At 68.1% G+C, this 57,671-nt stretch carries 36 protein-coding genes (2 of these 36 running past the window's edge); 24 read left to right on the plus strand and 12 right to left on the minus strand.

Annotated elements, in window-relative coordinates; translation table 11 throughout:
• The 4 genes from ACFWU5_RS05445 to ACFWU5_RS05460 all read left to right on the plus strand — a co-directional run.
• A protein-coding gene (locus ACFWU5_RS05445) for an amino acid adenylation domain-containing protein (protein WP_379266294.1) crosses the window boundary here: on the plus strand, positions 1-6,945 show its 3' portion. It extends 684 nt beyond the left edge of the window; only the last 6,945 of its 7,629 coding nucleotides appear in the window; its start codon lies off the left edge, out of view; the stop codon is at positions 6,943-6,945.
• Positions 6,942-23,726 carry an amino acid adenylation domain-containing protein gene (locus ACFWU5_RS05450; RefSeq protein ID WP_379266337.1) on the plus strand — a complete coding sequence of 5,595 codons (16,785 nt, stop codon included), beginning with the start codon at positions 6,942-6,944 and terminating at the stop codon, positions 23,724-23,726. Before ACFWU5_RS05445 ends, ACFWU5_RS05450 begins: the two co-directional genes overlap by 4 nt.
• Before the next feature lie 179 nt (positions 23,727-23,905).
• A complete protein-coding gene (locus ACFWU5_RS05455) occupies positions 23,906-24,928 on the plus strand; it encodes an alpha/beta hydrolase (protein ID WP_379241560.1) in 1,023 nt (340 codons plus the stop codon).
• A 142-nt stretch (positions 24,929-25,070) separates the two neighbouring features.
• On the plus strand, positions 25,071-26,309 hold the full coding sequence (locus tag ACFWU5_RS05460; protein ID WP_379241369.1) for a TetR/AcrR family transcriptional regulator: 1,239 nt from the start codon (positions 25,071-25,073) through the stop codon (positions 26,307-26,309).
• Positions 26,310-26,397: 88 nt separating this feature from the next.
• On the opposite strand, the gene ACFWU5_RS05465 is transcribed toward ACFWU5_RS05460, so the two are convergent.
• A complete protein-coding gene (locus tag ACFWU5_RS05465) occupies positions 26,398-27,906 on the minus strand; it encodes an aldehyde dehydrogenase family protein (protein WP_379241370.1) in 1,509 nt (502 codons plus the stop codon).
• 304 nt (positions 27,907-28,210) lie between these two features.
• On the opposite strand from ACFWU5_RS05465, the gene ACFWU5_RS05470 reads away from it, so the two are divergent.
• The 3 genes from ACFWU5_RS05470 to ACFWU5_RS05480 are packed head-to-tail and all read left to right on the plus strand — an operon-like array spanning position 28,211 to position 30,863.
• Positions 28,211-29,212, plus strand: a complete 1,002-nt coding sequence (locus ACFWU5_RS05470; RefSeq protein ID WP_379241371.1) for an ATP-binding cassette domain-containing protein — start codon at positions 28,211-28,213, stop codon at positions 29,210-29,212.
• The gene (locus tag ACFWU5_RS05475) at positions 29,212-30,021 is read left to right on the plus strand and encodes an ABC transporter permease (protein WP_379241372.1); all 810 of its coding nucleotides are present in this window, start codon (positions 29,212-29,214) and stop codon (positions 30,019-30,021) included. Before ACFWU5_RS05470 ends, ACFWU5_RS05475 begins: the two co-directional genes overlap by 1 nt.
• Positions 30,018-30,863, plus strand: coding sequence for an ABC transporter permease (locus ACFWU5_RS05480; protein WP_379241373.1), 846 nt, complete (start codon positions 30,018-30,020; stop codon positions 30,861-30,863). The genes ACFWU5_RS05475 and ACFWU5_RS05480 overlap by 4 nt, the downstream gene beginning before the upstream one ends.
• Before the next feature lie 87 nt (positions 30,864-30,950).
• Here the strand turns inward: ACFWU5_RS05480 and ACFWU5_RS05485 are convergent, their stop codons facing one another.
• The 4 genes from ACFWU5_RS05485 to ACFWU5_RS05500 all read right to left on the minus strand — a co-directional run bounded on the left by ACFWU5_RS05485 (position 30,951) and on the right by ACFWU5_RS05500 (position 34,911).
• On the minus strand, positions 30,951-32,138 hold the full coding sequence (locus ACFWU5_RS05485) for a lycopene cyclase family protein (protein ID WP_379241374.1): 1,188 nt from the start codon (positions 32,136-32,138) through the stop codon (positions 30,951-30,953).
• Positions 32,139-32,261: 123 nt separating this feature from the next.
• Positions 32,262-33,425: an ABC transporter permease gene (locus tag ACFWU5_RS05490; protein ID WP_379241375.1), complete on the minus strand. Its 1,164-nt coding sequence runs from the start codon at positions 33,423-33,425 to the stop codon at positions 32,262-32,264.
• Positions 33,426-33,489: 64 nt separating this feature from the next.
• Positions 33,490-34,368 (minus strand): ABC transporter ATP-binding protein, encoded by an 879-nt coding sequence (locus ACFWU5_RS05495; protein ID WP_379241377.1) that lies wholly within the window; start codon positions 34,366-34,368, stop codon positions 33,490-33,492.
• 66 nt (positions 34,369-34,434) lie between these two features.
• Entirely contained in the window at positions 34,435-34,911 is a 477-nt protein-coding gene (locus ACFWU5_RS05500; RefSeq protein ID WP_379241378.1) for a hotdog fold domain-containing protein, read from the minus strand.
• Between the two features lie 557 nt (positions 34,912-35,468).
• Between ACFWU5_RS05500 and rpsJ the strand changes: the two genes are divergently transcribed.
• The 11 genes from rpsJ to rpsQ are packed head-to-tail and all read left to right on the plus strand — an operon-like array spanning position 35,469 to position 40,711.
• A complete protein-coding gene (rpsJ, locus tag ACFWU5_RS05505) occupies positions 35,469-35,774 on the plus strand; it encodes a 30S ribosomal protein S10 (protein WP_040804197.1) in 306 nt (101 codons plus the stop codon).
• A 14-nt stretch (positions 35,775-35,788) separates the two neighbouring features.
• The gene (gene rplC / locus ACFWU5_RS05510) at positions 35,789-36,454 is read left to right on the plus strand and encodes a 50S ribosomal protein L3 (RefSeq protein WP_379241379.1); all 666 of its coding nucleotides are present in this window, start codon (positions 35,789-35,791) and stop codon (positions 36,452-36,454) included.
• On the plus strand, positions 36,451-37,125 hold the full coding sequence (gene rplD / locus ACFWU5_RS05515; protein WP_379241381.1) for a 50S ribosomal protein L4: 675 nt from the start codon (positions 36,451-36,453) through the stop codon (positions 37,123-37,125). Before rplC ends, rplD begins: the two co-directional genes overlap by 4 nt.
• Positions 37,122-37,427, plus strand: a complete 306-nt coding sequence (gene rplW / locus ACFWU5_RS05520; RefSeq protein WP_378953639.1) for a 50S ribosomal protein L23 — start codon at positions 37,122-37,124, stop codon at positions 37,425-37,427. The genes rplD and rplW overlap by 4 nt, the downstream gene beginning before the upstream one ends.
• A 32-nt stretch (positions 37,428-37,459) precedes the next feature.
• Entirely contained in the window at positions 37,460-38,296 is an 837-nt protein-coding gene (rplB, locus tag ACFWU5_RS05525) for a 50S ribosomal protein L2 (RefSeq protein ID WP_378953642.1), read from the plus strand.
• 14 nt (positions 38,297-38,310) lie between these two features.
• The gene (gene rpsS / locus ACFWU5_RS05530; RefSeq protein WP_056818481.1) at positions 38,311-38,592 is read left to right on the plus strand and encodes a 30S ribosomal protein S19; all 282 of its coding nucleotides are present in this window, start codon (positions 38,311-38,313) and stop codon (positions 38,590-38,592) included.
• Entirely contained in the window at positions 38,589-38,990 is a 402-nt protein-coding gene (gene rplV, locus ACFWU5_RS05535) for a 50S ribosomal protein L22 (RefSeq protein ID WP_379241382.1), read from the plus strand. The genes rpsS and rplV overlap by 4 nt, the downstream gene beginning before the upstream one ends.
• Position 38,991: 1 nt before the next feature.
• On the plus strand, positions 38,992-39,786 hold the full coding sequence (rpsC, locus tag ACFWU5_RS05540; protein ID WP_062982459.1) for a 30S ribosomal protein S3: 795 nt from the start codon (positions 38,992-38,994) through the stop codon (positions 39,784-39,786).
• Positions 39,787-39,789: 3 nt separating this feature from the next.
• The gene (gene rplP, locus ACFWU5_RS05545) at positions 39,790-40,206 is read left to right on the plus strand and encodes a 50S ribosomal protein L16 (RefSeq protein WP_056818475.1); all 417 of its coding nucleotides are present in this window, start codon (positions 39,790-39,792) and stop codon (positions 40,204-40,206) included.
• On the plus strand, positions 40,206-40,445 hold the full coding sequence (rpmC, locus tag ACFWU5_RS05550) for a 50S ribosomal protein L29 (RefSeq protein WP_056818473.1): 240 nt from the start codon (positions 40,206-40,208) through the stop codon (positions 40,443-40,445). Before rplP ends, rpmC begins: the two co-directional genes overlap by 1 nt.
• Positions 40,442-40,711 (plus strand): 30S ribosomal protein S17, encoded by a 270-nt coding sequence (gene rpsQ / locus ACFWU5_RS05555; RefSeq protein WP_379241383.1) that lies wholly within the window; start codon positions 40,442-40,444, stop codon positions 40,709-40,711. Before rpmC ends, rpsQ begins: the two co-directional genes overlap by 4 nt.
• Positions 40,712-40,887: 176 nt before the next feature.
• On the opposite strand, the gene ACFWU5_RS05560 is transcribed toward rpsQ, so the two are convergent.
• The 3 genes from ACFWU5_RS05560 to ACFWU5_RS05570 form a co-directional block, all read right to left on the minus strand.
• Positions 40,888-42,906, minus strand: a complete 2,019-nt coding sequence (locus ACFWU5_RS05560; protein ID WP_379241384.1) for a hypothetical protein — start codon at positions 42,904-42,906, stop codon at positions 40,888-40,890.
• A gap of 181 nt (positions 42,907-43,087) precedes the next feature.
• Positions 43,088-43,819: a CPBP family intramembrane glutamic endopeptidase gene (locus ACFWU5_RS05565; protein WP_379241385.1), complete on the minus strand. Its 732-nt coding sequence runs from the start codon at positions 43,817-43,819 to the stop codon at positions 43,088-43,090.
• 118 nt (positions 43,820-43,937) lie between these two features.
• Entirely contained in the window at positions 43,938-44,876 is a 939-nt protein-coding gene (locus ACFWU5_RS05570; RefSeq protein ID WP_379241386.1) for an RluA family pseudouridine synthase, read from the minus strand.
• Between the two features lie 94 nt (positions 44,877-44,970).
• On the opposite strand from ACFWU5_RS05570, the gene ACFWU5_RS05575 reads away from it, so the two are divergent.
• Positions 44,971-46,803, plus strand: coding sequence for an ABC transporter ATP-binding protein (locus ACFWU5_RS05575; protein ID WP_379241387.1), 1,833 nt, complete (start codon positions 44,971-44,973; stop codon positions 46,801-46,803).
• Complete coding sequence (locus tag ACFWU5_RS05580; protein WP_379266295.1) at positions 46,800-48,530, plus strand: ABC transporter ATP-binding protein; 1,731 nt, start codon at positions 46,800-46,802, stop codon at positions 48,528-48,530. The genes ACFWU5_RS05575 and ACFWU5_RS05580 overlap by 4 nt, the downstream gene beginning before the upstream one ends.
• Before the next feature lie 42 nt (positions 48,531-48,572).
• Here the strand turns inward: ACFWU5_RS05580 and ACFWU5_RS05585 are convergent, their stop codons facing one another.
• From ACFWU5_RS05585 to ACFWU5_RS05595, 3 genes are all read right to left on the minus strand, one after another.
• The gene (locus ACFWU5_RS05585) at positions 48,573-49,784 is read right to left on the minus strand and encodes a pyridoxal phosphate-dependent aminotransferase (RefSeq protein ID WP_379266296.1); all 1,212 of its coding nucleotides are present in this window, start codon (positions 49,782-49,784) and stop codon (positions 48,573-48,575) included.
• A 71-nt stretch (positions 49,785-49,855) separates the two neighbouring features.
• Positions 49,856-50,275 (minus strand): TIGR03667 family PPOX class F420-dependent oxidoreductase, encoded by a 420-nt coding sequence (locus ACFWU5_RS05590; protein WP_379266297.1) that lies wholly within the window; start codon positions 50,273-50,275, stop codon positions 49,856-49,858.
• Positions 50,276-50,354: 79 nt separating this feature from the next.
• The gene (locus ACFWU5_RS05595) at positions 50,355-51,062 is read right to left on the minus strand and encodes a siderophore-interacting protein (RefSeq protein WP_379266298.1); all 708 of its coding nucleotides are present in this window, start codon (positions 51,060-51,062) and stop codon (positions 50,355-50,357) included.
• Positions 51,063-51,166: 104 nt separating this feature from the next.
• On the opposite strand from ACFWU5_RS05595, the gene ACFWU5_RS05600 reads away from it, so the two are divergent.
• Complete coding sequence (locus tag ACFWU5_RS05600; RefSeq protein WP_379266338.1) at positions 51,167-52,426, plus strand: SidA/IucD/PvdA family monooxygenase; 1,260 nt, start codon at positions 51,167-51,169, stop codon at positions 52,424-52,426.
• Between the two features lie 82 nt (positions 52,427-52,508).
• Here ACFWU5_RS05600 and ACFWU5_RS05605 read toward each other — a convergent pair whose 3' ends face one another.
• Complete coding sequence (locus ACFWU5_RS05605; RefSeq protein WP_379266339.1) at positions 52,509-53,168, minus strand: GNAT family N-acetyltransferase; 660 nt, start codon at positions 53,166-53,168, stop codon at positions 52,509-52,511.
• 250 nt (positions 53,169-53,418) lie between these two features.
• Here ACFWU5_RS05605 and ACFWU5_RS05610 point away from each other — a divergent pair, with 250 nt between their 5' ends.
• The 3 genes in view from ACFWU5_RS05610 to ACFWU5_RS05620 are tightly spaced (each overlapping or abutting the next) and all read left to right on the plus strand, a layout consistent with a single transcriptional unit that may run on beyond the window.
• The gene (locus tag ACFWU5_RS05610; protein ID WP_379241392.1) at positions 53,419-54,171 is read left to right on the plus strand and encodes a thioesterase II family protein; all 753 of its coding nucleotides are present in this window, start codon (positions 53,419-53,421) and stop codon (positions 54,169-54,171) included.
• Positions 54,168-55,481, plus strand: a complete 1,314-nt coding sequence (locus tag ACFWU5_RS05615; RefSeq protein WP_379241393.1) for a polyketide synthase — start codon at positions 54,168-54,170, stop codon at positions 55,479-55,481. Before ACFWU5_RS05610 ends, ACFWU5_RS05615 begins: the two co-directional genes overlap by 4 nt.
• On the plus strand, positions 55,474-57,671 hold the 5' portion of the coding sequence (locus ACFWU5_RS05620; RefSeq protein WP_379241394.1) for an acyltransferase domain-containing protein. Its footprint extends 1,498 nt past the window's final position; only the first 2,198 of its 3,696 coding nucleotides appear in the window; the start codon lies at positions 55,474-55,476; its stop codon lies beyond the right edge, outside the window. The genes ACFWU5_RS05615 and ACFWU5_RS05620 overlap by 8 nt, the downstream gene beginning before the upstream one ends.

The raw sequence follows: 57,671 nt of genomic DNA on the forward strand, positions 1-57,671 counted from the left end.
GGGTCGGTGCTGGAACTGCTGCTGGCCTTCACTGTCGGGGCGACGCTGGTGATCTCACCGCCGCGGGTGTTCGGCGGCTTCGAACTGGCGCAGCTGCTGCGCCGCGAACGGGTCACCCACCTGCTGATCACGCCGGGCGCGCTGGGCTCGGTCGAGCCGGACGGGCTGCCGGATCTGTCGACGGTGATCGTCGCCGGCGACCGGTTCGGTCCGGATCTGGTGGGCCGCTGGGCCACCGACGGGCGCGCGGTCTACAACGGATACGGGCCCACCGAGGCGACCATCCTGGCCACCACCAGCGCGCCACTGCACGCGCACGCGCCGATCACCATCGGTCACGCGGTGCCGGGCATGGGGTTGTATGTGCTCGACGCGCGGCTGCAGCCGGTGCCCACCGGTGTGGTCGGCGAGCTGTACCTGTCGGGTCCCGCGCTCGCGCAGGGATATCTGGGCAGGCCGGACCTGACCTCGCAGCGGTTCGTCGCCTCGCCGTTCGGACCGGGCAGGCTGTACCGCACCGGCGACCTGGTGCGAAAGTTCGAACGCGACGGTGCGCTGGAGTTCTTGGGCCGCACGGACTTTCAGGTGAAGGTGCGTGGTTTCCGGATCGAACTCGGCGAGATCGACAACGCGCTGACCGCGCACGCGGACCTCGACCAGGCCGTAACCCTGGGCAGGACAATGCCTTCGGGCGCCACGGCCTTGGTCTCCTATGTGCTGCCGCGCGTGGGCCGCACGGTCGATACCGGCGCGCTGGCGGATTTCCTGGCGGAATCGTTGCCCGCGTACATGATTCCGTCGGTGATCATGGTCCTGGACACACTGCCGCTGACCTCGGTGGGCAAGGTCGATCGGGCCGCGCTGCCGACGCCGGTGTTCACCGTGCGCGGCTTCCGTGCCCCGGCCACGCCCGCCGAACAGGTGGTCGCGGATGTGTTCGCGGCACTGTTGCTGCGCGAGGGTGCGGGCCGGGTCGGTGCCGACGACGACTTCTTCGAACTGGGTGGTGACTCGCTGCTGGCCGCGCAGGCGGTGGCCCGCATCGGTGCCGCGCTGGATGTGCGCGTGCCGGTGCAGGCGGTGTTCGAAGCGCCGACGGTGGCCGCGTTGGCCAATCGTGCCGAGCACCAACGACTCGCGGCACAGGCGCTGCCGTTGACCCCGCGCCCGCGCCCCGAACTGATCCCGCTTTCCTATGCGCAGCAGCGAATGTGGTTCCTCAACCGCTTCGATCCGGCCTCGGCCATCGACAACATTCCCGTCACCGCGCGCCTGTCCGGCCGTCTGGACCTACCCGCCTTGCGCGCCGCGATCTCCGACCTGATCGCACGGCACGAGGTGCTGCGCACGCTCTACCCCGTGGCCGAGATGGACCGCGTGGCCGAGGGGGCCCGCGTGGCCGACGTGGCCCGCGTGGCCGACATGGCCCGTGTTGCCGACGTGGCCCGTGTTGCCGACGTGGCCCGTGTTGCCGACATGGCCCGTGTTGCCGACGTGGGCCGTGTTGCCGACGTGGGCCGTGTTGTCGATAAAGCCGCTGCGGCGGAATCGGATTCGCCCGCTACGGCCGGTCGTTCGGTGCTCGACGGCGAAGGCCATCAGGTGGTGCTCGCGGCGGGCGATCCGGCCGCGATGCCGCAGTTCGACATCGTCGAGGTGTCGGAGGACGAACTGACCACCGCGATCGCCGCCGTCGCGCTGACCGGCTTCGACGTCACCGCCGCGCCGCCGATCCGGGTGCGGGTGCTGGCCCTGTCGGACAGCGAGCACGTGGTGGTGTGCGTGGTGCACCACATCGCCGCCGACGGCTTCTCCTTCGCGCCGCTGACCAGGGACCTGCTCACCGCGTACGCCGAGCGGCGCGGCGGCGGCGCACCGGACTGGCCGCCGCTGCCGGTGCAATACGCCGACTACACGCTGTGGCAGCGCGAACTGCTCGGCGCCGAACACGACCCCGACTCGGTGCTGGCGCGGCAACTGGACTTCTGGCGCACGACCCTGTCGGGCTTGCCCGAGCAGCTCGAACTGCCCACCGACCGGCCGCGACCCGCGGTGGCCAGCCGGGCGGGCGGCATGCTGAGCATCCCGGTGCCCGCCTCGGTACACGGCGGCCTCGCCACGCTGGCCCGGCAGCACAACGCCACCCTGTTCATGGTGGTGCACACCGCCCTGGCAGTGTTGCTGGCCCGGCTGTCGGGCACCCGCGACATCGCCATCGGCACCCCGATCGCCGGTCGCGGCGAACAGGCGTTGGACGACCTGATCGGCATGTTCGTCAACACGCTGGTCCTGCGCACCGAGGTGGACCCCGCGCTGGCTTTCACCGACCTGCTGACCCAGGTCAGATCGGGCGACCTCGCGGCCTTCGGGCACGCCGACGTCCCGTTCGAGCGCCTGGTCGAACTGCTGGAACCGGTCCGCTCGACCGCGCGGCACCCGCTGTTCCAGGTGATGTTGACCTTCCAGAACCTGGCCCGCACCGACCTGGCACTGCCCGGTCTCGCGGTCTCGGCCGCCGATTTCACGGTGCCGCTGGCGAAGTACGACCTGCAGGTGGAGATCGCCGAACGGATCGGCAACGACGGTGCGCTACAAGGGCTTTCGGCCAACTTCGTCTACGCCACCGACCTTTTCGACCGCGCCACCGTCGCCGATTTCGCCGACCGTTGGACGCGCGTGCTCGCCGCGGTGGTGGCCGATCCGGCGAAACCGGTCGGCGATATCGACGTGCTCGCCCCCGGGGAACGGGAACTCGTTCTGCGCGAAGGTGATTCGCCCGGCATCGCGGTGCCCGAGGTGACGCTCGCCGACCTGCTCACCATGCAGGCGCAGCAGCGGCCGGAATCCATCGCGATCAGGGCGGGGGAGCGGTCGCTCACCTTCGCCGAGTTGCTCGGCCGCGCTTCGGCATCGGCGCGCGCGCTCATCGCCCAGGGTGCGGGCCCGGATTCCGTAGTGGCCGTGGCGGTTCCGCGCACCGAAGAGCTGCCGGTCGCGTTGCTGGCGGTGCTGTTGTCGGGCGCGGGCTACCTGCCGATCGACCCCGGCTACCCGGCGCAACGCCTGGAATACATCGTCGCCGACGCGAAACCCGCTGTGCTGCTGACGACTCCGGGCGAGTTCGAACTGCTGGCGCCGCTGTCGGGTCTGCCCGTGGTGCTGCTGCAGCACGCGCGTGACCACTCCGACGCGCCCCTGCACCCCACCGAACGCCGTGCGCCGCTGCGCCCCGACCACCTCGCCTACGTCATCTACACCTCGGGCTCCACCGGCGTGCCCAAGGGCGTGGGCGTGACCCACCGCAATGTGCTCGAACTGTTCGCCAACACCCAGCTGCTGTTCGCGTTCGACGAAGACGACGTGTGGACGATGTTCCACTCCTTCACCTTCGACTTCTCGGTCTGGGAACTGTGGTGCGCGCTGGCGGGCGGCTCGTCGGTGGTCGTGGTCGACCACATGACTTCCCGATCGCCGATCGAATTCCGCGAACTGTTGGCCCGCGAACACGTGACGGTGCTGAGCCAGACCCCCACCGCCTTCGCCCAACTCGACGAAGCCGACCGCGCCGCCCAAGCCGCGGGCTCTGCTCCGTTGCCGCTGCGCTACGTGGTGTTCGGTGGCGAGGAACTCGACCCGCGCAAGCTGCACCGCTGGTACGACCGCTACGGAAACGGTTCCGGCGCACCGGAACTGGTCAATATGTTCGGCATCACCGAAACGGCCGTGCACGCCTCGTACCAACTGTTGGCTCCCGAAGGCGAGCAGACCGAACTGCCCGGCAGTCTCATCGGGCGTGCGCTGCCCGGCCTGTCGATCGTCGTGCTCGACGACCGGCTGCGACCGGTCCCGTTCGGGGTGGCCGGTGAGCTCTACCTCGCGGGCCAGCAATTGGCGCGCGGCTACCTGGGTCGACCCGGCCTGACCGCCACCCGCTTCGTCGCCGACCCGTTCGGCGAACCCGGCGCTCGCCGCTACCGGTCCGGCGACCTCGGCCGTTGGATCGGTTTCCGTGGCACACCCACCCTCGAATACGGCGGCCGCGGCGATCATCAGGTCCAGCTGCGGGGTTATCGCATCGAACCCGGCGAGATCGAAGCCGCCCTGCTCCGTGTACCCGGCGTCGGGCAGGCCGTGGTCGTCGTGCGCGCCGACGAGCACGCCGGTGACCGGCTGATCGCCTACGTCGTCCCGGCGGCAGGCGCTGTCGAGCCCGCCGAGGACGTCGCCGCGAAAGCGCCGGTGGGAGCCCGGTTCGTCCGTGCCGACGGCGGCGGGGAACAGCCCGGCGAACCGGTCGGCGATCCCGTGGTCCTCGACGCGGTGGCCGTGCGCGCCGCCGTCGCCGAACGGCTCACCGGCTACCTGGTCCCCGACGCCGTGGTGGTGATTCCGGCGCTGCCGATGACCGCCAACGGCAAGCTCGACCGGGCCGCGCTGCCCGCACCGGAGTTCACCGCCGTCACCGCCTTCCGGGCACCGACCACGCCGATCGAACTCAGCGTCGCCGAGGTCTTCGCCTCACTGCTCGGAGTGCCCGAAGTGGGCCTGGACGACGACTTCTTCGACCGCGGCGGCAACTCCCTGCTGGCCACCAGGGCCATCGCCCGGGTGAACCACGCGCTCAGTACCGATCTCGTGGTGCGCGATCTGTTCGAGGCGCCGACCGTCGGCGCGCTGGCCGCCTGCGTGCGGCCCGGTTCGGTGGCCGCGCCGCGACCGCCGCTGATCCCGGCACAGGATCGCGGTGTGGTCCCGCTGTCGCCCGCGCAGCAGCGGATGTGGTTGCTCAACCGCATCGACCCGGACTCCCCGGCCTACAACATCGCGCTGGTGCTGCGACTGCGCGGCGCCCTTGACACCTCGGCCCTGCGCTACGCGGTCGCCGATGTGCTCGAACGGCACGAGGCCCTGCGCACGAGATTCCCGGTCGACGCGGAAGGCGTTGCGTACCAGGAGATCCTGCCCGTGCGCACGGTCCTGCCGACGGGCCTGCCCATCGAGGACTGCGTCGATCCCCGCGATCGGGTAATGCGCTTGGTCGCAGGCGGATTCGATGTCGCCGACCGAGTTCCCTTGCGCGCCGGGCTGTTCACCGCCCCGGGCGCGGACCCACTCGCCGAAGAAGAGCATGTGCTCGCCGTGGTGGTGCAGCACATCATCGCCGACGGCGCCTCCCTCGCCCCGCTGGCCCGCGACCTCGCGATCGCCTACCGGGCCCGCGTGGAAGGCCGGTCACCCAGCTGGGCCCCTCTGCCGGTGCAGTACGCCGACTACGCGCTGTGGCAGCGCGCGGTACTGGGCGACGAGAACGACGAACTGTCCACCGCCGCACAGCAACTGGCGTTCTGGCGGCACACCCTGGCCGGGCAGTCCGGCATCGTCGAACTGCCGCACGACCACCCCCGCCCCGCGCACGCCTCGCTGCGCGGCGCCGACGTGCGCACCACCCTGCCCGCCGACACACACGCGGCACTGGCCGAGATCGCCCGCGACCACAACGCGTCGCTGTTCATGGTCGTGCACGCCGCACTGGCGGTGCTGCTGGCCCGGATCTCCGGCAGTACCGACATCACGATCGGCACCCCGATCGCAGGCCGCGGCGAACCCGAACTCGACGACCTGGTCGGCATGTTCGTCAACACGCTGACCCTGCGCACCGACGTCGACCCCGACCGTGGCTTCGACGACATCGTCGGCACCGCACGCGAAGTCGGCCTCGCCGCGTTCGCCCACGCCGACCTACCGTTCGAACGGGTCGTGGAGGAACTGGCGCCCAGCGGCACGGTGTCGCACAACCCGCTGTTCCAGGTGGTGCTGTCGTTCCACAACAACGAGACACCGGTGCTGCGCCTGGCGGGCCTGACCATCGAGGCGATGGACACTGCGGCTCGCCCCGCCAAGTTCGACCTGCAGGTCGATATCGAACCGCGCCTGACTGCCGCCGGCGCACCCGACGAGATCGGCGTCGTGTTCACCTATGCCACCGACCTTTTCGACGAACCCACCGTCGAGGCGTTCGCGCGCGGGCTCACCGAGATCGTCACCGCGGTGGCCGCCGATCCCACGGTGCGAGTCGGCGACATCGACCTGCGCGACGCCAGGGAACGCGAACTGACCCCCGCCTCCTACGCGCCGGCACCGTCGGCCAACGGCGCCGCCTTGGCCGCGGAACTGGCGTCGGTCGTGGAGCAGGACCCGGACGCACCCGCCCTGGACTTCGGCGATGCGCACCTGACCTACGGCGAATTCGACGCCCGCTCCTCACAATTGGCGCGCTCGCTGATCGCCCGCGGCGCGGGACCGGGTACCGGCGTGGCCATCCGGCTCGACCGTGGCCTGGACTGCGCGATCGCCACCTGGGCCGTGCTCAAGGCCGGAGCCGCGGTGGTGCCGCTGATGACCATGGACGCGGGCCTGCCCGACCGCCCCGACCTCGAACTGAAACTCGGCCTGGCCCTGGACATCCTCGACGCGCCGGACGGTCTGGACTGGTACGACCTGGCCGACCCGGTCCTGATCACCGAGCTGGCCGCGGAATCGCCGCGCCCGATCGGCTACGCCCACCGCACCCGGGCCCTGCGCGGCGACGACGTGGCCTTCGTCGGGGGCGGGCGCACCCTGAGCTTCGACGCACTGGCCACCGCCGCCGAGCAGGTCGCGCACCGCACCGGATTCACCTTCGAATCGCGCACCCGCGCGGCGGGCAACCCCGATTCGGTGGCCGGAGTGCTCGAGATCGTCGCGGCCGGGATCGCCGGGGCGACGATGGTGTTGGGGACCGACGAGGGGGGTGCGGACGAGGTGAGCCACGTGTTCACCGAGTCCGCGGTGGCGGTCGCACGGCCCGGTGCGGGTACCGGTGCGAGGATTGTCGCGCTTGGTGAGATGATCGGCAGCGCCGGGCAGCCTCTCCAACGCCGCACGGTGGTCGAGATGGATGGATAGGTACGAGGTGTGAGCATGACCGGGCAACGGCAAGACGACTCCGTCGATCGGGCGGAACTGTCGTGACCCGGGCGAACCGGGCGCCGAGCCCCCGAGCTCGACAGCGCGGAAAGTCGCTGCCGCAACTGCTGTCGGTGGCAGTCGAGTCGAACCCGAACGGACTGGCGCTGTCCTGGGACGATGGGGTGTCCGCGCCGGTGCACTGGACCTACGCCGAGCTCGACGAGCGTTCCACCCGGCTGGCGCGGCTGCTGATCGCCCAGGGCGTCGGCCCGGAGGACCTGGTGGCCATCGGCATCCCGCGATCGCCGGAATCGGTGCTGGCGGTGTGGGCGGTGGCCAAGACCGGTGCCGCCTTCCTGCCCGTCGACCCGAACTACCCGCCCGCGCGGGTGCGCCACCTGCTCGCCGATTCCGGTGCGGGGCTGGGTCTCGCGGTCGGTGCCGCGATGGACCGGCTGCCCGACGGCGTGCCGTGGTTGTGTCTGGACGACGAGCAGGTGCGGCGCGCCTGCGAGGATCAGTCCGGGGATCCGGTGACCTTCGCCGACCGGGTGCGCCCGCTGCGGCTGCAGCATCCGGCCTACGTGGTGTACACGTCCGGGTCGACGGGTCTGCCCAAGGGTGTGGTGGTCACGCACGCCGGGCTGGCCGGCTACGGCGCGGAACAGCGCGCGCACTACGGGATCGAATCTTCCTCGCGCACTTTGCACTTCGCCTCGCCCTCGTTCGATGGTGCAGTGCTGGAACTGCTGATGGCGGTGAGCGCGGGCGCCACGATGGTGGTCGTGCCCGCGGGAGTTCTCGGCGGCCCCGAGTTGGCCGACGTGCTGCGCCGCGACGCGGTGACGCACATGTTCATCACCACCGCCGCGCTGGCAACGCTGGATCCGACCGGCCTGGACGACCTGGTCGTGGTCACCACCGGTGGCGAGGCGTGCCCGCCGGATCTGATCCGGCGCTGGGCCACGGGTTCGCGGCGGTTCCACGATTGCTACGGGCCGACCGAGGCCACCATCGTCACCAATATCAGTGTGCCGCTGGTGGTCGGCGACACGGTCACCATCGGGGCGCCGCTGCGTGGGGTGACCGAGTATGTGCTCGACGAACGCCTGGGGCGGGTGCCCGACGGGATGATCGGCGAGCTGTACATCGCGGGCAACGGGGTGGCGCGAGGCTACCACCGTGCGCCGGGCGCGACCGCTTGCCGGTTCGTGGCCGATCCCTTCGCCGACGCGCGGATGTATCGCACCGGCGATCTGGTGCGTCGACGGGTGGATGGCGCGTTGGAATTCGTGGGGCGCAACGACTTTCAGGTGAAGGTGCGTGGGTTCCGGATCGAACTCGGGGAGATCGACTCCGTGCTCACCGCGCACGACAGTGTCGACTTCGCAGTCACCGTCGGGCACGAAGTCGACAGCGAAACAACGATTCTCGCGGCCTATGTGCACGCCGCGCCCGGGACGTCGATCGACACCGAGGCACTGTTCGCCCATGCCGAGGCGCAGCTGCCCGCGCATATGGTGCCCACCTCGTTGACGGTGCTCGACACGATCCCGCTGACCCCCGTCGGCAAGCTCGACCGGGACGCGCTGCCCGCGCCGACACTGCGTGCCGAGGAATTCCGTGCGCCCGCCGGTGCGATGGAAGAGCTTGTCGCGCAGATCTTTACCGAACTGCTGGCGCCCGACAGCCCGGTCGGTGCCGATGACGACTTCTTCGCGCTCGGTGGGAACTCGCTGCTCGCGACCCGGGCCGCAGCTCGGCTCGGGGCGGAGCTGTCGGCTCGGGTCCCCGCCGGTCACGTATTCGACAGTCCCACTGTCGCAGCCCTTGCGGTCGCGCTCGAACCGTTGAAGGGGTCGGGTGAACACGCGCCGCTGACTCCGCGCGGGCGACCCGAGCTGGTTCCGCTGTCGCCGGCGCAGCAGCGGATGTGGTTCCTCAACCAGTTCGATCCCGCATCCACCGCCCAGACGGTCGGGTTCGCGCTGCGCCTGTCCGGGTCGTTCGACCCCCGTGCGCTGCACGCCGCCCTGATGGACCTGGTCGGCAGGCACGAATCCCTGCGCACCTGGTACCCGGAGCTCGACGGTGTCGGACATCAGGTCGTGCTGCCGTTGGCCGACGCGGTGCCCGACGTGCTGTTCGATGCGCTGTCCGACGACGAATTGCCATTGTGGCTGGCGGAATTCGCGGCCACCGGTTTCGATGTCACCGCGGGCGTGCCGTTGCGGGTGGCGTTGGCGGAGCTGGGCCCGCGTGAGCATGTGCTCGCGGTCGCGGTGCATCACATCACCGCCGACGGCGCCTCGATCAAGCCGCTACTGCGTGATCTGCTCGGCGCGTATCTGGCCCGACGCAACCGGTCACGGCCGAGTTGGCAGCCGCTGCCGGTGCAGTACGCCGACTACACGCTGTGGCATCGCGAACTACTCGGCGCCGAAACCGATCCCGACTCCCTTGCCGCCGTGCAGTTGTCGCACTGGCGGCACGCGCTGGCCGGGCTGCCCGACCGCCTCGACCTGCCCACCGATCGCCCGCGCCCCCCCGTATTCACCGGCCGCGGAGCCGAATTCGGCTTCAAGATCCCCGCGACAGTGCACACCGCGCTGGCCGAACTCGCCCAGCGCAGCGGCGCCTCCGAATTCATGGTCGTGCACGCGGCTTTCGCGGCGCTGCTGGGTCGCGTCGCGCACACCGACGACATCGCCATCGGCACCCCGGTGGCCGGACGTGGCGCCCGTGAACTCGACGACCTGATCGGCATGTTCGTCAACACCCTGGTGCTGCGCACGCACCTGGACGCACGCGCGAGCTTCGCGGAGTTGTTGCGCGAGACCAAGCGTGTCGACCTTTCCGCGTTCGCCAACGCGGACCTGCCGTTCGAGCGACTGGTGGAACTGCTCGACCCGGTCCGTTCGCAGGCCCATCACCCGCTGTTCCAGGTGGCCTTGTTCTTCCAGAATCTCGACCTGCCGAACCTACGACTACCCGGGCTCGACGCCACACCTGTCGAATTCGGGAGCGCGGTGGCACATTTCGATCTGCAGCTCACCATCGTGCCCGGCACCGATCCGGGGTCGCCGATGGAGGCGACCTTCACCTACGCCACCGATCTGTTCGATGCCGACACCATCGAAACCCTGGCGGCCCGGTTCACGCGCCTGCTCGACACGGTCTGCGCGGACGCCGATATCGCGATCGGTGATATCGACCTGCTGACCGAGGGGGAGCGGGAGCAGACGCTTGTCACCTGGAACGACACCCGCCATCCGGTGGTGGGGGAGTCGACGCTGGACGCGTATCGGCGTGCGGTGCAGACACATCCGGACGCTGTCGCGGTGGTCTTCGAGGACACCGAGCTGACGTATCGGCAGTTCGACGTGCGGGTCAATGCCCTGGCGCGAGTGCTGATCGCCGAGGGAATCGGCCCGGAAACGCTTGTCGGGCTTGCTATTCGGCGGTCACCTGAGCTCGTTGTCGCCATGTACGCGGTGCTCACCGCCGGTGGCGCCTACCTGCCGCTCGACCCTGATCACCCTGCCGAACGCACCGCGTACATCCTGGATACCGCCCGGCCTGCGTGTGTGCTGAGCCTCGACGACATCGAGGTGCCTTCGGGTACCACCGTTTTGCGCCTGGGCGAGCTGGATTTCACCGGCGTACACGGTGATCCGGTCCAGCCGGCCGAGTTGCTCGCACCGTTGCACCCCGAGCACCCCGCCTACGTCCTGTTCACCTCCGGCTCCACCGGCAAGCCGAAGGGTGTCGTGGTCTCGCACGCCGCCATTCACAACCAGCTGGTGTGGATGACGGCCAAATACCCACTGGCACTGGGTGATGTGTACCTGCAGAAGACCGCGACCACGTTCGACGTGTCGCTGTGGGGGTACTTCCTGCCGCTGCGCGTCGGCGCGAAACTGGTGCTGGCTTCGCCCGATGGTCACCGTGACCCCGCGTATCTGATCGACCTGATCGCACGGCACAAGGTGACCGTCACCGACTTCGTGCCGTCGATGCTCACCGCGTTCGCCGCGCAGGCAACCGCGCAGGGCCTGGAGTCCGTGCGGGAGATCTTCGTCATCGGTGAGGCGCTCCCGCCGGAGACCGTCGAGGCGATGGCGGCCGTCAGTTCGGCGCGGCTGCACAACCTGTACGGGCCCACCGAGGCGGCCGTGTCGGTGACCTACTGGCCCGCGCGCGCCGGCGAACGGTCGGTGCCGATCGGGTTGCCGCAGTGGAACTGTCGTGTGTACGTGCTCGATGCGCGTCTGCGGCCGGTCGCCCCCGGTATCGCGGGTGAGCTCTATCTCGCGGGCGATCAGTTGGCGCGCGGCTATGTCGGGCGGCCCGGGTGGACTGCCGATCGGTTCGTTGCCGACCCGTTCACGGCGGGTGCCCGGATGTACCGCACCGGTGATCTGGTGGTGTGGCGTCGGCCCGCGGGCAATGCGCCGCAGCGGCTGGACTACCTGGGGCGCACCGACTTTCAGGTGAAGTTCCGTGGGCAGCGGATCGAGCTCGGTGAGATCGAGGCGGCTCTGCTCGCGCAGGAGGGCGTCAGCCAGGCTGTGGCAGTGGTCGTTTCGACCGAGCTGGGCGATCAGCTGGTCGGCTACGTCGTGCCCGCGCCCGGGCAGACCGCTGCGGCCGATCGGTTGCTGGCGCTGGTCGCGAAAATCCTTCCTGCGTACATGGTTCCGGCGTCGATCACCGTGCTCGACGAGTTGCCGCTCAACCCCAGCGGCAAACTCGACCGCAAGGCCCTCCCGGCACCGAGCTTCGCCGCACGGGCTTTCCGTGCGCCGAGCACCGGGCCGCAGCGACTGGTCGCTGAGGTATTCGGGGAAGTGTTGGGCCGCAACGAGATCGGCGCCGACGATGACTTCTTCGCCCTCGGCGGAAACTCCCTGATCGCCACCCGCCTGGTCGCCCGCCTCGGTGCCGCCACCGGTGATCGGGTCGCCGTGCGTACGGTTTTCGAAGCCCCTACCGTCGCGGGACTTGCCGCGACTCTGCACCCCGAGTCGGTCACCACACCCGCCAGCAGTATCACCGTGCTGCCGCGCCCCGCCGAGCTGCCGCTCTCGCCGGCTCAGCGCCGCATGTGGTTCCTCAACCGCTTCGACCAGGGCACCGCCGCCTACAACCTCCCCTTCGCGCTACGCCTGACCGGCTCCCTCGACCTGTCCGCCCTCACCGCCGCCCTGCACGACGTGCTGGCCCGGCACGAGGTCCTGCGCACGATCTACCCCGACACGGACAACGGCCCGATCCAGCAGATCCTGCCGGTCGACGAGGTGCACCTCGACCTCGAACCGGCGGTGGTTGCTGATGTCGCGGCGCGGGTGACTGCCCTGGCCTCGACCACGTTCGATGTGACGGCCGAGGTTCCGCTGCGGATCCGGCTGTTCGATGTCACGGGCGACGCGCCCACCGAACACGTGCTCGCCGTGGTGGTGCACCACATCGCCGCGGACGCCTCCTCGATGGCGCCGCTGGTGCGCGATCTGACCACCGCCTACGTCGCTCGTGCCGCGGGTCGCGCGCCGGAGTGGGCCCCGCTGCCCGTGCAGTACGCCGACTACGCGCTGTGGCAGGAGAACCGGCTCGGCACGGAAACAGATGCCGACTCGACTGCCGCCCAACAGCTCTCGTTCTGGCGCTCCGAACTTGCCGACCTGCCGGACCTGCTGGAACTCCCCACGGATTACCCGCGTCCCGCCGTCGCCTCGCTCGCGGGTGGTCGGGTGCCGGTGCGCATCGATGCCGCTACCCACGCGGCGCTGGCGAATATCGCCCGCGACAGTGGTGCGACCGTATTCATGGTGTTGCACACCGCTTTCGCCGTGCTGCTCGCTCGACTGTCGGGTGCCGAGGACGTGGCAGTGGGCACTCCTGTCGCCGGACGGGGTGAGCGCGAACTCGACGATCTGATCGGCATGTTCGTCAATACCGTCGTGCTGCGTACCCGCTATGACGGCGGTGCCGCGTTCACCGATCTGCTTGCCGCACAACGCAGCAGCGATCTGGCCGCGTTCGCCGCCGCCGACATTCCGTTCGAGCAGCTGGTCGAGGTGCTCGATCCGCCGCGCTCCACCGCACGCCACCCGCTGTTCCAGGTGGGCTTGTCGTTCCAGAATGTGGACCACGCCGCGCTGGAACTGCCCGGGCTTCGGATCGCGCCCGTCGCGACGGAACTGCCTGTCTCCCAATTCGATCTGCACCTGATCGTCGGCGACGGCTACGACGCGGACGGATCGCCCGCCGGTATCGAGGGCTTCCTCACCTACGCCACCGACCTGTTCGACACCGCCACCGTCGCGGCGTTCGTCGACCGACTGGCGCTGCTGCTCGACGCGGTCGTGCGTGATCCTGCCGTCGTGGTTGGCGATGTCGACCTGCGTACCGATGCGGAACGTGCCGCTGAGATCGTCAGCGGGGCAGCCGATCTCGCTGTACCGGGCGGAACGCTGGCCGATCTACCGCTGGACGCGCGCCCCGACGCGGTGGCGCTCGTCGCCGATCTACCAGAGGGCCGCCTCGAACTCACCTACGCCGAGTTCGACTCCCGCGTGAACAGGCTCGCACGCCACCTGATCTCGATCGGCGTAGGCCCGGAATCCCTGGTCGCGCTCGCACTCCCGCGCTCGATCGACCTTGTCGTCGCCATGTACGCGGTGGCCCGTTCCGGCGGCGCCTACGTGCCCATCGACCCCGACCAGCCCGCCGACCGCACCGACTACATCCTCCACACCGCGGCCCCGATCTGCGTGCTGTCCAACGGTTTCCGCACCGACGCCGCACCCGTGGTGCGCGTCGACCACCCGGTGATCGCCTCCGCCGACCCCGGCCCCATCGCCGATGCCGACCGTCGTGCCCCGCTGCGCCCGGAGAACACCGCCTACGTCCTGTTCACCTCCGGCTCCACCGGCCGCCCCAAGGGTGTCGCGGTGCCGCACGCGGCCGCGATCAACCAATTGCAGTGGCTGCGCGGCGAATTCGGCACCGATGCCGACGACGTGTTCCTGCTGAAGACCCCCGCCACCTTCGACCTGTCGGTCTGGGAATTCTGGTCCGCCGCCGTCTGCGGTGCCCGCTTGGTGATCGCCGCTCCCGACGGACACGGTGACCCCGCCTACCTCGACACCCTCATCGCCGACACCGGCGTCACCACCCTGACCGCGGTGCCGTCCCTGCTCGACGTCATGACCGGCTACTGGGAGTCGCGCTCCCGCCAGGTAGAACATGAGCTCGGCTCGCTGACTCGGATCCTCGCGATCGGCGAGGTCCTGCCCGCGACACTGGCCCAGCGCCTGCTGAAAGCGTTGCCCGGCACCAGGATCGACAATTTGTACGGTCCGACCGAGGCCGCCGTCTCGGTCACCGACCACCGCGTCACCCCCGCGGACGTGCTGACCGTGCCGATCGGCGCCCCCGAGTGGAACAGCCGCGTGTACGTGCTCGACGAGCGACTGCGCCCCGTCGCCCCCGGCATCAGGGGAGAGCTCTACCTCGGCGGCGTCCAACTCGCCCGGGGCTACCTGCGCAAACCGGCCCTGACCGCCGAACGCTTCCTCGCCGACCCCTTCGAACCCGGTGCCCGCATGTACCGCACCGGCGATCTTGTCACCCGCACTGCGGCAACTGGGGAGCTGATCTTCCAAGGGCGCACGGACTTCCAGGTCAAGGTGCGCGGCTTCCGCGTCGAGCCGGGCGAGATCGAGGCCGTCCTGCTCGGCCTGCCCGATATCGCGCAGGCTGCGGTCCTGGCCCGCACCGATTCGGGCATCGGGGACCGGCTCGTCGCCTACGTGGTCGGCCGCGAAGCAGACGTGAATCTCGATGTCGCCCAGTTGAAGTCAGCACTGGCCGACCGGCTACCGGACTACCTCGTCCCCGACGCGTTCGTGGTGCTCGACGAGCTGCCTTTCTCCGCCAACGGCAAGCTGGATCGAAAAGCATTGCCCGCGCCCGAATTCGAGCCCGCCTCGTTCCGAGCGCCCACCACCCCCACCGAACAACTGATCGCCGAGGTCTACGCCGAGATCCTCGCGGCCCCCACCGTCGGCGCCGATGACGATTTCTTCGCCCTCGGCGGCAACTCCCTGCTCGCCACCAGGGCCGCCGCCCGCATCGGCACCGCCCTGGACCGCACGGTCGCCGTCCGCCTGCTGTTCGAAGCCCCGACCGTCGCCGAACTCGCCCAGCGCGTGCACCGAGCCGACGAGTCCACCACCCAGCCGATGATCGCCGCCCCGCGTCCCGAGCGCCTGCCCCAGTCGCCGGCGCAACAGCGGATGTGGCTGCTCAACCGCCTCGACCCCGACGCCACCGTCTACAACATCCCCGCCGCCCTGCGCCTCACCGGCACCCTCGACCTGCCCGCGCTCAGCCTCGCGGTCGCCGATGTCTTCGCACGTCACGAGGTGTTGTGCACCCGCTACCCGGCACACGGGTTCCAGGATGTGCTCGCACCCGACGCGGTGCGGGTGGATCTGACCCCCGTCGAGATCACCGAAGACACCCTCCTCGACCAGGTGCGCCGCGTCGTCACCACCGGATTCGACGTCACCGCCGAACCCCCCGTCCGGCTGCGACTGCTGCGACTGACCGCGCACGACCACGTCCTGGTCTTCGTCGCCCACCACATCAGCGCCGACGGCTTCTCGATGGGCCCGCTCACCCGCGACCTCGTGCAGGCCTACACCGCCCGCACCGCAGGCACAGCTCCCACCTGGTCACCGCTCCCGCTGCAGTACGCCGATTACGCGGTGTGGCAACGGGATTTGCTCGGCGACGAGACCGACCCCGCCTCCATCGCAGCCACCCAACTGGCCTACTGGCTCGACGAACTCGCCGGTCTGCCGGAGGACATCGCGCTGCCCGCCGACCGTCCGCGCCCGGCGCACCAGTCCTTCACCGGCGCGACCACTGCCTTCGATATCGACCCCGAACTGCACGCCGAGCTCGTCAAACTAGCTCGCGCACAGGGCGTTACGGTGTTCATGGTCGTGCAGTCCGCGCTCGCGGTGCTGCAGGCCCGCCTGTCCGGCACCGACGACATCGCCATCGGCACCCCGATCGCGGGCCGCGGCGCCCGGGAACTCGACGACCTGGTCGGCATGTTCGTCAACACCCTGGTGCTGCGCAGTCGGATCACCGAGAGTCAGCCGTTCACCGCACTGCTGGCCCAGATCCGCGACACCGACCTGCGCGCCTTCGCCCACGCCGACATCCCGTTCGAGCGGGTCGTCGACGCGATCCAGCCCACCAGATCGGCCGGTAGGCACCCGCTGTTCCAGGTGGCGCTGTCGTTCGACAACCTCGCCCCGGTCGCCTTCGAACTGCCCGGAATCACCGTGGGCGCGCTCGATGCCCGCACCGGCGAGGCCCAGTTCGACCTGCTGCTCACCGTGCGCGAGCACAACGGCGGCGTGCATGCCGAATTCACCTATGCCACGGATCTTTTCGATGAGGCAACCGTCGAGAGCTTCGGCAAGCGGTTCACCCGACTACTCGCGGCCGTGGTCGCCGACCCGGAAGCGGCCGTCGGCGATATCGCCCTGCTCGACTCCGCCGAACTCGCCGCGCAGACCACCTTCGCGGGCCCGCCCGCCGAACCGGCACGCACCCTCGCCCAACTGATGGCCGACGCGGTACACGCCAACCCCACCGGCATCGCCCTGCGCGGCGACGGTCGCGGCTTCACCTACACCGACCTCGACGCCGCCGCCAACCAGCTGGCCCGCGGCCTCATCGCCCGTGGTGCGGGCCCGGAAACCGCTGTCGCGGTGGCGATCCGACGCTCGGTCGAATCGGTGCTCGCGGTCTGGGCGATCGCCCGCACCGGCGCGATGATCGTGCCGATCGACCCCGACTACCCCGCGCAGCGGATCACCCACATGGTCGCCGACTCGGGTGCCGTCTTCGGCATCACCCTCGCCGCCGAACTACCGGGCCTGCCCGAACTGCCCGGTGGCGGCTGGGTCGCGCTCGACGACCGGGCCTTCACCGCCGAGATCGCCACCTGCGCGACCATCGCGCTGCGCGAGATCGAACTGCTGGCACCGCCCAACACCGGCAACCCCGCGTACCTGATCTACACCTCCGGCTCGACCGGCCGCCCCAAGGGTGTCGTGGTCACCCACGCTGGACTCGCCAACTTCTGCGCCGAACAGAAACAGCGCTACCACCTCGACTCCGACACGCGCGCACTGGCTTTCGCGTCGCCGTCGTTCGACGCGGCCATGCTGGAACTGCTGCTGGCCATCGGCGGCGCGGGCACCCTGGTAGTCGCGCCCGCCGGCTTCGTCGGCGGCACCCAGCTGGCCGAACTGATCCGCACCGAAGGCGTGACCCACGCCTTCCTCACCCCCACGGTCCTGGCCACCCTCGACCCCGACGGCGTCCCCGGCCTGCGCGCGGTGATCGTCGGCGGCGAACACGTCCCCACGGAACTAGCGCAACGCTGGAACACGCTGCCCCAGCGCAACTTCCACAACGGTTACGGCCCCACCGAAACCACCATCATGACCACCATCAGCGACCCGCTGCACCCCGGCGACCCCGCCCACATGGGCGGCCCGATCCGCGGCGTCCGCGCGGTGATCCTGGACGCCCGCCTGCGCCCGGTCCCCGCAGGCGTCACCGGCGAGCTCTACCTCGCCGGCATCCAGCTCGCTCGCGGCTACCACCAGCGCCCAGCCCTGACCGCATCCCGCTTCATCGCCGACCCCTTCGGCGATCAACCCACCGCCGAACCGCACCAACAGTCGCCCGAGGCCGGGTTGGACGCCAGCCAGGTGCGGACCGGTGGTGGGTCTATCAGCGGCGTTTCGGTGAGCGACACCCACAGGTCGACCGGTCCCGTGCCCACCACCGCGGGAAATGGCACCCGGCTCTACCGAACCGGCGACCTGGTCCGCCGACGCGGTGATGTCCTGGAGTTCATGGGCCGCAACGACTTCCAGGTCAAGATCCGCGGACTGCGCATCGAACTCGGCGAGATCGACGCCGTACTCACCGCCGCCCCCGGCGTCACCTGGGCCACCACGGTCGGCCGCGACAACGGCACCGGCTCGACCATGCTGGTCTCGTATGTCCTCGGCCAGAACCTCGACCCCGCCGAGCTCACCGCACACGCGGCAAACACGCTGCCCGACTACATGGTCCCGGCCACGATCATCGTCCTCGACGAAATCCCGCTGACTCCCGTCGGCAAGCTCGACCGGCGCGCACTACCCGACCCGGCCACCACCCGCAGCGAACATCGCCCACCGCGCACCCCCGCCGAAAAGGCCATCGCCCGCGTGATCGCCGACGTACTCGGCCGAGACGGCATCGGCCTCGACGACGATTTCTTCGCACTGGGCGGCGACAGCATCACCGCCATCCAGGTCGTCGCCCGCGCCGCCACCGCCGGTGTCGTACTCCGCCCGCGCGACCTGTTCGACGCGCGCACCATCGCCGCGATCGCGGGCCGCGCCCAGATCACCGTCGAACCGGGCGCCCCCGCCACCTCGCTGCCGCTCACCGCGACCGCCGCCCAGCTCATCGAAGCGGGGGAGGCCGCGGTCGAACCGCGCGCGGTGCTGCTGGCCGTGCCCGCCGACTGCCCGGACACCGCCGTCGCCGCCGCCGCGACCGCGGTGATGAACCAGCACCCGATGCTGTGGGCCCTGCTCGACCGCACCGGCGACACCCCGGTCCTGCGCATCCCGCCGCCCGACGACCGCACCGGCGGCGCCTTCCGCAAGCTCGACACCGACGACGGTGAGGCCTCGCTGCCCGTCGACGACATCGTCGCCGCGGCCGCCGCGGCACTGGACCCGGACGAGGGTCGCAATATCCACTTCATCCTCACCGGCGACGGCGAGAACCCCGCCACGCTGATCGTGGTCGCCAATGCCCTTGTCCTGGACGAGAGTTCGTGGCGGTCGATCGTGGACCAGCTGACCACCGCGTGGAGCCGCGGCCGCCACGCCGCACCGTCCGCCCCCGACGCGGGCCTGGGTGACCTGGTGCGCAGGCTCGCCGACTACCCGTCCACCGACGCCGCGCGCACCGAACGCGAGTACTGGCATCGCGCGATCCGTTCCAGGGCAGGCGAATCCGTCGACCTGCACCTGCGCAACCGGGTCTCGCTGAGCATCACCGGCGAGGGCACCGGCGCCGTCGGCACCGTCGCCGAGGCCTACCGCGCCACCGTCGACGAGGTGCTGCTCACCGCCGCCGCGCTGGCCCTGCACACCGCCGCCGATTCCGCCGCGGTCCGGGTGATCGGCACGGTCGTACGGCTGCGCGCGGACCAGCGCCTGCTCGGCAAGGCCGACGCGGAGAACGTGGTCGGCGGCTTCACCACCGACTACCCGCTGTCGCTGCGCCTGGACGGCATCGACACCGCCGATGCCCTGGTCGGCGGTCCCGCCGCCGGGACCGCCCTGGCCCAGATCAAGGAGCTGCGCCGCGCGGTCCCCGCCCACGGCGCCGGATTCGGCCTGCTGCGCTACCTCGACGCCGAGACCTCCGACAGCGTCCGCGCCCTGGACCGCGGCCGCTTCGCGGTGCGCCTGCGCGACCTGCGCCCGGCCCGCGTGCACACCGACGTCGCCGCCGACGACCTGGCGCTGGTCCTCACCGTCGACGCCACCGACGACGGCATGGTCGCCCGATTCGACTACGCCACTGCGGTGCTCACCGCCGATGAGGTCAAAACCTTTGCCGAACACTGGATTCGCGCGCTGGGTGGCCTCGCCGAACACGGATTACAGCCCGGCGCAGGCGGATTCACCCCGTCGGACTTCCCCCTGGTCCGCATGGGCCAGACCGAACTGAATCGCCTGACCCGCCGCTACCCGCTGATCAGCGACATCTGGCCGGTGACCCCGCTGCAGTCGGGCATGCTGTTCCACGCGCTGCTGGCTGAGAACTCGGTGGACCCCTACCTCACCCAGTTCGTCCTGCACCTGGATCCCGCCGTGGACGACCGACGCCTGCACCAGGCCGCACAGGCCGTGCTCGACCGACACGACAACCTGCGCGTGGCCTTCGCCACCGACGCCGCGGGCACCCCGCTGCAGGTGGTCGGCGACGACATCGACGTGCCATGGCGGGTCATCGATGCCGACGACCAGGCCTACCAGCGCATTCGCGCCACCGACCTGGCCACGCACTTCGACATGACCGCCGCCCCGCTGCTGCGGTTCACCCTGGTCCGCACCGCCGACAGCGCCCACCTGCTGGTCACCAGCCACCACATCCTGATCGACGGCTGGTCCATGCCGCTGCTGCTGCAGGAACTGCTCACCGCCTACGCGCTGGGCGCCCGCAGCAGGCGTCTGCCCAAGGTCGCGCCCTACCGCGACTACCTGGCCTGGCTCGCCGACCAGGACCTCGAGGCCGCAAGGACCGCCTGGCGCAGCGCACTGACCGGCCTCGCCGAGCCGACCCCGCTGGCTCCGGTCGATCACGGCCGCGAAATCACCACGGGCACCGGCGAAACCGGCTTCGCGCTGGCACCGGCCGACACCACCGCGCTGCGCGAACTCGCCGCGAGCCTGGGCGTCACCGTGAACACCGTGGTCCAAGCGGCATGGGGACTGCTCATCGCGCGCCTGGTCGACCGCGACGACGTGGTGTTCGGCGCCACCGTGTCCGGCAGGCCCGCCGAACTCGACGGCGTGGAACGCATGGTCGGGCTGTTCCTCAACGCCATTCCGGTGCGCGTGCGGCTGACTCCCGGCGCCACCGTTGCCGAACTGCTGCGCACAGTGCAACACGAGCAGGCCGCCCTGCTCGACCACCACCACCTGGGGCTGGGCGAGATCCAGGAGATCGCGGGCATCGACGCCCTGTTCGATTCGCTGGTGGTGTTCGAGTCCTTCCCGGTCGACCGCGAAACGCTAGCCGCCGCGTCCGTGACCGTCACCGGCATGGACGCGGTCAACGGCACCCACTACCCGCTGACCGTGCAGGTCGTGGCGGACGAACAACTACGGGTGTCGGTGAAATACCTGCGCGATGTGTTCGGCGAGGACACCGCACACGCGCTGGCACAACGGTTTTCGATGCTGCTGGCGAAGTTCACCGCCGACCCGCAGGCCAGGATCGCTGAGCTCGACGTGCTGCTGGCCGAGGAACGCGCGACCCTGTCCGCGCTCAACGCCACCGACGCACCCGAACTGCTCGACGAGACCACCCTGCTGTCGCTGTTCGACGCACAGGTCACACGCACACCGCACGCCACCGCCCTGGTCGACGGCGAAACCAGTTACACCTACGCCGAATTCGACGAACGGGTGCGCAAGGCCGCGTCCGCGCTGCACGCGCACGGGGCCGGTCCCGAGACGCTGGTCGCCGTGGCGATGCGGCGCGGAATCGACCTGGTGACCGCGATCTACGCGGTGCTGCGAACCGGGGCGGCGTATGTCCCGGTCGACCCGGATCAACCCGAACGGGTGCTGGCCGCGGCTGGTCCGATCTGCGTGGTCGCCGCACCGGGTTTCGCCGCCGACGTTCCCGTCGTCGAACTCGACACTGCGGCAACGGAAGTAGTCGACTTCGCGATGCCGGTAGCCGACAACCTGGCCTACGTCATCCACACCTCCGGCTCCACCGGAACCCCCAAGGGCATCATGCTCACCCACCGCCAACTGGTCAACCAGTTCCGCTGGGCACAGCGCGCCTACCCCCACGGCCCCGGTGACGTGGTCCTGCACAAGACCCCGATCACCTTCGACATCGCCGCATGGGAACTGTTGTGGCCGTTGCAGACCGGCGCCACCGTGGTCATCGCCGCGCCCGACGGTCACCGTGATCCGGCCTATCTGGCCGAGGTGATCGTCGAACGGGCCGTCACCACCGTGCACTTCGTGCCTTCGATGCTGGACGCGTTCCTCGACGAACCCGGTGAACTGCCCTCGCTGCGAAGGGTATTCGCCGCGGGCGAGACACTGTCCTCCTCGACGGCCGCACGATTCGCCCAGGTCCTGCCGGGTGCGAAGCTGTTCAACTGGTACGGCCCCGCCGAGGCGACCGTCGTCACCGCGACGGAGTCGGTGGACACCGCCGCCGTGAACAGCCCGATCGGCACCCCGGTGGCCAACACGCGCGTGCACGTCCTGGACCGGCAGCTGCGCCCCGTCCCGCCCGGCACGGCAGGCGAGCTGTACCTGGAAGGCGTGCAACTGGCGCGCGGGTACCTCGGCGCGCCCGCCCTCACCGCCGAACGCTTCATCGCCCACCCCGGCGGCAGGCTGTACCGCACCGGTGACGTTGTCCGCTGGACTGCGGCCCAGAGCTTGGAATTCCTGGGCCGCACCGACTTTCAGGTGAAACTGCGCGGCCAGCGTATCGAACTCGGCGAAGTCGAGGCCGTCCTGAAAACCCACCCCAGCGTTCGCCACGCGGTAGTCGCGCTCGTCCACGGCCCGACCGGCGATCGCCTGGTCGGCTACGTGGTGCCCACCGCGCAAGAAGTCGATACCACACCTGCCCCTGCTCGCCCACAGGGCTATTCGATCGAAAGCGGCACCAGCGAACCAGGTTTCGACGAGGCGGCTTTGCTGGCCCACGCCAGGACGGCGCTGCCCTCGTACATGGTCCCCGCGACCCTGGTGGCCCTGAAGTCCCTGCCGCTCAACGCCAGCGGCAAACTCGACCGCAACGCCCTACCGGCCCCCGCCACCACCACCCGCGCCTACCGACCCCCGACCACACCGCTGCAGCGCGCCGTCGCCGAGGTCTACGCGGAGGTGCTCGGGGCGGGCAAAGTCGGTCTCGACGACGACTTCTTCGAACTGGGCGGCAACTCGCTGATCGCCACCAAGGCGATCAGCCGACTGCGCACCCGCGTCGGCGCCGAAGTCCGCGTGCAGTGGTTCTTCACCGACGCCACCGTCGCCGCACTGGCCGACCGCATCGACACCGCCCAGTCCGCGGGCAGCGACCCCGACCTCGAATCCGACGACGCCCTCGGCGTCATGTTGACCATCCGCAACCGGGTCCCGCACGGCACCGAAGCCGCAGGCGCGCTGTTCTGCATCCACCCGATGTACGGCCTGTCCTGGTGCTATGCCGGTCTGGCGCAATACATTCCGGCCAGACGGTCGATCTTCGGCCTGCAGTCACCCGCGCTCAGCGAAGCAGGCTACCTGCCCGGCACCCTCGCCGACATGGCCCGCCGCTACGTCACCGAGATCAGGGCGCAGCAGCCGCACGGACCGTACCGGCTGCTGGGCTGGTCGCTGGGCGGTGTGCTCGCGCACGCCGTGGCCACCGAACTGCAGGCGGCGGGGGAGCGGGTGTCGCTGCTGGCGATGCTGGACTCGCACCCCGATATCGACGTGCCCGACTTCCACACCGCGGTGCGCGACGCACTGGCCGAACTGGGCGTCGACATCACCGCGGCGCTGCCCGCCGAGGGCGTGCGCGAACTCAGCGACGACGCGCTGGCCGCCCTGCACGCCATCATCCCGGCCAACATGGCGGTGCTCACCCCCGAACGCGTGCGCCGCATCTACCGCAGCGCGGTGCGCTCGGCGGAACTGATCGCGCAGCACCGGCCCGCGGTGTTCCGGGGCGAGCTCGAGTACTTCAGCGCGCTGGGACATGAGGCGGCGGCGGCCAATTGGGCCCCGTATGTCGACGGCGCGGTGCGTGATCGGCCGGTCGCGGTGGTGCATGATCAGATGACCTCACCGCAGGCGCTGGCCGAAATCGGGCCACGCCTGGCCGAACTGCTCGACGCCGGTGACCGAGCGGCCGGGACGCGATAACGAATACGCCCGGCCGCAGTGACATCGGTGATACCCGTGAGGCATGATGTGACCGCGCTGTTGTACCGATTACACTTCGTGCCCCGGCAGGGGCGCGGACCGAGTCGAATTCGAGACGAAGCGAAGGTGCGAAATTGATGCGTCGGCACACCCGGCTCGCCGGCCTGCGGGCCGCGGCGATGATCGCGGCAACGGCAGTGACGGCGGGACTGATGTCCGGCCTGGCCACGAGTCCGGCCTCGGCTGACCCGATCATCGATTCCAAGAGCCTGCTCGCCAACCCGGTGTCGGACAACGGCTCCAAGATCGTCAAAGCCGAAGTCAAGGACTCGCGCAGTCTGCGGCTGCACGTGTACTCCGCGTCGATGGACAACAACATCATCGTCGACGTGCAGCGCCCCGCCGACGCCTCGGTCCCGCGCCCCACCCTGTACCTGCTCAATGGTGCCGGTGGCGGCGAGGATTCGGCGTCATGGGTGGCCAAGACCGACGCGCTGACGTTCCTCGGCGACAAGAACGTCAACGTCATCCAGCCCATCGGCGGCGCGTGGAGCTACTACACCGACTGGATCGCCGACGACCCGGTCGTGGGCCGCAACAAGTGGAAGACCTTCTTCACCGAGGAACTGCCCCCGCTGGTCGACGGCGCGCTGGGCACCAACGGTGTGAATGCCATTGCGGGCCTTTCCACTTCGGGCACCACCGTGCTCGCGCTGCCCATCGCCAAGCCCGGCCTGTACAAGGCCGCGGCGGCCTACAGCGGATGCGCGCAGACTTCGGACCCGGTCGGTTCGGAGTTCGTCAAGGTCACCGTCGAGACCTGGGGCGGCGGCAACACCATGAACATGTGGGGTCCGCAGGGATCCGAGGAATGGGTCAAGAACGACCCGTACGTGAATGCCGAGGGTTTGCGGGGCGTCGACCTCTACGTCTCCACCGGCAACGGCCTGCCCGGCCCGTACGACACCCTCGACGGCCCGTACGCGCTGCCCGGCGCCTATGGCCTGGCCAACCAGATCGTCATCGGCGGCGTGATCGAGGCGGGCACCAACTACTGCACCCACAACCTGGCCAACCGGCTCAACGAGCTGGGCATCCCGGCCACCTTCAACTTCCGTCCCAACGGCACCCACTCGTGGGGCTACTGGAAGGACGAGCTGAAGCTGTCGTGGCCGACCCTGGCCCGCGGGCTCGGCCTGTAAGCGCAAGTTCTCCCGAACCGCCCCGGTAGCGAGCACGTCGCTGTCGGGGCGGTTCTTTTATCGACCTGCCCTCGACGTTTGCGAATTGTGGTTAACTTAGGTTGACTTGTCCAACCCGGTTCGCGCAACGGAAAGTGAGTGCATGGTCGCCGATCGCAGTGCCGCCGATCAGGCTCACGAGCCCGCGACCGCACCTGCCCGCGTCGTGCGCCGCAGGCCCAAGGACCGCAAGATGCAGATCATGCGGGCCGCCGCCCGCGCGTTCAGCGCACGCGGCTATTACCCCGTCGGCGTGGACGAGATCGCCGCCGAAGTGGGCATCTCCGGGCCCGCGCTGTACCGCCACTTCGCCAACAAGTACGCACTGCTGGTCGCCGCCGCCGAGGAGGGTGCTCGCGGTTTGCGCGACGTCGCCGCCGCGGCCGACGACCCGTCGCTGGCACCGGAAGCCCGCCTGGACGCGCTGTTCACCGCCGTCGCCGAACGCAATATCGACATCCGCCGCGAGGCCGGGCTGTACCGGTGGGAACGCCGCTACCTCGAGCGTGAGGACCGGGTGCGCATCCGCGCGTTCTACCGCGAACTCGAGGCGATGGTCGGCGAACCGATCGCGGCGCTGCGACCCGAGGCGAGCCCCGAGGACGTCACCCTGCTGGCCGTGGGCGCACTGAGCGCGCTGGCCAGCATCGCCGCGCACCGCACGACCCTCTCGCACGCGCGGATGCTGGCGGTGCAGCGCGAAATGGCCTGGGCGATCGTGCACGCGGAGCTGCCGCCCACGCCCGCTCCCGCCGAACCGGACAAGCCGATGCGCGGCCTGCCGGTCACCTCGAAACGTGAACAGCTGCTCACCGAGGCCATCCGGATGTTCGGCCGCAACGGCTACCACGAATCCGGCATCGAGGAGATCGGCGCCGCCGTGGGCATCAATGCCTCCAGCGTGTACCGCCACTTCGACAGCAAAGCCGACCTGCTCGCGGCCGCCTTCCACCGCACCGCCGACCGCCTCGCCGTCGCGATCGGCGAAGCGCTGGCCGAAAGCGACGATCGCGCCGACGCCGCCCGCCGCATCGCCGACCAGCACGCCCGCCTCACCTTCGCCACCCCCGAACTCATGCCGGTGTACTACGCGGAATTCAGCAACCTCCCACCCGCCGAACAACACCGCCTGCGCGCCATCCAACGCCAGAACATCCTCGAATGGGCCAACCTGCTCGACGGCGACCCGATCGAAGCCCGCTTCCGCGTACACGCGGCCATCGGCCAGATCATCGACGTCGGCCGCCTACTACGCTTCGACTCCCGCCCCGAACAGCTGGCCCGCCTTGCCGCCTTGACCGGCGCGGTCCTGCAAGGAAACGGTTCACCAGAACGCGCCTGATCCACCGCCACTCCTGCCGCTGAGGCCCCTGGCCAACTGGTCCAGCGGCCTCGTCAGCTCCGGCTGATCCACCGCCTCCCGAGGCCGTTCAACCCCGCCCGTGGCGCAATCGGAACAGCGTCTTCGCCGCCCGCAGATGCCCCGGCGCGCGGTCGAACGTCGACAACCGCACCGGCGTGCGATAACGCCTGCGCGCGATCGACATCGTCCGGCTGAACTCGCGCAACCCCTGCTGCCCGTGGCTGTGCCCCTGCCCGTACTCACCCACCCCACCGAACGGCAACGCCGGTATGCCGGTGAACGCCGTCGACGAATTCACCGTCACCACACCGACTTTCAACTGCTCGGCGATGAACTCCGCACTGGGGATGTCGAGGGTGAAGATCGTGACCGCGATGCCGTTACCCGCCGCGTTGACCCGCGTGACCGCGTCGGCCAGGTCGGCGACTCGATTCACCACCAGCACCGGCCCGATCCCCTCACCGGTGATCGCGATGCTGTCCTCGGGCACCTCGGCCAACACGATCGGCTCCACATACGGGTCACGCAACGATTCCAGCCCACCCAGCACCGCGTGCCCGCCCCGAGCCAACGCGTCGCGCACCTGCTTGCGCACCACATCCACCTGCGCGGCATTGATCATCGGCCCGTAGGAGGCCCGATTGTCCGCTCCTGGACGCAGTTTCGCCGCCCGCTCGGCCACCTTGGCCAGGAAATCGTCGAACACCGAATCCGCGACATAACAGCGCTGAATGCCCGACGCGTTCTGCCCCGCGTTGGCCATCGCCCCGAACACCGCCGCCTCGGCCGCGGAGTCCAGGACCGCGTCCACGTGCACGATCATCGAGCCCTTGCCGCTGTACTCCACCACCACCGGCGTCAGCGACTGCGCGCACAGCGCGATCACCTCGCGCCCGTCGGCTTCGGGTCCGGCATAGGCGATCTTGTCGACCTCGGACTTACACAGCGCCGTCGCGGTTCGACGATCGCCGGTAATCGCTTGCAGCACAGGCTGATCGGGCACCACCGCGCTCCAGCTGTCCGCCAGCCAGGTACCCACGCCACTGCTGAGCGCGTGCGGGTTGAACACCACCGCGTTGCCCGCGGCCATGGCGTACGCGATCGAACCCATCGGCGTGAACACCGGGTTGTTCCACGCGCCGAGCACCCCGACCACACCCAGCGGCAGATAGCCCACCGACGCGTGCTGGTTGCGCGTGAACCACCCGGTGGGCAAGCGCTTTCGACCCAGCGTGCGCTGCGCGTTGCGGGCGGCCCAGTCCAGATTCTCCACCGCCAGCATCACTTCCAGGGTGGCATCGGCCTCGGGCTTACCGGTCTCGCTGCGCAGCACCTCCACCAATTCGCTTGCGTGCCGCACGATATGGCGTCGCCAGTCCAACAGCAGGGTCTTGCGTTCACCGAAATCCAGTTCCCCCCACCAGTTCTGGGCAACGCGAGCGGAGCGCACCGCACGGGTGACCTCGGCCGGACTGCGCACGGGATACTGCGCTAATTGTTCGCCGGTGCGTGGATCGAATGCCGTGAGCACATCGGACCGACCTGTGCGCGCCGCGGTGGATGCCGACTCGGACATGGTCATCACCTCCCACAAGATCGAACACCCCCGGGTGAGACGAGTGTTTCCCCGACGTCAGCGTATGGGCGCGCGACCGCCCCGACAAGGTCATCTCACTGCCCTTGCGCTGCCCGGGTGAGCAATCCCACAGGCCCTCGCGAAAACCTCACGCAAACCGGGCGCATCAGCGCAGACCCGGCCCGGAAAATCTCCGGCCCGGTAACATCGCGCCGAACGGTATGGATCACTTACCGAGAAGCATGTATTCCGCGTGCGCTCGTCTCGTCAGAGCCGTGCGCATCCGGCCGATGGTGGAGAGTTGATGCCGAGTTCGATCTCAGTGGATAAGCCCGCAGGTGACGTCGCGTCGCGCGACACCGAACCCGCGGTGTCGGTGTCGGACGTGCGCAAGTCGTTCGGTGACGTGCACGCCCTGCAGGGCATCAGTTTCCAGGCCGAAAAGGCCAGTGTGCTGGGTATCCTCGGCCCCAACGGCGCGGGAAAGACCACCATGGTCAAAATCCTGTCCACGCTGCTGCGCCCCGACTCCGGCACCGCCGTGGTCGCCGGACACGACGTGCTCACCGACGGCGCGGGCGTGCGCCGCTCGATCATGATGACCGGCCAGTACGCCGCCCTCGACGAGAACCTGACCGGCCGGGAGAACCTCGAGCTGTTCGGACGCCTGATGGGCCTGAAGAAGTCGGCCGCCCGCAAGCGCGCCGAGGTGCTGTTGGAAGAGTTCGACCTGGTCAACGCCGGTAAGCGCGCGGTGCGCAACTACTCCGGCGGTATGCGCCGTCGCGTGGACATCGCCTGCGGGCTGGTCGTTCGCCCCGAGGTCGTGTTCCTCGACGAGCCGACCACCGGCCTCGACCCGCGCAGCCGTCAGGGCGTGTGGGACCTGGTCACCGCGCTGAAGAACCAGGGCATCACGGTGCTGCTCACCACGCAGTACCTCGAAGAAGCCGACGTGCTCAGCGACAACATCATCGTCATCGACAAGGGCACCGTCATCGCCGAGGGCACCGCCGACGAGCTCAAAGCCAGGACCGGCGGCAGCTTCTGCGAGATCGTCCCGCTGGACCCCAGCCGCGTCCCGCAGACCGTCAAAGCACTGGGCGACCTGGTCCCGGCCGCCGTCGCCGCCGAGACCGACGGCGCCGACAAGGTCTCCATCCCCGCACCCGACGGCGCCGCCACCCTCGCCGAAGCGCTGCGCAGGCTCGACAACGCCGGCATCGACCTGGCCGACATCGCCCTGCGCAGGCCCTCGCTCGACGACGTCTTCCTGTCGATCACCGGCCATTCGGGCGGCAACTAGTGAGCGTGTCCACCCCGTCGGCGAACGCGCTGTTCGCCGGTCTCCCCGCTGTGCACACGAGCAGTTTCGCGCAGTGGCGCGCGCTGACCGGGCGCATCGTGCGCACGATGGCCACCAAGGGTGAGCTGATCGTCGCGGTGCTCACCCCGCTGGTGGTGACCGTGGCCTTCTACCTGCCGTTGCGGTACGTGATGAAGGTCCAGGGCATCGACTACGCCCAGTACGTGATGCCGATCGTGGTGTTGCAGACCATGGCGATGACGATGATGTCGAACGCGCAGCTCGCGGCGTTCGAAGCGCTCACCGGCTTGAGTACCCGACTGCAGACCATGCCGATCGGTTCGCTGGTGCCGCTGATGTCACGCATCTGCGCGGGCATGGTGCGATCGATCGTGTCGCTGATCGCCACGGTCGGCTACGGCTACATGATCGGGTTCCGGTTCACCGGCGGTTGGGCGCAGGCGCTCGGATTCTGCGGGTTCGCCCTGCTCGTCGGCGTGGTCCTCACGCTCGGCGCCGACGCGCTCGGCAGCCTCACCAAGAACCCCGAGGCGCTGAGCCAGGCGCTGACCCTGCCGATTCTGATCTTCGGCATGATGTCGACCGGGTTCGTGCCCGAATCCAGCTTCCCCTCGTGGGTGCGGCCGTTCGCGCGCAACCAGCCCATCTCCCAGTTCTCCCAAACCCTCAGCGACCTGGCCGCGGGCCACCTGAGCTGGGCCGGTGCCTGGGTGTCGCTGGTGTGGATCGGCGGGCTGGCCATCTTCTTCCTCCCACTGGCTGTGTGGGCGAGTGTGAGGCGATCATGACAACAATCCAGACGTCGACGGTCGAGGAGGCCGCGGCCGACCTGCCGGTGGTGCACGCCAAGCCGGAAGGGTCGGTGTCGGTGTGGTTCACCCACAGCCTGATCCAGTGCAAACGCCTGCTGATGGTGTGGTTGCGCGACCCGTCGACCACCATCCAGACCATCGCCTACCCGGCCGTGACCCTGCTGATGTTCCGGATCGTGCTCGGTGACTCGATCACCGCCGCCACCGGAGCGCCCAGCATCTACGGCCAGGCCGCACTGCTGACCCTGGTCGCGGCCATGACCGGCGCGGTGGTCAGTGCGCTGGGATTCAAACGCGAGAAGGCATCGGGGCTGCTCAGCCGGTTCTACACGATGCCGCTGAACAAGGCGTCGCTGCTCACCGGCCGCCTGCTGGCCGAGATGCTGCGCATCCTGCTCACCACGGTGATCGTGCTGCTGGTCGCGGTGCCGCTGGGGTTCCTGTTCATGGAGGACCCGTTCGCCAATATCGCGCTGGTCTTCGTGCCGGTGCTGTTCGGCATCGGGTTCGCGGTGATGGTGACCGCCCTGGCCACGATCACCGAGGGCGTGGTGCTGATCAGCCTCATCGGCATCTTCAACACCCTGCTGATGTTCTTCAACACCGGCTTCGTTCCGGTGTTCGCCTACCCGACCTGGCTGCAGGACGTGGTCGAGAACCAGCCGATGAGCTGCGCGATCGACGCGATGCGGGGGCTGTCGTACGGCGGGCCGGTCGCCGAGCCGCTGCTCAAGACCGTCGCGTGGACGGTCGGGATGGTCGCGGTCTTCGCGTATCCCGCGATCGTGGGGTACAAGAAGGCGGCGGAGTCCTCGTAAGAGGCGAGTCCTGACAAGACTGGCGTAATCGACCAATCTGGCCCTGCGAAGGTCGATTTTCCGATCGGACCGTCGCCGATTGGTCGATTACGCCGGTTCCTCGTCGAGTTCGAGGGCTCGATCGAAGGGGTAGTCCAGCCAGCGGTCGCGGTTGGTCCAACCCACCAGGTCGTACCGCCAGCGGAACGGCCAGGTGTGCGCGACGGTGTTGAACAGGGCGATGCCCAGTGCCGTGTAGTCGTCGTGGGCCGACAGCAGTGCGCGCTGGCGGCGGTCGGACTCGGTGAAGAACGCGTCGAACATCGCGATCGACTGGTCGGTGGTCAGTCGGCCCAGACCCCACAGGCCGCGCATGCGCATCCAATACACGGCCCGCGCTTTCAACGGCCAGAGCGCGTCGATCGGGTTCTCGCCCCGCTGCACCGCGGCGACAGCGGTGTCGGCCAGCGCGAGCGAATCGGCGACGCTGTAGCCGGTGCACGGGTGCATCATGCCGCCGCGCGAGCCGAACGGGACCGCGATCGCGGTGCCCTTCTTCGGGGGCGGCTGGTCAAGGGGATAGTGGGCGGCCTCGTGCGGTTCGTCGCCGGTGAGCCGGATGCCATGGGTCGCGAGCCTGTTCAGCGTGCGCTTGCGTAACTCGTGCTGTGGCATCCCGCCGCGCAGGCCGAGGCTGGTTTCCTCGAAGATCACCGTGCCGTCGCCCAGCGGGACCGCGTACAGGAACGACGGCGGTTCGTCGGGACCCGCACCGTTCTCCGGACGCCAATCCAACAGCAGCCCTTCACCTTCCGCGACCATCGGCGCCGCGGTCTCGGCATCGACGAAGATCCCGTGCGCCGAGGCGGCCCTGCGTTTGCCCAAGGTAGGCAGGCCACGGGTGTCGAAGACGGTGCCGGCGCGAATCACTGTCCCGTCCGCGAGCTCGACTTCGTGCGCGTCCACTCGGCGGGCCCGGTCAGCGAAAACCGTCGCGTCATCCAGGGCCAGTGCCGCGTGCAACCCCGCCTTGGACAGCACGCAGTAGGGCCGCTCGATCCGGTGCTGCGCCTTGGTCCACACCGTCGGCGTCTCGATCCGCTGCGCGATGGCACTGTCGGGCAGCCACGCGGGCAGTTCGTCCACCCAACACGAGAACGTCGGCGGAAACAGTCGCTGCGGCCGCGGATCCACCGCCGCCACCCGCAACCCCGCGGCCGCCGCCCGATGCGCCAATCCCCGCCCGGACGGTCCGAGCCCGACCACACACACATCGAATTCCCGCGCAACGCTCACGCCCGCATTCAATCCGCTCCCCACACCGCGACGCAAGCACCTGGGGACGTGGTGTGCGACTCCCACCGAACGCGGACGAGTACCACGGCGCCGGGAGCCGAAATTCCGACGGACTGATGGCGGCTAGTCCTCCAGAGCCAAGGCCTGGCGCATGGTCAGGCGCCCCTGGGTTTGCATGAGCGAACGGCGGTAGATCTTCTCGGCCACGACCACGATCCCGTAGGTGGCCACGGCCATCAGCGCCAGCGCGATGAACGGTTCCCACCAGGCCGCGGTGCCGTCGGCCAGCCGGCCCGGCATGGCCACGATGGACATGATCGGCACGTAGGACGCGATCACCCGGGCGGTGCCGGTGAGGAAGATGCCCGCGAACAGCACGATCATGATCAGCATCGACAGGGGAGTGGCGGTGGACTGGAGATCTTCGCTGCGCGTGGCCAACGAGCCCGCGACCGCCCACAGGCTCGCCAGCGCGAGGAACCCGACCACGAAGAACACGATGAACCAGCCCGCGGCCCCGGCGATCTGACCCAGCTGCGCACCCTTGCCGGTCACCGCCAACCCGGCCAACCCGGCCCCGACGAACAGCGCCAGCTGGATGAACGCCAGCACCGCGTTGCCCGCGACCTTGCCGATCAGCAACTGCCGCAACGGCATCGCGCTGGCCAGGATCTCCACGATCCGGTTCTGCTTCTCCTCGACCACGCTCTGCGCGATGGACATGCCGAACAGCACCGACGCCAGATAGAACAGGAACGCGAAGACGAACGCCACGATCTTGGCCAGGCCGGGGTCGACCGCGCCCTTCTCGAGCAGCTCGTAGGACACCGTCGCGCCGCGGCTCAACTCCTCGAGCGAGACGCCCGCCGCGGCGGCATTGCGTTGCAAGGCCAGCTGTTGGACGGCGGCGGTGATGTAGGTGGTGGCGCTGTCGTCCTCAGCGGTCTTGCCGATCAGCTGCCACCCGTCGGGTTCGGCGGGGACGAGGCCGACCTCGACGGTGTCCTCGCGCACCAGCCGCTCGACCTGCGCCCGGTCAGCCACCGGGTGCGCGGTGAACGACGTGTCGTTGCCTGCCGCCAAGCTGTTGGCCGCATCGATCACGATCGAGGTGTCCGCACCGGCGATCGCCACGTCGACCTTGTCGGGCCTGCTGCTGAGAAACCCGCTGATCGCCAGCGACGCGATGATCGCCACGATCGTCACCACAGTCGAGATGACGAAGTTGCGATCGCGCAGCTTCACCACGATCTCCCGCGCCGCGACGATCCGCCACACGCCGCTCATGCCGCATCTCCTCGGCACGGTCGGGCGCCTTCGGTGGTCATGCGAGCCTCGAGGCGTTGAACTCTCACGCCGTCACCTCCCGGTAGATCTCCGCGACCGTCGGCCGCGCTTCGACGAACTCCCGCACCGACCCCCGCGACAGCGCCTCCCGCAGAATCCCGTCGGTGTCCGCGCCGTCGACCTCGAACAACACCCCCGGCCCGCCATTCGCGACCACCCGAACCCCCGGATACTCGTGTAACCACCCCGGATCCCCGTCGAACACCAGCCGATACCGCGACCCACCACTGGACCGCAGCTGGTCGACCGAACCCTGCCCGACGACCTTGCCCGCCGCGAGCACGACCAGCTGGTCGCACAACCGCTCCACCAGATCCAGCTGATGCGAGGAGAACAGCACCGGCACGCCCTGGTCGGCGTACTCGCGTAACAGCTCCACCATCGAATCCACGGCAATCGGGTCCAGACCGGAGAACGGTTCGTCCAGGATCAGCGCCGACGGTTGCGCGATCACCGCGGCCGCGATCTGCACGCGCTGCTGATTGCCCAGCGACAACGACTCGAGCTTGTCCTTGCCCCGCGCACCCAGACCGAACCGCTCCAACAGCGACCCGGTGCGCGCCTTCGCCTCGGCAATGCCGAGGCCGCGCAGGCGAGCCAGGTACACGAGCTGGTCGAACACCGGCTGCTTCGGATACAGCCCGCGCTCCTCGGGCATGTACCCGAACGACCGCCGATCGGTTTCGGTCACCGGCGCACCGTCCCACCGGATCTCACCGGACTGAATGGCCAGCACGCCCATGATCATGCGCATGGTGGTGGTCTTGCCCGCGCCGTTGCCGCCGACGAAGCCGGTCAGCGCACCCGGCCGCACCGCGAACGACACGTCGTCGACCGCGATGTTGTCCCCGAACCGCCGCGTCACGCCGACGACTTCCAACATGGCCACTCCCCGTCCTGTTGCTGCGTTCCCACGACCGTACCGGGACAACGGTTTACGCCGCGGGCGTCAGCGTGGGGAAACCCAGGTGGTGATGTCGGCGTGCACCACCTCGACGCCGTCGCGGTCGTAGATCGACACGGGAACGGTGAGTTCACGGCCCGTGGTGATGGTGGTGAAGTCGGGAATCTCGTCCAGTTTCGCGACCGCGCGCAGGCTGGTGCCCGCCTTGGCCAGGTACTGCACGTTCATCGACTTGGGGATCCAGCGGTGCGTGGTGGGCACGGTGGCCTCGCTGAGCATGCCCATCGCCACCTCAGCCAGGTTGCAGGCCGCGATCGCGTGGAAGGTGCCCAGGTGGTTGTGGATGCCGAACCACTTGGGCGAGGTGACCTCGCAGACGCCGGGTTCCAGGCGCACCACCTGGGGCAGCACCGTGCCGAAGTACGGGACCCTGGCGACCATTCCCAGCGAGAACAGCGCGTGCCCGATCCGGTTGTCGGGCAGCTTCTTCCAGCCGCGGTAGGTCGCGGTCTCTTGTGTCATGGCCGGTATCTTACTCAAAAGTAAGGTAGCAAGGAACCCTCCGCCGACCAGGTGCAGCATGCGGCCAGCTACCATTGGTCGGTACAGCCCATCCGGCGGTGCGGTCGAGGTAGAAGCCCTTCTACGGGCGTGATCGATGCCTCATGACCCCCGATTTGAAACGCGTCGTCGGCATGGTGCATACTGTTCGGGTTGCCTTGTGCAGGATGGTCGCTCTTCGGAGTGGACTTCCCTGAACAGGGGGAGCAGTAGTTTGTATCCCGCCGGTTCGCCGGTGTGGATACGTTCGGAATCACGCACTTCCGGCCGATGGTGAGCGATCACCAGGAGCCGGAGAATAAGAGTTAGGGCGACACGCCCGACCGCGTGGACCGGAGAACCATGACAGATGAACAGCGGCGAGGACTAGGTAGTGCCTTTGTGGTGCCCTGGTTGCGGGTCTTTCAGTGGGAAACCACGCTGAGGCGTCTTTCTTGTGTTCGGGCTGTGCAAATTGAGGGTGGTGCGGGAGCTAGCTCCTGTGACCACGAAGGAAAGCGGAGAAAAGGACACTTAGCGTGGCGGGACAAAAGATCCGCATCAGGCTCAAGGCCTATGACCACGAGGCGATCGACGCGTCAGCGCGCAAGATCGTGGAAACGGTGACCCGTACCGGCGCCCGTGTGGTCGGGCCTGTGCCGTTGCCGACCGAGAAGAACATCTACTGCGTCATCCGTTCGCCGCACAAGTACAAGGATTCGCGCGAACACTTCGAGATGCGCACGCACAAACGCCTCATCGACATCCTCGACCCGACGCCGAAGACGGTTGACGCGCTTATGCGTATCGACCTGCCGGCCAGCGTCGACGTCAACATTCAGTGACGGGGACTCGAGACATGACTGACAACAAGAACCGGCCCAAGGCCGGAATCCTGGGCACCAAGCTTGGTATGACCCAGGTCTTCGACGAGAAGAACCGCGTCGTCCCGGTTACCGTCATCAAGGCGGGCCCGAACGTGGTCACCCAGATTCGTACCGTGGAGCGCGACGGCTATTCGGCCGTTCAGATCGCTTTCGGCGCAATCGACCCGCGCAAGGTGAACAAGCCGGTCTCCGGCCAGTTCGCCAAGGCCGGTGTCACCCCGCGTCGCCACGTCACCGAGATCCGCGTCGAGGATGCCTCCACTTTCGAGATCGGCCAGGAACTCTCGGCTGATGTCTTCGAAGAGGGCACCTACGTCGACGTGACCGGAATCAGCAAGGGCAAGGGCTTCGCCGGCACCATGAAGCGTCACGGCTTCAAGGGCCAGGGCGCCTCCCACGGTGCGCAGGCTGTGCACCGTCGCCCGGGTTCCATCGGTGGCTGTGCCACTCCCGGCCGCGTGTTCAAGGGCATGCGCATGTCGGGCCGTATGGGTAACGACCGCGTCACCACGCAGAACCTCTCGGTTCACAAGGTGGATGCCGAGAACGGTTTGCTCCTGGTCAAGGGTGCTATCCCGGGCCGCAAGGGCAACATCGTGATCGTCAAGAGCGCCGTGAAGGGTGGTGCGCACGCATGACCAGCCTCGATAAGAAGGCCAACCTGACGCTGACCGTTAAGGCCGCAGGCGGCAAGACCGAAGGCACCGTCGACCTCCCCTCGGAGATCTTCGACGTGACCGCCAACGTCGCGCTGATGCACCAGGTCGTCATCGCTCAGCTGGCCGCCGCCCGCCAGGGCACCCACTCCACGAAGACTCGTGGCGAGGTGCGCGGTGGTGGCAAGAAGCCGTACCGCCAGAAGGGCACCGGCCGCGCCCGTCAGGGCTCGACCCGTGCGCCGCAGTTCGTCGGCGGTGGCACCGTCCACGGCCCGCAGCCGCGTGACTACAGCCAGCGGACCCCCAAGAAGATGAAGGCCGCCGCCCTGCGCGGTGCCCTGTCCGACCGGGCCCGCAACGAGCGCATCCACGTGATCACCGAACTGGTCTCGGGTCAGAACCCGTCGACCAAGATTGCCAAGGACTTCCTTGCCGAGCTCTCGGGCCGCAAGAAGTTCCTGGTCGTCGTCGGCCGCGAGGACGTCGCCGCGTGGAAGAGCGTGGCGAACCTGGAGAACGTGCTGCCGATCGCCCCGGATCAGCTCAACACTTACGACGTGCTCAACAGCGACGACGTGGTGTTCAGCGTCGAGGCCCTGAACGCTTTTGTTCACGGTCCCGCCGAGGCGGCCCAGGAGGAGAGCAAGTGACCACCATCGCCGACCCCCGCGACATCCTGCTCGCGCCGGTCATCTCGGAGAAGTCCTATGGGCTGATCGAGGAAGGCACCTACACCTTCCTGGTGCACCCGGACTCGAACAAGACGCAGATCAAGATCGCCGTTGAGAAGGTTTTCGGCGTCAAGGTCACCAGCGTCAATACCGCCAACCGTCAGGGCAAGCGCAAGCGGACCAAATTCGGTTACGGAAAGCGCAAGGACACCAAGCGCGCTCTCGTGACCCTCTCGGCCGATAGCAAGCCCATCGAGATCTTCGGAGGACCGGTCGCGTAAGCGCCTGGGACTCCAGAAAGCGAGAAGAACTCATGGCAATCCGTAAGTACAAGCCGACAACGCCGGGCCGTCGTGGCTCCAGCGTCTCGGACTTCGCCGAGATCACCCGGTCGACGCCGGAGAAGTCGCTGCTGCGCCCGCTCACCAAGTCCGGTGGTCGTAACGCGCACGGTCGCATCACCACGCGTCACCGCGGTGGCGGTCACAAGCGGGCCTACCGCGTCATCGACTTCCGTCGACTGGACAAGGACGGCATTCCGGCCAAGGTCGCTCACATCGAGTACGACCCCAACCGCACCGCCAACATCGCACTGCTGCACTTTGCCGACGGCGAGAAGCGCTACATCATCGCGCCGAAGGGCATCAAGCAGGGCAGCCCGATCGAGTCCGGCCCCACCGCGGACATCAAGCCGGGCAACAACCTGCCGCTGCGCAACATCCCGACCGGTACCACGATCCACAACGTGGAACTGCGTCCGGGCGGCGGCGCCAAGCTGGCTCGTTCCGCCGGTATGAGCATTCAGCTGCTGGGCAAGGAAGGGCCGTACGCGACCCTTCGTATGCCTTCGGGTGAAATCCGTCGCGTCGACGTGCGCTGCCGCGCATCCGTCGGCGAGGTCGGCAACGCCGAGCAGTCGAACATCAACTGGGGCAAGGCCGGCCGTATGCGCTGGAAGGGCCGTCGTCCCACCGTCCGTGGTGTCGTCATGAACCCGGTCGACCACCCGCACGGTGGTGGTGAGGGTAAGACCTCCGGTGGTCGCCACCCGGTCTCCCCGTGGGGTCAGCCTGAGGGCCGCACCCGCAAGCCCAACCGCCCGAGCGACAAGCTCATCGTCCGCCGCCGTAAAACCGGCAAGAAGCGCTAAGGAGGAGGTAAGAAATGCCACGCAGCCTCAAGAAGGGCCCGTTCGTCGACGACCACCTCCTCGCGAAGGTGGACGTCCAGAACGAAAAGGGCACGAAGCAGGTCATCAAGACCTGGTCGCGTCGCTCGACCATCATCCCCGATTTCATCGGCCACACTTTCGCCGTCCACGACGGTCGCAAGCATGTCCCGGTGTTCATTTCGGACAACATGGTCGGACACAAGCTCGGTGAGTTCGCGCCGACCAGGACGTTCAAGAGCCACGTCAAGGACGACCGGAAGAGCAAGCGGCGATGACTGAAACCATTCAGAACCCGACTGCACGCGCTACCGCCAAGCACGTTCGGGTCACCCCGATGAAGGCCCGTCGAGTCGTGGACCTGGTCCGCGGCAAGAGCGTCTCCGATGCACTGGCCATCCTGCGGTTCGCGCCGCAGGCCGCCAGTGAGCCGGTGGCAAAGGTCGTGGCTTCGGCTGCGGCGAACGCCGAGAACAACCTCGGCCTCAACCCGGCCACCCTGGTCATCTCGACTGCTTTTGTCGACGAGGGCGCCACCATGAAGCGTTTCCAGCCGCGGGCCCAGGGCCGTGCGTTCCGGATTCGTAAGCGCACCAGCCACATCACCATCGAGGTCGAGAGCGTGCCCACTGCCGGCGCTGACGCTCGTAGCCGCCGGAAGGGAGGGGCTAAGTAACATGGGACAGAAAATTAATCCCCATGGCTTCCGCCTCGGTATCACCACCGACTGGAAGTCGCGTTGGTACGCGGACAAGCAGTACGCGGAATACGTGAAGGAAGACGTTCAGATCCGCAAGCTCCTGGCCACTGGCATGGAGCGTGCAGGTATCTCGAAGGTCGAGATCGAGCGCACCCGTGATCGCGTCCGTGTGGATATCTTCACCGCGCGTCCCGGCATCGTGATCGGTCGCCGTGGAGCGGAAGCCGATCGCATCCGTTCCGAGCTGGAGAAGCTCACCAAGAAGCAGGTTCAGCTCAACATCCTCGAGGTCAAGAACCCCGAATCGGATGCGCAGCTGGTTGCTCAGGGTGTTGCCGAGCAGCTGTCCAACCGTGTGGCGTTCCGTCGTGCGATGCGTAAGGCCATTCAGTCGGCCATGCGTTCGCCGAACGTCAAGGGCATCCGCGTGCAGTGCTCGGGCCGCCTCGGTGGCGCCGAAATGTCGCGCTCGGAGTTCTACCGTGAAGGTCGCGTTCCGCTGCACACGCTGCGTGCGGACATCGACTACGGCCTCTACGAGGCCAAGACCACCTTCGGTCGCATCGGCGTCAAGGTCTGGATCTACAAGGGCGACATCGTCGGTGGTCGTCGTGAAGTGACCGCCGCCGCCGCCGCTCCGGATCGCCAGCGTCGCGAGCGTCCGAGCCGTCCTCGTCGGTCGGGTGCCACTGGCACCACTGCGACCAGCACCGAGGTCGGTCGCGCCGCCACTGCAGTGGCGGAGGCTCCGGCAGAGAACAAGGAGGGCTGACGAATGCTGATGCCCCGTAGGGTCAAGCACCGTAAGCAGCACCACCCCGGTCGCTCTGGCATGGCCAAGGGCGGCACCGCGGTGGCCTTCGGTGAGTACGGCATCCAGGCTCTCGAGCCCGCCTACGTCACCAACCGTCAGATCGAGTCGGCACGTATTGCGATGACCCGCCACATCAAGCGTGGCGGCAAGATCTGGATCAACATCTACCCCGACCGTCCGCTCACGAAGAAGCCGGCCGAAACCCGCATGGGTTCCGGTAAGGGTTCGCCGGAGTGGTGGGTCGCGAACGTGAAGCCCGGTCGGGTCATGTTCGAGATGTCCTACCCGAACGAGGAGACCGCTCGTGAGGCCCTGCGCCGCGCGATGCACAAGCTCCCGATGAAATGCAGGATCGTGACCAGAGAGGAGCAGTTCTGATGGCTACCGAAACACCGGCCGCAGAGCTCCGTGAGCTCAACGAAGAAGAGCTCGTGGCACGCCTGCGCGAGTCGAAGGAAGAGCTGTTCAACCTGCGCTTCCAGATGGCGACGGGTCAGCTCGACAACAACCGTCGACTGCGCGTCGTCCGCCACGAGATCGCGCGTATTTACACGGTCATGCGCGAGCGCGAGCTCGGCTTGGCCACGGCGCCCGCTGGCAAGGGAGATGCGGCATGAGCGAGAACACCGAAGAGCGCAACAGCCGCAAGGTACGCAGCGGCTACGTTGTCTCCGACAAGATGAACAAGACGATCGTCGTCGAGCTGGAAGACCGTCACCGGCACAAGCTCTACGGCAAGATCATTCGCACCACCTCCAAGGTGAAGGCGCATGACGAGAACGAGACCGCCCACGTGGGCGATCACGTTCAGCTGATGGAAACCCGTCCGCTGTCGGCCACCAAGCGCTGGCGTCTGGTCGAGGTCCTGGAGCGGGCCAAGTAAGGTCCCTCCTCGATCCATCGAGATCGTTTTCCGCGAAAGCCCGTTTCCCCTTGTGGGAGGCGGGCTTTCGTCGTTGGGGGAGTAGGTCTCGCGGCCGCAGGGCTCGCTGGCTCGGCATGTGGAAAGGCTCGCCTCCCCGTGTTTCGCGGAGGCGAGCCTTTTGTCAGTCGGCGGTATCAGCCGGTGAAGGCGTAGGGCTGGCGGATCTTGTGCGCGAATTCGACGATGTTGGTGACGGTACTGCTGGGAACACCGACTTCGCTGCCGATGCTGCGAGCGGACCAGGATTGATCGGTGAGCTCGAGGATCTCTTCGATCTGATCGAGAGTCAGACGCAAGGGACTGCGATGCGCGATCTGACGAGCCAGGGCCCGAACTTCGGTGTCGTCGTCGTAGTCGAATTCGTCCGCGGTCGACGGGTCTTCGTCTGACTCGTCGAGGGAGGTTTCGAAGTCGATCGGGTCTGCTGTCGGCTCAGGATCATCTGCTACCGGGACCGACTCAGGGGTTGTCGTAGCAGTGGGTTCGACGTTCGTGGCGGCGGAGCGCATGGCGGATTCTGGCGCGGACCGCGCGGTCGTCGACTCGGGTTTCGCTGCTACCGGGACCGACTCGGGGGTTGTCATCGCGGTAGCTTCTGGGGCAGACCGTGGTGCCGTCGGCTCGGCAGGTGCGATGCGTCGTGTCTTGGGAGCCACCGGCTTGCGCGGCGCGGGCACGGTGTCCAGCGCCAGTTGTTCGGCGGGTTCTGTTGCCAGGGTCAGCTGTTCCGGCTCCGCGGGGGGATCGTTGTGGACGACCAGCGGTTCGGTGGGTGGTGAGGTATCGCCAGGGAGGTCACGGGCGACGGTGCCGGCGTGCATCGTCGCCTCGGGAACCGGGTCGGTGCCGGTCGCGTCGCCGGCGGGGGACTTGGCGCCGACCGGTATTCGCCGCACAGCGGGGGCGGCGCCATTGGTCCGAATGACATGGTCGGTGCCGTTGCGCCGATGATCGGCGGCAGCTTTCCGGATCATCCCGAGGTTGCCGGGCACCGCGGGCTTGTCGGCGACAGGGCGACGCAGTGCTTCGCGGTAAGCACGCTCGGCCGCGGACGCCGCGATCGTCTCGGCCTCGGCCACCGCTGGATCGACGCTCGCGGCGGGGGTCTCGGTCGGCTGATCGTTGATGGGGAGCCGCAACGCTTGGCGATACGCGCGCTCGGCGGCGAGCATCTCAGCCTGTGTGATTGCGGGGTCGGTAGTCGGAGCCGTCGCTCGCGGAGCGATCTGGTCGGCGGCTGCGTGATCCACGCCCGCGGTTTCGGTTGGCTGATCGTTGATCGACAGGCGCTGTGTGGCCGATCCGGAACCGTCGAGCGCGCGATCCGGCGCAGGCGACATCGCGCGCTCACTGGGGGAGTAGCCAGCATCGCCGGGCAACTCCACCGAAGCGCTCTCGATCAACATCGCGTACCGCGCGGACACCCACGCGTGCAACCAGATCACAACACCCACCATCACCGGCGCGATAGCGAATTCGGCTGCGCGACCGAAGGATCCGGAGGCGAGATGCGGTCCCGCGTTCAACGCGACGGTCGTACCGAGCAGCGTGAGTTCGAACAGCAACACCTTGCCGCGTTCGAGCTCGCGACCCCAGCGGGCAGCGGTGGTGGCCGCGACCATGATGACGATGATCGGGATGGAGATCATCGCCTCGATGCCGAAGCTGAGCCAGTACAGCGGGTCGCTCATGTCCCCACTGGGCACCAGATTGTGCTGCACATTGACCCCGGCCCACACCATCCCGAGGATGACGACCCCGATCAGCGCCCGCGACGACCATTCCGCGCGCCGATACAACTGCGCCAACCGCGCATCGGCACTGGAGACCCTGCGCCGAGCGGCCAACGCCTGCCGATGCCACCGCGCGTCGGCCTCATCGGTGCGGCGAATCAGCGACCCGGTGCGCCGATCCCGCTTGTCGGCGGCCATCTCGTCGACAACAGCCTGTCGCCGCTGCTTACGCCGCTTGGCCCGAATCCATTCGGCCAGCTCCCGCTCGGCCCGAATCTCGTCATCGGACAATGCCTCGTACAGCGCGGTGTCGTGCTGCAGCGGCAGCTTGTCCCGAGCCGCAGCAACCTGCAGCGCAAGTGCCGTGACCTCGGTACTCGGCGCGACGGCCGCACTATCGCTGCACCGATCGTCGGACATCTCGCGCCTTCCGCGTCTCGAACCCCAGGCCCATCGAACATATGTGTGATTTCCAGAGAGCGTAAACGCCCCCCGCCCCCCGGTCAACGACAACGCAAAACTGGACGCCCGATCACCACGCTCTGAGGGCGGGATTTCGATCGAAATTCCTACCTGAGAGCGTGGTGATCGAGCGTCCAGATCAGCTGAGCGCGGTGTGCCAGACGATGGCGGCGGCGAGGGCGCCTGCGCCGTTGAGGGACCAGTGCAGGGCGATGGGCGCGAGCAAGCTGCCGCTGCGGCGGCGGAGCCAGGTGAAGACCATGCCCGCGGCGGCGGTGGCGGCGACTGCGAGGGTGATGCCGACGATCTGGCCGAGTAGGCCGCCGCCGACGATGGCGGACAGGCCCTTGTTGCCTGCGGCCAGGCCGAAGGACGACGCGATGTGCCAGAGGCCGAACATCAGGGATCCGGCCGCGAACAGGCCGCGCACGCCGAGAACCCGGTCCAGCGTGCCGTGCAGGACCCCGCGGAACGCGAGTTCTTCGGGGATCACGGTCTGCAGCGGGATGACGATCATGGACGCGATGAGCGCGCCGGAGATGGTCGCGTACCGATCAGCGAGGAAGAAAGGCCTGGTCAGCGGCAATAATGCGCCGATCGCGACGGCGGTCAACACGATCCCGACAGCGCCCAGCGCATAGACGGTCCCGCGTTTCCAATGCCGTGGCGAGAGCCCGAGTTCGTGCCAGCCCAGTCCCCGCTTGCGCATGAGCGCGAGCAACGCGACCGCCGCGATCGGCACGGTGACGATATTGGCCCAGGCGGTGGTGAAGTGGGCGATCAAATTGGTGCCCGCCAGCACCACGACAACCACAGCGATGTCGAGGTAGGCGTGAAGTTTCGGCCGGGAATCGGCGATAGTTGCGGACACGTATCGAGTGTACGGAATTATCACGAAACGGAAACGGGCCGATAAATGCGGGGCAACCGCCGACCCCAGCGTTGAGCGGCCGCGAGTCAGGCCTTCAAGATCGACACGCTGTGAGCGACTAGACAGCCGATTCGGACCATCCGGGCATATCCGTCCACGCCTGCAACGTGCGCCGCGTCTCGAACCGCCGCGGTTCCCCGCTGAGAGGATCGGTGAATTCCAGCGATGCCGCCAGCAATTGCAACGGCCGCGTGTAATCGTCGACCGACTTATCGGTGATCACCGGATAGAAATCGTCGCCGAGAATCGGCACGCCGAGCCCGTTCATATGCAACCGCAGCTGATGAGTGCGCCCGGTGTGCGGCCGCAGCCGGTACCGCCCGAGCCCGTCGCGATGCTCGACCAACTCCACCTCGGTCTCGGCATTGGGTTCGCCGTCCACCTCGAACGCGGCGAGCACCTGCTTCTCCTTGATGATCCGGCTGCGCACGGTCCGCGGCAGCTCGAGCGCGGGATCGTAGGGCGCGATGGCCTCGTATTCCTTGCGCACGGTCTTGCGATGGAACATCGTCTGATACGCCCCGCGCCGCGCCGGATTCACCACGAACAGCAGCAGCCCGGCGGTGGCCCGGTCGAGTCGGTGCGCGGGGATCAGGTCGGGTAGGTCGAGGTCGTTGCGCAGGCGCACCAGCGCGGTCTGCAGGATGTGCTGCCCGCGCGGGATGGTGGCCAGGAAGTGCGGTTTGTCGATCACGAGGATGTCGTCGTCGCGATGCACGATGCCGATCTGGAACGGCACGTCGGTTTCGACCGGCAGGTCGCGGTGGAACCACACCGCGCCGCCGGGCACGTACGGCGCGTTCGGCGCGAGCGGGCCGTCGAGATCCACGATCTCGCCCGCCGCCAGCATCGCGTCGATTCTGGCCGGATCCACCCGCGGCAACCGTTCGACGAGATGGTCGCGCACGGTCGCCCACTGCCCGTCGTCGGGGAGTCGGAGTCGGGCGGGATCGAGGCCGTGCCGTTTCGGCAGCGGCGGCTGCTGCCTACGTCGCATAGGAGCAGTCTGGTCCGACGGCCGCAAACCTCTCAACTTAGGCTAACCTACCCTTGGCGAGTTGCCGCGAACAGGTTCGAGAGGCGAGAACGATATGACGGTGCAGGTAGCGCCGCCGCCGGGGGTGGAGTCGGGAAACCGGCCGACCAAGGCGGCAGCGAAAGCGCAGAAGCAGGCAGAAGCGCAGGCGCGCAAGGAGATTCTGGCACCGGTATCGGGAATGCTGACCGTGGCGAGCCTGCTCGTGGCCGTGGCCTCGGTGTGCTCGGTTGTCCCGTTCCTGCTGATCGTGGCGGCCTGCCGCGAACTGCTGAACACCCCGGTCGACACCGACCGCGTGTGGTGGCTGTTCGGCGCGGCCGTGCTCGTGCTCGTGGCGCGCGCCCTGCTGCAGGCCGTCGCGCTGACGTGGTCGCACGCCGTGGACGCCGGCTACCAGCTCACCCTGCGCCGCCTGCTGGCCGACAAACTCACGCGCGTGCCGCTGGGTTGGTTCGGCGAGCGCAGTTCCGGCGAGGTCAAGAACTATCTGCGCGATGACGTGGAGGCCCTGCACTATCTGGTCGCGCACGCCCGGCTCGAGTTCGTCGGCGCGCTGGTGGTCCCGCTGGTCACCCTCGGCTACCTGGTCACCGTCGACTGGCGCCTGACCCTGGTGCTGCTGATTCCGCTGATCGCCTACTTCATTCTGTTCGGCAAGATCATGGACCGCGACGGCCGCGACCGGCTCGCGGTCTACACGCGTTGGGAGCGCCGCACCGCCGAGGCGACCATCGAGTTCGTCGACGGCATCCAGGTGGTGCGGGCGTTCGGCCAGGCGGGCAAGGCGCACAAGGAGTTTCAGGACGCCGTCGATGGACAGGTGCGGGCCGCGCATCGGATGAAGTCGCCGATCATTCGCGTGCAGTCGGCGTCCGACATCGTGGTGATGCCGGTGTTCGTCATGCTGGTGGTGGTGCTCGGTGGGCTGGCCGGGGTGGGTCTGGGCTGGGTGGATCCGCTGGATCTGCTGCCGTTCCTGCTGGTCGGGCTGGGTATCGGCAGCTCGCTGTTGGGTCTGGGTTACGGTTCGCAGGCGTTGCGTGCCGGTGGTGCGGCCGCGCTGCGTTTGCATGAACTGATGCAGACACCGGAATTGGAAACCGCCGCAACCGAAGCCGGAATCCAGACCGGAGTTGTCGCGTTCGAGGGTGTCGAATTCGCCTATCGCACAGGACATGACGTATTGCGAGGCATCGACCTCGAACTGACTCCCGGAACGATCACCGCCCTTGTCGGCCCGAGTGGTTCCGGCAAGTCGACATTGGCGAAACTCCTGCCGCGTTTCTATGACGTGGGCGCGGGCCGAATCACTATCGACGGCCGCGATATTCGTGAATTCACCACCGAAGAGCTGTATCGCACCGTCGGATTCGTTTTCCAGGATGTCCGGTTGATTCGCGGCTCGATTCGCGAAAATCTTCTCCTGGCGAATGCCGACGCAGACGACGAAGCCATCGAACGCGCCGCACGGGCCGCCCAGATCCACGACCGCATCCTCGCCCTGCCCCGCGGCTACGACTCCGAAATCGGCGTCGACGCCACCCTGTCCGGCGGTGAGGCGCAACGCCTTTCGATCGCCCGTGCCCTGCTGGCCGACACCCCGGTCCTGGTCCTGGACGAGGCCACCGCCTTCGCCGACCCCGAATCCGAAGCCGCCGTCCAGGACGCACTCGCCGCCCTGGTCGCCGGACGCACTGTCCTGGTGATCGCGCACCGCCTGCACACCATCACCGGCGTCGACCGAATCCTGGTGTTGGACAACGGAACCCTGGTCGAACAGGGCACGCACCCCGAGTTGCGCGCCGCCGGCGGGCTGTACCAGCAGCTGTGGGAGATCAACGAAGCCGCGCTCGGCACCCTGGCCATGGTGGAGGAAACACGATGATCCGCAAGGTTTTCCGCCTCGTCCCCGACGAGTTCGCCCCGCTGATTCCCCGCCTGCTCGCCGCCATCGTGCTGCAGGCACTGTGCCAGGCCATCGCGTATCTACTGCTGGTTCCCGTGCTGGAAGCCCTGTTCGGCAATGACCTGAGCGGCGCGTGGACGTGGGCCATCGGCATGGCCGCCGCCGTGCTCGGCGTGGTCGTGTTCGGCTACCTGCAGGCCGTGATCGGCCTGCGCATCGGCCTCGGTATGCAACGCGGTCTGCAGACCCGCCTCGGCGATCAGCTGAACGCGTTGCCGCTGGGCTGGTTCGAAGATCGCGACGCGGGCCCGCTGTCGCGCGTGATGGTCGAGCAGGTCCGCGAGGTGCAGGGTCTGATCGCCTACCTGCTCACCAAGGTGCTCACCGGCATCATCGTGCCGCTGGTCGTGGCGATCGGGATGCTGTTCATCGACTGGCGGATCGGGGTGGCGATGCTGCTGGCCGCGCCGGTGCTGTACCTGGTCAACAATCTCGCCAACCGCGCGTACACCGGCGCCGACGTACGCCTGCACGAGGCCGCGGCCGAAGCCGATTCGCGCGTAGTGGAATTCGCGCAGGCGCAGCCGGTCCTGCGCGCCTTCGGTGCGGTCGGAGTCGGCAACAAGAAGCTGGATTCCGCACTGGTGCAACAACGTTCGGCCGTGTCGAAGATGATGGTCGCCACGGTGCCGGGCCTGATCGTGTTCGCGCTGTTCGTCCAGGCCGTGTTCCTGGTGCTGGCTTACATCGCGGTCGTCCAGGTGACCGACGGCTCCGTTTCGGCCGCCGCGGCGATCGCGCTGATCGCGGTGAGCGCGCGCTTCATCGAACCGGTGAACCAGGCCGCCCAGCTGGGCACCGCCCTGCGCTCGGCCGCCGCGGCAGCCGACCGCATCACAGACCTGCTCGCCGAAAAGCCCCTACCGACCCCCACCGACCCGGTCACCCCCGGCGCCCCCGCGGTGCTCTTCGACGAGGTGAGCTTCGGCTACCGCCCCGGCGAACCCGTCCTGTCCGACCTGACCTTCGAGGTCCCCGCGGGCACCACCACCGCCATCGTCGGACCCAGCGGCTCGGGCAAAACCACCCTGCTGCGCCTGGCGGCCCGCTTCTACGACGTCGAGTCCGGCACGGTCTCAGTCGGCGAACACGATGTGCGCCAACAACCTTCGGACACCCTCCTGGACCAGCTGGCCCTGGTCTTCCAGAACGTCTACCTGTTCAACCGCTCGGTCGCCGACAACATCCGCATCGGCAACCCCGACGCCACCGACGACGACCTGCACCGCGCAGCCGAAGCAGCCAGGGTCGACGAGATCGTCCAACGCCTGCCCGACGGCTACGACACCACAGTCGGCGAAGGAGGAACCTCACTGTCCGGCGGTGAGCGCCAACGGGTTTCGATCGCCCGCGCCCTCCTCAAAGACGCCCCGATCGTCCTCCTCGACGAAGCGACCAGCGCCCTGGACCCTCACAGTGAGGCAGTGGTCGTACGAGGAATCCACGAACTCACCAGAGACAAAACAGTTCTCGTGGTCGCTCACCGCCTGACCACCATCGCCCACGCCGACCAGATCCTGTTCCTGGAAGCAGGCCGCATAGCCGAACGCGGCACGCACACAGAACTTCTCGCCCTCAACGGCCGCTACGCCGCCTTCTGGAACGAACGCGAACGCGCAACCGGCTGGCGCCTGGAAGCTGTGTGAGACCGAAGCCTCGGCGGTGCCGCATCACCGCCGAGGCTTCGTTCACTGGTGGTAGGTGGAGAGGAAATCGCCGATCCGGCCGATGATCTGGTCGAGGTCATCGGCCTGCGGCAAGGTGACGATGCGGAAGTGGTCGGGCGTCGGCCAATTGAACCCGGTGCCCTGCACAACGTGAATCTTGGTCGCCAGCAACAGGTCCAGCACGAACTTCTCGTCATTGTCGATCCGGTAGGTCGCCCGATCCAGCTTGGGAAACGCGTACAGCGCCCCCTTCGGCTTCACACACGACACTCCCGGAATCGCATTCAACGCAGTCCACGCCCGATCCCGCTGCTCGAGCAGTCGCCCACCCGGCAGCGTGAGTTCGTGAATACTCTGATGCCCACCCAGCGCCGCCTGAACAGCCTGTTGCGCAGGAACATTCGCGCACAACCGCAACCCGGCCAGCATCGTCAAACCTTCGAGATAGCTCTCGGCGTGCCGGGTCGGCCCGGACACCGCAAGCCAGCCCGATCGGAAACCGGCCAGCCGATACGCCTTCGACAGCCCGTTGAACGTCAAACACAGCAGGTCCGGCGCGAGCGAGGCCGTGACGGTGTGGGTCACGTCGTCGTAGAGGATCTTGTCGTAGATCTCGTCGGAGCAGACGATCAGATTGTGCTGGCGAGCGAGCTCCAGCATCTGCTCGAGCACCTCGTTCGGATACACCGCGCCCGTCGGGTTGTTCGGGTTGATGATCACGATGGCCCGGGTCCGGTCGGTGATCTTGGCGGCGATATCGGCGATGTCGGGATACCAGTCGGCACCCTCGTCGCAGCGGTAGTGCACCGCCTTACCCCCGTTGAGGTGCACCGCGGCGGTCCAGAGCGGGAAATCCGGTGCGGGGACGAGGACTTCGTCACCGTTCTCGATCAGGGCGGTCATCGCCATCATGATCAGCTCGGATGCGCCGTTGCCGAGGAAGACGTTCTCGATATCGAGATCGTCCACCCCGCGCCCCTCGTAGTACTGCACCACCGCGCGCCGCGCGGGCAGCAACCCCTTCGACGTCACATACCCCGACGACATCGGCAGATTGGCGATGACATCGCGCAACAGCTCCGACGGTGCGTCGAAGCCGAACGGTAGCGGGTTACCGGTATTGAGTTTGATCACCCGGTGACCCTCGGCCTCTAGCCGAGCGGCGTGCTCGGATATCGGGCCGCGGATCTCGTAGGAAACATTCGCGAGCTTGCTCGACTGTTTGAACTGCATGTCGGCTCCCACCGTGATACGGACGGAGCTCGCCACAGTACTCGCCGGGAGCGCGCTCCCGCACGCGAGTTTCAGAAGCCGCGCAAGCGATCTGGCGTTACGCGGATGGGGACCGAGTAGGCCTCGAAGAACTCCTGCTCGGTCATCTTGATGTCCACGAAACCCTTGGTGTACTTGTGGGCGTAGTGGGCGATCTCGTCGGTGCTGGGCGGGTCGTCCACTCGGGCGGTGCCGGTGAAGACCACGACATCGTCGCCGGTTTCGGTGGAATTGAAGTTCAGGGAGACCCGGGGGTCGTGCGCGAGGTGGCGCAGTTTCTTCGCCTTGGGCATGGAGAAGATCAGGAACTCGTCGTTCTCCCAGTGGAACCACACCGGATTGGGCTGCGGGGTGCTGTTCGCCCCCACCGTGGTCAACCAGATCACGGTCTCCTTGGCCAGCCGCTTGCCGACCTTTTCGCCGAACGGGGTGGCGGCGTCGAGAATGGACACGGTGTTCTCCTCGCAGGTGGGGGACACTTCCGTGCTCCACCTTTGCCGAAAACGGGCCGCACCGCTACCCGCCGCGCGCTTACTTCCAGTAGGCCTGTGCCTTGATCGCGGTCTTGGGCAGCGCGTGCTGGGTGCGCAGGGTTTTCACGATCGAACGGGTGGTGTGTCCGCAGCAGGCGACCCACGCGAAAACGTCGGTGTCGCAGGTGATTTCCTGTGCGGTCTCACGCAGCAGGCGGCCGTCGTCCACGCGTTGCAGCCAGGTGACCTGGTGGTGGGGCTTGTTGTTGACCGGGATGGTCTGGTCGGACTCGTGCTGCCATTCCAGCCACACGCGCGCGGGGGTGTCGCCGATGGCGTCCAGCAGCGTGTTGATCGCGGGCAGCGAGGCCGTGTCGCCGAAGATGACGTATTCGGCAGGCGCCTGCTCGGGCAGGTGGAAGTCCGAGCCGAGCACGGTGGCGTCGAGCAGGTCGCCGGGCTTCGCGGCGCGCGCCCAGTCGGCGGCGGGGCCGTCGTGCAGGGCGAAGTCGATGGCCACGGTGTCGTCGACGGGATTCTGCGCGACCAGCGTGAACCCGCGGTGGTGCAGCTTGTCGCTGCCGGCTTCGGGGATCCACAGGCGCACCCACTGTGTGGGGTGCACGGGGTGGTCGGCCAGCAGGCCGCCCGCGCTGAAACCGATGCGTACGAACGTGTCGGTGATCTGCTCGGTCGACGTCACCGTCAGCCGGTAGTCGGAGCCACCCCACGCCTTGCAGATGAGTCCGTTGAATCCTTTGCCCATGTCGTTAGGTTAGCCTAACGCAACCCGCTTGTCTGCAGCGGTGGCTAAATAAGGTAAGCCTGTGCAAATATAGCGCTGTGCGTGAAAGAGTGGAGAACGAACCGGTGGAAACCCTCCTGGTAGTCGGCGCAGGACCCAAAGCCCTTGCGGTGGCGGCGAAGTCGCACGTTCTGCGCTCGCTCGGACTGCCCGCGCCGCGCGTGGTGGTCGTCGAGGCGCACGCCGTGGGCGGTAACTGGCTGCCCACCGGCGGCTGGACCGACGGCCAACATCGCCTGGGCACCAGCCCCGAAAAGGACATCGGCTTCCCGTACCACTCCACCTGGGCGCGCGGCCGCAACGGCGACATCGATCACGCCATGGCCGCCTTCAGCTGGACCACCTTCCTGATCGAACACGGCACCTTCGCTGAATGGATCGACCGCGGCAGGCCCAGCCCCCAGCACCACGTGTGGGCCAAGTACCTGCAGTGGGTCGCCAAATCCATCGACCTGGACCTGGTGCTGGGCCGCGTGCAGCGCATCAGCCACGACGGCCAGTGGCAGGTCGAGGTGGTCGACGCCGACGGCGCCCGCACCGAACTCGCCGCCGACGGCCTGATGATCACCGGCCCCGGCCGCAGCAGCCGCGCCCTGCTCGATCACCCGCGCGTGCTCAGCATCGCCGAATTCTGGGACCGCGCGGGCAAGCGCACCCTGCCCGCCGCCTCGCGCGCCGCGGTGATCGGCGGCGGCGAGACCGGTGGTTCGGCACTGGACGAACTGGTCCGTCACGAAATGCTCACCATCTCGGTGATCTCACCGCTGGCCACCCTCTACACCCGCGGCGAGAGCTTCTTCGAGAACTCGCTGTTCAGCGACCCGGTGAAGTGGGCGGCACTGAGCCTGCAGGAACGCCGCGACGTCATCCGACGCACCGACCGCGGCGTGTTCTCGGTGCGCGTGCAGGAAAGTCTGTTGGGCGACAACAGAGTTCACCATTTGCAGGGTCGCGTCACCAAGATCGCCCCGCACGGCGAATCGCTGGCGCTGACGCTGAGCAACGAGCTGCGCGCGGACCAGGTGCACAACTTCGACCTGGTGGTCGACGCGACCGGCGGCCAGCCGCTGTGGTTCCTCGACATGTTCGACCAGCAGACCGCCGACCTGCTCGAACTGGCCGTGGGCGGTTCGTTGACCCAGACCCGGATCGAATCGTCGATCGGCTACGACCTGGCGGTCTCCGGCCTGCCGGGAAAGCTCTACCTGCCCAACATGGCGGCGATGTCGCAGGGGCCGGGGTTCCCGAATCTCAGCTGCCTGGGCGAACTCTCGGATCGGGTGCTGCAGACGGTGCCCGCCAGGGCGCGCGCTGTCGCCCGTTGAGACCGGCGTAATCGTACAAAACGCGTCGAAATAATCAGAAAACTGATTTTCGATCGACGTTTTGTACGATTACGCCAGTTGATCAGACGACCGGGAGATCTTCGGGCGTGCGGGGGAACGCGTGCAGCGAGATCCGGCGGTCGGGGCGCACGTCGATCTCGGCCAGGCGCTGGAATCCCACCTTGGCCAGGCTGCGCGCGATCGCCACATTGCGGTGGTCCGGGTCGCCCATGATGCGGCGGCAGTTGGGGTCGGCGGCGAACACGGCGGCGGTCAGGGTCGACATCCAGGCGGTCATGATCCCCTTGCCGATCACCGCGGTCTCGGCGGTAGCGATGTGGTAGCCGATGTCGCCGGGGTCGCAGTCGTAGAAGGCGCCGATCTCGTCTTTGGCGGCCCGGTAGAACTCGAGGTAGGCGATATCGCGCACCCCCCGTTCCGGCTCACCGAGCACGGCGAAGTCCATGCTGAGAATGCAAGGGCGGGAATAGTTTCCGGCCAATTGGATGCGAAAGTTCTCCCGGCGACGTTCGGCGTCCCAGTCCTGCTCCCACGACTCGAGCAGGTGCGGGCGGGCCATCCATTCGGCCATCATCTCGGGGTCGGAACTGTCGGGGTCGGCCATGCGCAGCGAGAAAGGTGCCGCGAAAACTGGCAGGATGGGCGCGGGGGCGGCGGCCACCTCGGCGGGCAGGTCGGTCCGCTCGCGGGGCTGGGGGGTGGGGGTCCCGGCGGGATTCATCTGCTCGGTGCTCCGTTCGATCGTTACCTTGGTCACCTCGACTGGTAAGGCTAGCCTATACTAATGGCCGGGTGTTATTGTTGCCCGACCGATCGCCCGGTAATAGCCGGGCCGTCCCCCCAAGTCGGGTCGTATTCGGGTGCAACAGAATTCGATCCATCCCGGACTACCGTCCCGGGTGGGCCCGTGCGGCAGTGGACAGTGCGAAACGGTAGCGCAGCGTTGTGCGGCCGGTGTGAGGGAGAGCGACATGGCAAGAGAACTCGGCTGGATCAGGCAATTCCAGGCCCCCAGGACCGATTCGCTGCCACCGCTGATCGTCTTGCCGCACGCGGGCGCGGGCGCTTCGGCCTACCGGGTGTTCGCCAAGCGCATGGCCGCCGATTTCGACACCGTGATCGTGCAGTACCCCGGCCGTCAGGACCGTGCGCGCGAAGCCGCCGCCGACACCCTGCCCGAGCTGGCGGCCGGCGCGTTCGAGGCCTTCGTCGCCTCCGCGCACAACACCGGCGCTCCGTTGACCGTGTTCGGCCACAGCATGGGTTCCATCGTCGCGTTCGAGTTCGTCCGGCTGGCCGAGGCCGCGGGGTTGTCCGTGCGTTTGCTGGTGGTCTCGGCGGCGGCCGCTCCGCACCGCATCGCCGAGCTGCCGGGCCATCCCACCGAGGACGACGAACTGCTCGACCACATGGCCGCGCTCAACGGCACCGGCGCCGACGTGATGGCCAGCCGTGAAGTGATGCGCATGGCACTGCCCGTACTCAAGGCCGACTACCGCGCCTTCGACGCCTACTCCTGCGGCGCGGACGTGCGGATCGCCACGCCCGTGCTGGTGCTGGGCGGCGACGACGATCCGTTCGTCGGCCCGCGCGACCTGCACAGCTGGGAGCACAGCACCGCCGCCGACATCGAGGTCACCCTGTTCGAGGGCGGGCACTTCTACCTCGACGACAACATCGAGGGCATCGCCGAGGTGCTCGTGAGCCAGGCCCTCGCGCGATGAGCATTGATCCCATCGTGATCGTCGGGATGGGGATCGAAGCCCCCGGCGGCATCGAGTCCCTTCCTGATTTCTGGTCCGCGCTGGCTGCCGGGCGTGAGCTGATCGGCCCGTTCCCGCGTGATCGCGAATGGGCGCTGGACGAGCTGTTCGCGCTCGGTCGCCTCGACGGGTGGGCTCCCGTTCGCGATCGGGGCGGATTCCTCGACGGCGCTGCCGAATTCGACGCGCAGTTCTTCGGCATCACTCCACGTGAAGCGGTGGCCATGGATCCGCAGCAGCGGGTGGCTATGCGGGTGGCGTGGCGGGCGCTCGAGCATGCTGGTCGGAATCCCGGTGCGTTGGACGGGGATTCGGCCGGGGTGTGGATGGGCGTGTCGATGGTCGAGTACGGGCCGCGCGCCGGGTCGGTGAACGAGTACAGCGGTTATCGCGCCACCGGTACCGCGCTGGGGGCCGTGGCCGGGCGGATCTCGCATGGGCTCGGCCTGACCGGTCCTTCGATCAGCGTGGATACCGCGTGTGCGTCGTCGCTGACTGCGGTACACCAGGCTGCCTCGGCAATTCGTGCGGGGGAGTGTGATTGGGCGCTGGCCGGTGGCGTGTGCGTGATGGGTTCGCCTGGTGCGTTCTACGAATTCTCCAAGAACAACGCTCTTGCGACCGACGGCCACTGCCGCTCCTACGCTGCCGACCCGACGGGGACCCTGTGGGCCGAAGGCGCGGGAGTGATTGTGCTGGAACGGGAATCGCGGGCGAAGGCTTTGGGGCACCGGATCTACGGGCAGCTGTTGGGTTCGCGGGTCAATCACAATGGTGCGGGTGCGCCGCTGGCGGTGCCCAGTTCGGCTGCGCAACAGCGGTTGATCGAGGCCACTGTTGCGGCCGCCGGGATCAGTGCTGATGACATCGGCCTGATCGAAGGGCACGGCACCGGTACCGCCGTCGGCGATCCGCTCGAATTGACCGCGCTGGCAGCCACTTACGGCGGTGTCGATCGCGTTGACGGTCCGCTGTTGGGTTCGGTGAAGTCCAATGTCGGTCACGCTCAGGCTGCTTCGGGGATGCTCGGGCTGATCAAGGTGTTGCTGTGTGGTGAGCACGGGGCGATTCCGCCGAGTTTGTGGGCTGACGCGCCGACCACCGAAATCGATTGGGATGCAACGTCGATGCGTCTGGCTGCCGAACTGACCGACTGGAAGCCGGGCGCGGACGGTCTGCGTTATGCCGCGGTGTCCTCGTTCGGTGTCGCGGGAACCAATGCGCACGCCATCGTGGGCCTGCCGGTGCTGGAGGAGACCAATCATGGCTGAGTACCGCATGCCCGATGGGCGGGTGCCTGTTCTGCTGTCTTCTGACAGCGTCGATGGACTGCGTGCCGAGGCGGCTGCCCTGCGTGATTACGTCGCCGCGCATCCGGGGATTACGCCGGAACGGTTGTCGGACATGCTGTTCCGCATCCGGGTGCCGCGTCGTCGTCGGGCGCTGATCCTGGCTCCGCCGACGGCTGGTGTGGTCGCTACCGGGCATTCGCAGGCTGAGTCCGGTGCCGACGCGGTGGCCACGGGTCTTGGCGCCGGGGCGCAACCGAGGACTGATGGCGCGAACACCGCTGTCGCGGGTGTGAACACCGCCGACCAGCAGTTGTTGTCCGCGCTCGACGCCATCGCGACCGGCGCGGACCACGATCTCGTCGTACACGGCGACGTCGCGGCGAGCGCGCGGCGTATCGGCTTCGTGTTCCCCGGCCAGGGCAGTCAGCGCCCCGGTATGGGCGCGCTGTTCTACGCCCAGTCGCAGGCCTATCGCGACGTCGTCGACGAATGCGCCGCCCTGCACGCCGAGCGTTTCGGACACTCCCAGCCGCTGCACTACCTGCTCGGCAACGAGGGGCAGTTCGAGGACGCGGTGTGGGAAGTGCAGCCCGCGTTGATGTTCCACATGACCGGCCTGGCCGCGCTGTGGCGCGCCGCCGGTGTGGACCCGCACGCGACCATCGGCCACAGCCAGGGCGAGCTCGCCGCGGGCGCGGTCGCCGGCGTGATGACGTTGCGTGACGCGGTGCTCGCGGTGACCCATCGCGCCCGGCTGGTCGAGCGCATTTCCCCGCGCGGCTATTCGATGGCCGTGATCGGCATGGATCGCGACAGCGTCGAGGCATTGCTGGCCCGGCATTCGGGCTGGGCCGAGCTGTCGGTGATCAACTCCCCGCACATCCTGGCCATTTCGGGCGACCGGGAGACCATTCTCGACCTCGTCGCCGCCGCGACCGAGCGCGGCCAGTTCGCGCGCGAGATCCGCGTCGCCTACCCCGCGCACACCTCGATCGTGGCCGAACTGCGTACCGACTTCATGAGCATGCTCGGTGACGAGATGAGCGGAACCCACTTCGTCGACTCCGAAATCACTTGCTACGGCGCGACTCTGGGCTCGGCGATCACGACTGACCTGACACACCAGGACTACTGGTACTGGAACCTGCGCAACCGTGTGCGTTTCGACCGCGCGGTCATCGGCGCGGGCAGCGACGGTGTCGACCTGCTGATCGAGATCGCCGAACACCCTGTGCTGCAACTGGCTATCCAGGAGAATCTGGGCCTGGTCCCGGACCGCCCGGGCCTGCCCGCGCGCGACTTCCGGGTGCTCGGCACTTCGCTGCGCACTGCCGAAGGCCTGTCGGAGTTCACCCGCAATCTCGCGCAAGTCGCGGTCCTCGACATCGATTACCGTTGGGACGCACTGCGAGTCGACGACTCCGTCACCCTGCCGCTGCGCGATTTCCCGCACACCATCACCAACCCCAAGCGTCTGTGGGCACCTCTCGGCGCTCACGAGACCCCTGCTGAACTCGCGGTCTCCACCCCGAAACCCCAACGGCTGGTTGAACAGTGGACTCCGCTGCAGCGTCGCTCGCTGACCGCGCCCCGCAGCTTGCTCATCGTCGACCACACGGGGGAGTGCGCCGACTTGGCCACTGCGCTGGTTGCCGCCGCCGACCGGCACGGTGCCGATGCGTGTGTGGTCGGACCGGCGGAACTCGCCGCCCGAGCCGCGTCTTCGGTGTCAGATCCCGCGCGCCTGATCGACCCCGCGGAACCTGCCGTTCGAGGCACGTCCGCAGCTGATCCGGCCCGCCTGGTAGATCCCGCGGAACTCGCCGCTCGCGTCAGTCATCCGTCTGCCGCCCTCGATCCTGCCGGGCGTAGCACCGGGAACTCGGTGCCGCGGCTGCGGATCGTCGGTGCGGATACTGCGGCGGAAGAGCCTTCCAGTAGCGAACGAGCGGCGAAGACCGTCGCGGAATCGTGTGGCGTCCGAGATGGTGGCGACACCGATGCGGTGATCGTTCTCCTGCCGCCGGGATCCGACGATGACAGCGCGGCCGCGATCGAGTCCCTGTCGCACTTCTACGCCGAACGCCCCTGGGCTACAGCACTTTCGGTGTTGCGTCGCGGTGGCGAATGCTGGTTGCTGACCGTCGGCGGCGAGTCCGTGCACGACAG

The organism is Nocardia sp. NPDC058640, assembly GCF_042716995.1.
In the GTDB taxonomy this organism is placed as follows: Bacteria; Actinomycetota; Actinomycetes; order Mycobacteriales; family Mycobacteriaceae; genus Nocardia.

Coding starts and splice junctions, on each gene's coding strand:
- ACFWU5_RS05575 (WP_379241387.1), top strand. CDS start 44,971: ATGACGGTGCAGGTAGCGCCGCCGCCGGGGGTGGAGTCGGGAAACCGG.
- ACFWU5_RS05465 (WP_379241370.1), bottom strand. CDS start 27,906: ATGTCCGAGTCGGCATCCACCGCGGCGCGCACAGGTCGGTCCGATGTG.
- ACFWU5_RS05500 (WP_379241378.1), bottom strand. CDS start 34,911: ATGACACAAGAGACCGCGACCTACCGCGGCTGGAAGAAGCTGCCCGAC.
- ACFWU5_RS05615 (WP_379241393.1), top strand. CDS start 54,168: ATGAGCATTGATCCCATCGTGATCGTCGGGATGGGGATCGAAGCCCCC.
- ACFWU5_RS05585 (WP_379266296.1), bottom strand. CDS start 49,784: ATGCAGTTCAAACAGTCGAGCAAGCTCGCGAATGTTTCCTACGAGATC.
- ACFWU5_RS05580 (WP_379266295.1), top strand. CDS start 46,800: ATGATCCGCAAGGTTTTCCGCCTCGTCCCCGACGAGTTCGCCCCGCTG.
- ACFWU5_RS05460 (WP_379241369.1), top strand. CDS start 25,071: ATGGTCGCCGATCGCAGTGCCGCCGATCAGGCTCACGAGCCCGCGACC.
- ACFWU5_RS05455 (WP_379241560.1), top strand. CDS start 23,906: ATGATCGCGGCAACGGCAGTGACGGCGGGACTGATGTCCGGCCTGGCC.
- ACFWU5_RS05480 (WP_379241373.1), top strand. CDS start 30,018: ATGACAACAATCCAGACGTCGACGGTCGAGGAGGCCGCGGCCGACCTG.
- ACFWU5_RS05495 (WP_379241377.1), bottom strand. CDS start 34,368: ATGTTGGAAGTCGTCGGCGTGACGCGGCGGTTCGGGGACAACATCGCG.
- rplB (WP_378953642.1), top strand. CDS start 37,460: ATGGCAATCCGTAAGTACAAGCCGACAACGCCGGGCCGTCGTGGCTCC.
- rpsC (WP_062982459.1), top strand. CDS start 38,992: ATGGGACAGAAAATTAATCCCCATGGCTTCCGCCTCGGTATCACCACC.
- ACFWU5_RS05490 (WP_379241375.1), bottom strand. CDS start 33,425: ATGAGCGGCGTGTGGCGGATCGTCGCGGCGCGGGAGATCGTGGTGAAG.
- ACFWU5_RS05610 (WP_379241392.1), top strand. CDS start 53,419: ATGGCAAGAGAACTCGGCTGGATCAGGCAATTCCAGGCCCCCAGGACC.
- rplP (WP_056818475.1), top strand. CDS start 39,790: ATGCTGATGCCCCGTAGGGTCAAGCACCGTAAGCAGCACCACCCCGGT.
- rpsS (WP_056818481.1), top strand. CDS start 38,311: ATGCCACGCAGCCTCAAGAAGGGCCCGTTCGTCGACGACCACCTCCTC.
- ACFWU5_RS05605 (WP_379266339.1), bottom strand. CDS start 53,168: ATGAATCCCGCCGGGACCCCCACCCCCCAGCCCCGCGAGCGGACCGAC.
- ACFWU5_RS05595 (WP_379266298.1), bottom strand. CDS start 51,062: ATGGGCAAAGGATTCAACGGACTCATCTGCAAGGCGTGGGGTGGCTCC.
- ACFWU5_RS05470 (WP_379241371.1), top strand. CDS start 28,211: ATGCCGAGTTCGATCTCAGTGGATAAGCCCGCAGGTGACGTCGCGTCG.
- rplC (WP_379241379.1), top strand. CDS start 35,789: ATGACTGACAACAAGAACCGGCCCAAGGCCGGAATCCTGGGCACCAAG.
- rpsQ (WP_379241383.1), top strand. CDS start 40,442: ATGAGCGAGAACACCGAAGAGCGCAACAGCCGCAAGGTACGCAGCGGC.
- rplD (WP_379241381.1), top strand. CDS start 36,451: ATGACCAGCCTCGATAAGAAGGCCAACCTGACGCTGACCGTTAAGGCC.
- rpmC (WP_056818473.1), top strand. CDS start 40,206: ATGGCTACCGAAACACCGGCCGCAGAGCTCCGTGAGCTCAACGAAGAA.
- ACFWU5_RS05570 (WP_379241386.1), bottom strand. CDS start 44,876: ATGCGACGTAGGCAGCAGCCGCCGCTGCCGAAACGGCACGGCCTCGAT.
- rplV (WP_379241382.1), top strand. CDS start 38,589: ATGACTGAAACCATTCAGAACCCGACTGCACGCGCTACCGCCAAGCAC.
- ACFWU5_RS05560 (WP_379241384.1), bottom strand. CDS start 42,906: ATGTCCGACGATCGGTGCAGCGATAGTGCGGCCGTCGCGCCGAGTACC.